Below are 57,671 nucleotides of genomic sequence, written 5' to 3' on the forward strand. Positions count from 1 at the left end.
ACAATGTTGTCAATAATTTTTCAAAATTATTTTTCAATAACTTTTAAAAACAAAAGATTTCTTAGCGACAACATCAATAAGTTTAACATTTGAATCAATACTTGTCAAGAATCTTTTTGATTTGATAGTGTCAAGTTTCTGTAGGTAAAAGTTTAAAACTCCTCTTTTGATAATTAAAGCAATGACTTTACTGCTTTAAACAGTCTAGTTCTTACTCCTTTATTTATACTTGGGATATTATTGCTTGGTTCAGCAAATTTCTTTTTCAAATTATTTTTCACTACTTTTGATTCTATTTCCACTATTTTTTCTTCTTTTTGCTCTTTTCTTGCTTTCTCTAGAATAATTTCTTTTAATTCGTATTCTGTTCCTCCATTAAATTTAAAAGACCTTAATCTTGCCATCTGATCTACTCCTACTTCAGACCAACCCATTGGTCTTGAACTTAATCTATCTGATAATATATGACTAACATGACCTTCAGCACTACAACCAATAGCATTTTCATCTTTATAATAGTTTACTATTCCAGCCCAGTTATTATAAATATAGCTTCTACTTTGTCTTATCGCTTTCTTCTTAGATTCCTTTTCAGCTTGAGATATCAATTCACTAAATATCTCTTTTATCTGTACTTTATCTAAATTATTTATTCCTTGCCAAAGATCAAATCTAAGCTTTTGGGCATGTCCTGTAGCCTTTAAAACATACTTATTTAAATGATATCTATCTAGTATCTGCTTACTTTTAGGCAACCACTTTAAACCCTCTTTAATCCAAAGTGCCCCATCTCCTGCAATATAAATCTGCTTTATGCTATCAAAGTCGTAATTATCCTCTATATAGTCCATAATTTCTAGCCACAAGTCTTCCGACTTGTTATACATACCTGAAAAGGAATAACTGTTCTTTAACTTATTTCTACCATTTTCTTTAATAATTCCTTCATGAACATAAACTAATCTTGGTACAGCATTCTTCCCGTTTTGCAAAGAAACATGGTCTTCATCAGCTTCTATATATAAATAATCAATCTTTCTTTTTGCTTTCGGATTACTTAATTTATCGTTTTCTATTTTACCTAATTTTCTTATTTTATTCATAACTGTTTGACCTGTTATAGTTAAATTATTCACTACTTCCTCTCCTACTTTGGCGTAAGATTTATCAATTGATAAATCTACTATCTTTGCTTCTAAGCCAGTATCTATCCTTTGATACTTATCTATACCTAATTTTTTATCTGCTAAATGTTCATACTCTTTATTGAACTTAGATTTATAATACCTTCTCTCAAATTCAACTTCACCAAACTCTGTTATCAATTTTCTCTTCTTTTTTCTTACTATCTTCCAATTCTTTTTACGCTCAGGACTTTCCTTAATTACTTCATCTATTACTTCTATAATATACTTACACAACTCTTTACCTAATTCATCAAAGTCTTTTCTTAGAGTATTTATAAAGTCTGAAATATCTTCTTTATCACTCAATAGAATATTTTTTAAAAATTCTTCTGAATTATCCTTAATTTTTTCTCCAAACTGCTGTATAATTGTATCCATAGGGACTCCTCCTTGATGTGTTTTGATTAGGTACTTAACACTTTATCAAAAGAGGAGTCCTTTTTCTAATTTTTTGATTAAATTTACCTACACTTATTTTACACTAAGTAAATGCTAATTGGAAGAGGGGAGGGGTATTGTAAATTGTGGAGAACGCAAAACGTCTTATAACATGAGATTAGCAACATCCCAATTTAGGTGAATAGATGAAAGTCGGGGCTGACTTATGTTAGATTTATAGGTTTATCTTGAGAATAGGAGTATTGTCAGGGACGTCGTGAAGCTGCGGGACGTTAGGCGACAGAGCCGACAAGTGCATCAAAATTGATTTTTTAAATAGTTTTGTAAAAGAAAATATTGATATTATGTTTAATTGAATGTATAATATTATTAAGAATAATGCATAATATATTGTGACAAAAATTAAAAAGAGAGAATATAATATATTCGGGGGTGAGAAAATGGCTACTTTGAGTGTGAATCGTGAGAATATGATTTCTTCTACAGAGGTTGTACGTAATTTTAGCAAAGTTTTAGATAAGTCTAAAGAATCTCCAGTATTTATTATGAGAAATAATGATATTGAAGGGATAATGATGGATATAGAAGAATATGAGATGTTATTAGAAAAGATAGAGTATTTAGAAAATAAATTGGAAGATGCATATATAGCTAAAGAACTTAAAGGAAGAAAAGAAGGATTTGATTTGAAAGATGCAGTAAAAGAGGAGGAAATCATGGATTTATTAGATTGATTATTTGGGAGGACTAAGATATGGAAATAGTGTTTCATCCTGAGGTTAAAGAGGATATAAAAGATTTAGATGGGAATATAAAAAATAGATTAAAAAAGACATTGAAAAAAATAAAAAGGGCACCAAGATTAGGCAAACCTTTAGGAAACCAAGGGAATATAGATTTATCTAATTGTTTGAAAATGTATTTTTATAAAAAGAAATATAGAGTTGTATATGAAATTTTAGATGAAGAAAAGATTATGATTTGGTCTATTGGAAAGAGAGAGGCAGAAGTTGTATATTTCAGTGCTTATAAAAGAATATTGCAAAATGAAGGGAGAAATTAGTATCCCTTTATTTTTTTATGAACTTATTGGATAATTAATGAAAATATAGTATTATAATCTACAAAGGTAGAGATTTGTTAGATATAATGAAATGTTAACTCATTAAATTAAAATTTTAGGAATAAAAGATCGTCGGCTCCATCGCCTAACAGCACGTTAGCGACATCCCAGCTATAAGTATAAATGAAAGTTAGGGTGACTTACGTAAAGCTCAGTGGTTTGATTTGAGATTAGGAGCGTTGGCAGAGACGTCGCGAACCTGCGGGACGTTACACGACATGCTAAGTTCTGTTTGGTACTCAAATTTTCTGTTAGGGTATGGCTTTTAATTCTTGGGAAAATAAGATATAATATTGTTAAATCGAAGTAATTATAGTAGTTAGCGAGGGATAAAAATATATGAAAAGAGAAATTTTAGACCCAAAAGTTGATTTTGTATTTAAACAGATATTTGGCTCGGAAAAGCATCCAGAGATTTTGATTGCATTTCTAAATAGTGTATTTGGAACCAAGGGAACTGAAGAGGAAATTGTAAGTGTAAAGATAGAAAATACAGATGTGGATAAAGATTGGGAAAATGATAAGTTTTCTCGCTTAGATATTAAAGCAACTGCTAATAACAATACTAAGGTAAACATAGAAATTCAGTTAAAAAATCAATATAATATGAAAAGAAGAACATTATATTATTGGAGTAAGTTGTTTGAGTCTCAGATGGAAGAAGGAGATCCGTATCAGAAACTTCAAAAAACTGTAACAATAAATATTTTGAATTTTAATTATTTAAGAGAGAATAATAGGTATCATAATACTTATTTATTAAAAGAAAGAGAGACTAATGAGGTATTAACTGATTTGCAAGAAATTCATTTTATAGAGTTGCCAAAATTAAATGCAGATAGGTTTAAAAACATTGATGAGGTGGAAAGTAAGAGAGATGAGGATAACTTAATTCCTTGGGCACTATTTTTGAAAAATCCTGATAGCGAGGTGATAAAAATGCTTGAGGAAAGAATAAAAGAGTTGAAAGAAGCAGCAGAAATGTTAGAATTATTAAGTCATGATAAAAAAGCTAGAGAGTTATATGAGAGTCGTCAAAAGGCAATTCATGACCAAGTTACTAATATAATAGGTGCTACACAAGAAGCAAGAGAAGAAGGAAAAAAAGAAGGAATGAAATTAGGAGAAGAAAAAGGAATAGAAAAAGGAAGAATGAAAGAGAAAATTGAAACTGCTAAAAATTTATTAAGCATGGGATTAGATATAGAAAAAGTAGTTAAGGCAACCAGTTTAAATAAAGAAGAGGTAGAAAAATTGAAATAAAGTTGAATCCCTGAGTAGTTATATTTTAATCTCAGGGTTATTTTTTTATCTTGGCAATGGGAATAAAATCTTAAAATTATTAAAAACAGTAAATTTGGATTAAATATTTAAAAAGACGCACGTCGTGTAACAGCACTTTAGCGACATCCCAACTTAAGAGGATAAATTAAAAGTGGGGTTGACTTATGTGAGTGGTAGCTTTAATTAGAAGTTGGAGTATTTATGGGGACGTCGCGAATCTCAGGGACGTTATGTGACATTCTCCCCCCAAAAACCATTGAAACCGATGTTAAAACATTGGTTTAATTAACTAATAGAATTCAACTTTTCAGATTGTTTATCATTTCGTTTGGTATATGCTATAATATTTATAAACAATATGATTAATAAATATTAGGAGGGATAGTTTATGAAATGGGAAGAAGTTAGGAAGATATATCCCGATAAATTTGTTAAGTTGGAAGTACTAGATTCTCATATCGATGGGAATAAAGAATATGTCGATGAAGTTGCTGTCATAGATACTGTTTCTGAAGATAATGCTACTAAAGAATTTTTAAAATCTAAAGATAATATTTTGGTTTATAATACTTCAAAGGAAGATATTACTCTTGAAATTAGGAGTAGGATTGGATTAAGAGGAGTATTCAGAAATGAAAATTGAATATAGAAATTACTTATAGAGGTAAATCAAAAATTATTGATAATATAGTAGTAGATACGGGTGCATCAAACTCTTTAATTTCACAAGAAGAAGTAGATGAGATAGGAATAAGAATTAGTAAAGATGATAAAATTGTAACTTTTTATGGAATTGGTGGAACTGAACATGCATTTATAAAGACGATTGATGAGGTTAAGATAGGTGAGCTTAAATTAAATAACTTTTCAATAGATTTTACTCTGTTGCCTTATGAAGATATTAATGGGTTACTAGGAATAGACATATTAATTGAGGGGGGATTTATAATTGATTTAGATATATTAAAAATAGACAGGAAAGATTGATCAAATATATTCTGAATTATAATAGTAGTTTATCACAAGACAGGGATGTGCTTTCTGATAAATATTTTTTTATTATCGCCCGGATATATTTTCCTGTTTAATTATTTTTTAACTATAAAATTATTTGAAGTTAAGGTAAAAATATTGGGGAGAACGATCACATAACAGGGTATTAACAACATCAGTTTCAGTGCTGACTTATGAAATTTAGTTTTACTTTGATATCAGAATTATAATTGCAGATTGGAGAGGTTACTTATATTTACAGATGGACGTCGTGAATTTCCAGGACGTTATGTGACAGAAATGGATGGAAGTTTATTATTTTTAATTAAATTAAAAGAATAGGGGTTGAAGAAAAATGTTTTTAAATGTTTTTATATGAAAAGAAGTTTTTATTATTAGGGTTGTGTTTATTTGTATTAATTACTTTTGTAGGATGTTCCGATTCAGATACAGAAAATTTATCTAAAGAATTTACAATAACAACTAAAGTAGTGGAAGGTTTAGGGGAAATAAAAGTTATTCCAGAACAAGAAACATATAAAAAAGGAACAGAAGTAACTATAAAAGCTAATAGATATATTATATCAGATATTGTAGCCTCTTATAAATTTAGTCATTGGACAGGAAGCTCATCTGGAAAGGAAAGTGAACAGACTTCCCCAATAACTAGTGATATGGAAATAGGGGCTGTTTTTATTTCAACAGAAATTGAAGAAAATAAATGGATTTTTAATACTGATGATGATATAAAATCAAGTCCGGCGATAGGAGAAGATGGTACTGTTTATGTTGGCAGTAATGATGGTAATTTATATGCAATAAATCCAGATGGGACAGAAAAGTGGAAGTTTACAAGTGAACTTTCAGATGAAATAATAACATCAAGTCCAGCAATAGGAGAAGATGGTACTATTTATATTGGCAGTCAACTAGACTTATATGCAATTAATTCAGACGGGACAAAAAAATGGAGATTAAACACTTTGAGCACATTACATTCAACCCCAGCAATTGCTTCAGATGGCACAATTTATGTTGGTAGTACAAGAGGAGAATTATATCAAATTAATCCAAATGGAAATGAAGAATGGAAATTTATACTTCCTTGGCAAACAGGTTCTAGTCCAGTAATAGGTGAGGATGGAACAGTTTATATTGGTGGTTTAGGACCAGATAATTTAAAAATTGGTTATATATATGCCTTTGAAGGAACTGGTTCAGGTTTAGCAAATAGTTCATGGCCTATGTTCGGAAATAATATAAGACATACAGGGAAAAAAGGTAACTAGTTTTGTCTCTAAGGACGCCATCCATATCCATCACATAACAGTGGATTAGCTACACATCACTTGAGAATATGAATAGCGGCTAGGGTTGACTTATGTAAGATTGCGGCTTAATTAGAAAATAGGAGCACTAATGGAACGTCGCGAACCCCAGGAACGTTAGATGAAATTATACTTTGTTGATATGAATAGTTTTTTCAGTTAAAAGAAGATCTTTTTAATTAGTTTAAGTATGGGTTTAAAAGAATGATTTTTATTGCGGGGAGTTAAAAGTTGTATGACATATTTTCAGTTGTATTTACAAAAAAATCAATACTTGTAATTTTATATTATAAGTAAATAAATTTAGTCGAGAATATTCGTAAGTAAAAAGGAGGTCAAATCATGATTATATGGAGTGGAGCAGGAATCTTAGTGCCAATAGTTACTTTTTTATCTCTTATTTTATCTGAGTTATCTATAGAATTTTTATTTAATTCTCAAAATTATTATCAAGAACATGGGTGGCCTAAATTAGTTGGCTTTCTTATTGCAGGTGTAATTTGTAAAATTACAGAAAAAAAGTTAAATAAAAACTGGAATAGTATATTTATTGATAAGGAAACAGGAGAAGAAGTGGTAATCAAAACAAAACATACTTTCTTTTTTATAACCATGGAAATGTGGGGGATGATCATGCTTCCTATTTTTGGAATTGCTTTTCTATTTGTAAGAGGGTAATTCTAATAAATTTATATTATAGAGGCGGTGAATTTAGTGGTTACAAGAATTGAATTTGCTTTTTTAGTACAAGGGATTGTATTTTTAGGTTGGATAGTTTCAGGTGGTATATTAAAAAATACAAGTGATAATATTACATGTTTTTCTGGATTTGTTATTGCTGGATTATTTTGTTTTATATCAGGGAAGTTATTGAATAAAAAAGGAAAAGTTCTTATTAATAAAGAAACTGAAGAAGAAATTATAGTAAAGACAAAGTATACCTTTCTTTTTATTAATGTAGAATATTGGGGATATATTCTTCTAATTATAGGAAGTGGAGCTTTATTTCTACTTTGATCGTGAAAACGTACAACTTCGTCTAACAGCACCTTAGCGACATTCCAATAGTGAGCGCAAATGAAAGTAGGACTGACTTATGTGAGGTTGCTAGGTTTAATTGAAGTTAGGAGCATTAATGGGGACGTCGCGAATCTCAGGAACGTTATCAGACATGCCCCCTTATGAGAGAGGAGAAGATATTATGGAGAAATTAGAAAAAAAGATTTCTAAAAACATGGATAATCCTAGTGAGTTAGAGATTATTTTTAGGAAAAATCCTGATGAATTTAGAATGGCTTTTGATAAAGTATTTTCAGAAAATCCTAATTCTTTAGTTTTAAGAGTTTGGAAAGAAAGACTATATTTTAAATCTTCTAAGCAAGTTAAAAAGGAATCGCAAAATAATTCAAATGGAATAGTATTTATTACTGTTTTATCTTTATTTGCAGGAACTATTGCAAAAATAGTTTTTGGATTAATGGAAAGTAATTCATTGAATCCTGCTAATTTAATTTTTTCAGTATTACCAGTGTTAGCCTTCTATTTTATTATGAGGAATAAAATTCCCCCAAAAATTGTTTTAGTGGTTTCAGCTCTTTTTATAGGCTCATTAACATATATCAATATTTTACCTATTGATAATGCTTCAGATAGTATATATCTTGCTAATTTACATCTGCCATTTTTCTTATGGACTTTAGTAGGGGTTGCATTTATAGGAAATGATATTACAAATCTACATAAACGAATGGATTATTTGCGATATAATGGAGAGGTTGTGATTTATAGTACTATTATTCTGATTTGTGGAGTTATTTTAACTGGTTTAACACTTAGTCTATTTATGGTTGTTGATATTAATATTACTGAATTTTATATTACTACGGTTGTAGTATATGGAATTGCAGCTACACCAATTGTAGCTACTTATTTAAATAGAGTTAGAAATAATGTAGTTGATGATTTTGCACCATATTTAGCAAAAATATTTAGTCCACTTATTCTTGTGACCTTAGTTATATATTTAATTATAGTTGTTGTATTACAGAAAAATCCGTATACAGATAGAAATTTTTTGCTTATTTTTAATATGATGCTTTTAACGGTTTTAGCAATAACTATATTTACTATATCAGAAAGAAAAGCTGATTCTTCGAAAAATTTAAATGACTATATAACTGCTTCTTTAATAGCTGTAGCTTTATTAATTAATGGAGTTGCTTTATCAGCTATTTTGTTTAGATTAACTTCCTATGGTATAACTCCAAATAGAATTGCTGTATTAGGAGTAAATTTAATAGTTTTTGTAAACCTGATTTTAATAACAATTAATTATTATGGGTTCTTAGTAGGTAAGAATACAATTGAATCAGTTGAGAAATCAATTACTAAATATTTGCCTATATATTCTATATGGACTATTATTGTTACCTTTATTTTTCCATTAATTTTTAATTTTAAGTAAAGGGAACTACTTCGCCCAGTAAGATCCCAGTTGATATGCATAAATGAGGGCTGGGCTGACTTATGTTAGATTTATAGGTTTATCTTAAGAATAGTGGATTATTGAGGATGTCGCGAATCTGGGGGACCTTATCTGACATACATACATAGTCACTTTATTTGTTTACCCATATATAAAATGAAAATATGTAGGAAATATTATAAAAGTTTGTTTATTAAAGGATATTTACTGTATAACAAGAATTATCTATATAATTTAAGATAAGCAAAATGAATTTATTATATAAAAGTTACAAGGGGGTATAAAAATATGAGGTTATGCATTGTTTTAACTCCATGCAAAGTTAAATTAAGATAAAATTGCATGGAGATATCAAAAATTTAATTTGACTTTGCTACTTTGATAATTCTTTATATTAAATTAATCAAGGAGCATTCCTGTAATAAATAAATATCTAGATAGACAAAAAGAGCACCTCCTGATATAATACGGGGTATCTAAAAGATCCCTAAATAAAAAGGAGGTACTCATAAAATGAATTATAATCGAAATCGTAAAATAATGCAAGTAAAAACTTCAACTTTAGTGATTGGGGTTGATATTGCAAAGAAAAAGCATGTTGCAAGAGCTCAAGATTATCGTGGTATTGAATACGGAAAAGCGTTAGCTTTTCAAAATTCAAAAGAAGGATTTGATAACTTTTCAAAGTGGATGTTTAAATTAAAAGATCAATATGAGAAAGAAGATATAATAGTTGGAATGGAGCCAACAGGTCATTATTGGTTGAATTTAGCTCAACTTTTAAGATGCAAGGAAATAAAGTTGGTATTAGTCAATCCAAGTCATACAAAGAGAAGTAAAGAGTTAGATGATAATTCTCCGACAAAGAATGATAAGAAAGATGCTAAAGTAATAGCTCAATTAGTTAAAGATGGGCGCTATTCAGAGCCTAATATACCAGTTGGTGTTTATGCTGATGTTCGTGTAGCAATGACCCATATGGAAAGATTAAATAAAGATTTACAACGGGTAGTAGGAAAGATACATCAGTTTATTGATAAGTATTTTCCTGAATATTTAACAGTATTTAAAGGTTGGGATGGAAAGGCGTCTTTAGTTACACTAAAGACATTTCCTCTGCCGTCTGAAGTAGTAAAAATGACACCAGAAGAAATAGTTTCAATTTGGAAGAAAAAAGTTAAAAGAGCAGTTGGAATAAAACGAGCTAAAAAGCTTATAAGAGCTGCTGAAAATTCAGTAGGTTTAACTGAAGGAGCTGAAATAGCAAAGTTTGAATTAAATTATTTCTTAGATCAATATGAAAATATAACAAATCAAAGCGAAGAATTAACCAATAAAATAGAAGAGTTATTAAAGAAAGTACCAGATTCAGAATCAATGTTAAGTATCAAAGGGGTAGGAATAAAGACAGTAGCAGGATTTATTTCAGAAGTTGGAGATATAAATAACTATGAACATCCACGACAAATACAAAAGCTAGCAGGGTTGAATTTAATGGAAAATAGTTCAGGCAAACATAAGGGAAGAACTTGTATTACTAAAAGGGGAAGAGCTAAATTGAGAGCTTTACTATATAGAGTGATGCTGCCTCTGGTAGCAAAGAACGAAGAGTTTAAAGCACTTCATGAATACTACACAACTCGCTCTGAAAACCCTTTGAAGAAAAAGCAATCCCTAGTAGCTTTATCATGCAAATTAATTAGAGTATTATTTGCCTTATGGAAAAAGCAAGTGAAATATGATAGTGAAAAATTATTTAGAGATATTAAGCGTTCAAATTTACAGGAAGCTGCTTAAAGATATTTAAAGTAAATTATTGGAATGTAAATTTTATAATATAAATCAATTATTTATGTTTGTTTTTCTTAGAGTAAGTACTTTGAAAAAGGAAGACTGGAAGAGCTGGAATTAATTTTTTCAATACGGGCATAGACCCTGACAAGGAGCATATCCAGCCTCCACCCATGGATAGGTAGAACGAAGGAATGTAGGGACATAGATCCTGGGAGATATGGGAGGTTAAACTACCATGGAGATGTGGAGTTCCAATAAGCGACCATATTTTTTAAAATAATTGTTAAGTTTTTGGGGTTAGTTTATCCTTTCAATTCCAAATATTAATTGGTTTTAATAATTAAATCCATATTCCTTTTTTATAAGAAAACGAAATTCTAAGAATGAATGAGCATGAGTGAGATAAATTTAATTTATAGAGGGAGGAAAGTTAGAATGATATTAAGAGGAAACACATATTCAAAAACGCTTGAAATGGAAACGGGAATTACAGTTGTTACATCTAATAAAATTATAGAAGAAGTTAAATATAAAGTAGCATATTTATTACATGGTCTTTGCGGAAGAAATGGTGACTTAGCAGATTATACAATGTTACCTGCATTTGCAAATGATTATAATATTATATTTATTATGCCAGAGGTGGCGAGAAGTTTTTATACAGATATGAAATATGGGTTGAAATATTTTAGTTATATTACAGAAGAATTGCCTATAATTTGTAAAAGTATCTTTAACATATCATCCAAAAGAGAAGATACTATAATTATGGGAGCATCAATGGGTGGATATGGAGCTTTGAAATCTGCTCTATCAAAGCCTGAACAATATGGATATTGCTGTGCTTTTTCATCACCTTGTTTATATTTAAAAGAAGGTTTAGAAATGCAGAGAATGTATGGTCATACAGAGGAATTTAAACAAACTTATGGTGAACAAATGATAAAGGATTTTCATGCAATATTTGGTGCTGAGCTTAAGTGGGATTCAAGATATGAAATAATGGAGTTAGCGAAGAAGATAAATCATAAAAAGACAAAGCCAATTATCTATGCAACATGTGGAACTAAAGATCATCTAAGAGAGGATAATATTCGATTTAGAGAAGAAATGAAAATGCTTGATTTTGATTTTATTTTTGAAGAATGGGAAGGTAATCATGATTGGTATTTCTTTAATGAATCTATAAGGAGAGCTTTGAAAAAACTTATCTAAGATAGAGTTATAGGGTTATATTGTTATATGATTTGTAGTTATAATTTTAAAATGGAGGGCAGGAAACTGTCCTTTATTTTAATATAAGAAATATTTTAAATATATTCTTATATTTATCATATAGTTCTAGATTTGTATATACGTCAGATAAGATGACCTTAGCAACATCCCAATAGTGAGGATAAATGAGGGTTGGGGCTGACTTATCTAAGATTTATAGTATTATTTGAGATTGGGAGCATTATCAGGGACACCGCCAATACTAGGAGGTTATACGACATTTAAACTCAAAGTAATAAATTAACAATATCAGGAGATGTTTTATGTGAAATATAATAATAATTAGGATTATTTTTAGTTAAAAGATAATTTTTCTAATTAGTGTGAGAAAAATAAATCATTAAAATAGATTCATAGATATTTACACAAATTCTTTATTATAAATGGGGAAATTTAGCTAAGAGTATTCTAATTTAGAAAATGAGGAGTGATAATATGGAATATATAATTGATAAAATGGAATATGAAGATTGGGAAGAGGTAAGAGAAATTTATCTTGAAGGAATAAAGACAGGGAATTCAACTTTTCAGATTAAAGCCCCAAATTGGAAAGAATGGGATAAAGGACATAGCTCAGAATGTCGTTTAGTTGCTAAAGAAGGAGATGATGTTCTAGGGTGGGCAGCATTAAGTCCAGTTTCTAGTAGATGTGTTTATTCTGGTGTTGCTGAGGTAAGTATTTATATAGCTTCACAATATAGAGGTAATGGTATAGGAACTGATTTGTTAAAAGAATTAATTGAAATATCAGAAAGAAATGAATTTTGGACATTACAAGCAGGTATTTTCCCAGAGAATAGATCTAGTTTATTATTACATAAAAATTGTGGTTTTAGAGAAGTGGGGATAAGAGAGAAGATTGGAAAGATGAAAAATGGTGAGTGGCGTGATGTTGTTTTATTAGAAAGAAGAAGTAATAAAGTAGGAATAAAATAATAAAGTGCAGGATCTGACCATCGTATAAGAGTAGATTAGTTACATTCCATAGTGGTATATAAGGTAGTTATGCAAGAGCTAGAGTTTATATTAGATTAGGAGTATTATAGGGGATATCGCGAATCTGAGGAAAATTGTATAAATTTAATAAAAATTGTTTTATTTTGATAAACATCAAGAAATCAAGGGAGAGAGAAGAATGAAAATATATCAAGTAGATGCTTTTACTGATAAAGCATTTAAAGGAAATCCAGCAGCTGTATGTATATTATCGGAATTGAAAGAAGATAGTTGGATGCAGAATGTAGCAGGAGAAATGAATTTGTCGGAAACTGCATTTCTTTATAAAGAAAAAGAGGGGTATAATTTACGTTGGTTTACTCCAAAACATGAAGAAGATCTGTGTGGACATGCTACTTTGGCTAGTGCATATGTACTATGGGAAACTCAAAGAGTGGGTGAGGATGAAGAAATATATTTTAATACAAGAAGTGGAGTATTAACTGCAAAGAAAAATAAAGAATGGATAGAACTAAATTTTCCAATTGAAGCTGAAAAAGAAGCAGAAGCTCCAGATATGCTAATAAAGGCATTAGGAATAAAACCTAAATATATCGGAAGAAATCGTCTTGATTTTTTAGTAGAAGTTGAATCTGAAGAAATTGTTAGAAATATTAAACCTGATTTTAAACTTTTGGATAGTGTTAAAACGAGAGGAGTTATTGTAACTAGTAAATCTAGCTCAGAAAAATATGATTTCGTTTCAAGATTTTTTGCCCCAGAAGTTGGAGTGAATGAAGATCCAGTTACTGGTTCAGCACATTGCTGTTTAGCTCCATTTTGGAAAAAGAAATTGAAAAAAGATGAATTTTTAGCTTATCAAGCATCAGAAAGAGGTGGAATGATAAAAGTTAAATTAGAAAAAGACAGAGTTTATTTGAATGGGAAGGCTGTAATGATATTAGATGGTAGATTATTAAAATAGTATGGAACTAATACAAAGTAGGTTTTCTGAACTTCATATAACATATGTTATATGATATTTTGTTATTGTAATTATTATCTTATTTTTTAAGATTTAAATAAATTAAAGTTAATTATACCATCCTTAAATCAGATATTTTGCTTAATGAAAACTTTATATTTTTATTTAGATAATTTATTACGAGTTAGCTTTAGATAAACTCAAGTTTAAGCATAAATTAAGATTAGAGCGAACTTAAGTCAGGTTGTACTTCTAGGCTAATGAGGATCTTCAAGAATCTTAGCTACCATTTTAATTTTAGTCATTTATTAAAAGATAGGAGGGGTAAAAATGGGATTAAAACATTTATTGACAAACTATTGGTGGGGTATTTTAATAGGAATTCTCTTATTAATTATCCTAGCTTTTATAATCGCTAACCTTCAAATGAGATGGAAAATTTCCAGGGAAGTAGAATTATTAATGAATGTATCAGAACAAAAGAAAGAAGAAAAAGAATCAAGGTTAATTATTGAAAAGGATTTAGAAATACTTCCGAAGCCAGTAAAGAAATGGCTAAAATACGTTGGGGTTGTAGGCCAAGAAAAAATTCGTACTGTAACATTTTCTCAGCGGGGGAAAATGAGATTAGATCCAAAACAAGAAAAGTGGGTAGAAGCTAAAGCTAAACAATATGTAAGGGTGGATGAACCAGGATACTTATGGCATGTTGATCTGCCAATGATCCCGGTAGTCCATATCAAAGGTAGAGACTTGTTTTATGAGGGTAAAGCTTCTATAGAGATTCGTATTGGATCTTTAATACCGGTTGTTAACGTAGGTAGTAACAAAAAAGTGAATGAATCATCGCTTCATCGTTTTTTACTAGAACTGCCTTGGTATCCAACTGCAGCTATTGAAAATTATATAACTTGGGAGGCACTTAATAAACAAAGTGCTAAAGCAATTTTGTCTTATCGTGGGATATCTGTTGAAGCAATTTTTTACTTTAAAGAAGATGGAGAGCTTAGCAGAATAGAAAGTCTTCGCTATAAAGAAAGTGATAAAGAAGCTGAGAGAATTCCCTGTATTGGTGAGATCAAAGGGCAGATTATCGTAGATGGATTAAAAATTCCACATCGCATTGATGTAACATGGATAATTGATGGCAAGGCTTTTACTTGGTATAAACTTGAAAATTTTGATATTCATATGGATAGGAAATAAGGTTCTTTTATTTAAACTTTAAGTAAGTAGATAATAAATTCAGGTTATTAACTTTGATGAGTTATAGACCTTTGTAAGGACAGTTAAAGAAATTAGATAATATTGAAGGTTAAGTAGCCTTAAGTGGATATTTTAAAAGTATAATAATTATTTATTATTAAAATCAGGGATAGATTTTATGTTAACTTACCATAATCAGTCAGATATTTGTGTTCTTGTTATTCATGAGATTTATGGAATCAACCAACATATGCAAACTATATGTGAAAAATTATCAGATTGTAGATTTGATGTTATCTGCCCAAATTTATTGCAAAGAGAAGATTGTTATAGTTATTGTGATGAAAAGGATGCTTATCAAAATTTCAAAGAAAATATCGGTTTTTCATTAGCAACAAGAAGAGTAAAAGCGTTATTGTATAAGATTAGAGATAAGTATGAGATTATTATAGTAGTTGGTTTTAGTATAGGAGCAACAATAGCTTGGCTATGTAGTAATGATAAAAATCTTTGTGATATCATAATTGGCTATTATGGTTCAAAAATTAGAGATTATACAGAAATACTGCCTAAATCTCCAACTATATTATTTTTCCCAGAGGAAGAGAAGGAATTCAATGTATTAAATTTAATCGAGAAGATAAAAGAAAACACAAATATTAAAATTTATAAATTTAAAGCAGAACATGGATTTAGTGATCCTTATTCAAGCAAATATTGTTTTAAAACAGCAAAGAAGGCGGAAGAAAAGATGATGGAATTCATACAAGACTATATTGATGATTTTATTGTGGGATGAGAGATTTTAGAACATTTCTCATTTGAAAGAATTTATAAAATTATAGGGAAGGTTGTAAAAGTAGGAACTAAGAATAAGCTTAATATTTCTAGAAGAAAATTAAACAAAGCAAGAGCATTGGGACGTGATTTGTAGAAAATCTTTTAAATTTATTAAAGCTTCGATATACATCTTATCTTGAAGTAAAAAAAGTCCCTGCTTAGGGACTAAAGTTTAGAAGTTATATGCTTAGTTTAAAAATTATAAGTAAAACCTACTTTAGTTTCGAAGCCACTTAAATCAAGTTCTGAAATTTCAATATTATTTTCAGTTATATTTTCGTCTAGATCCATTTTTAAATAGCGATAACTAATATTACATAAGAAATTTAGATTATCTGTTAAAGAATAGTGGAAGTTAGAACCTATTTTAAAGCCTAATTCTCCTTCTAAATCACTATCGTTATTTACATCTCTATTTGTAGAATTACTAATATTAATATAATATTCATTATTTATCTCTCCAGTATAATAACCTATTCCTCCTGTTAATTGTAAATAATCATTTAATTTTTTGCCAACTTCTCCATAGATACCTTGTACTTTGATTTCGTTATTGAGTTTTACCACAGTAGTCCCATTATTATTATTTGGATCTGTCCATTCAGTGTATACTGAAGCATTATCTTCATTAGAAAATTCTTCATATTGGGCTGTTATTAATAGATTATTTCTTGTAGTAGAAATACCAATATAGTATCCATTAGCATCTTCGATCTGATCTAAGGGGTCTATTACTTTTTTATTAAAGGTATAACCTAATGACTCATCGAATTCAATTATATTATCTATAGAATGATTATATTCTTGAATATAATCATTAATTTCTGGATCTAAGTCAAGGTAATAATAGCCCCCTACAATTTGATATTCCGCTGCTAAAGTAGTGGTAGAGAATAAAATTATAAGAAAGGTTGAATAAATTAATATTCTTTTCTTCATGGTTTACCTCCTTTCTTCTGATAATTAATAAATATTATTTAAAATTACTAGAAAATATTCATTAAATAAAAATAAATTTATATAAAGAGTGTGAATTAGAAATAAAAAGAAAAGTCAAAAAATTAGATTTTTCATTTGATTTTTATATCTTTGATTTAAAAACTATAAAATTCACTGCTTCTTGAAGGTGTATTCTAGTTAGTAGTTAATTATTTAAATGGTGATTATTATAAGTGATTACATTTTATGCAGATGACTTATGGATTAAATGACTTATTAAATTTATTAGTTAACCTGCAAATGGAATAATAGCTAAGATTGTAGTTTGATAAATATAGATAGGCAATCATAATCAAGATTAATTTATTGAGGTGATGATATGCTAGGAGAAAGTAGTTATGATGTCATAAGTACTATTCTAGAAGAAGTTTATAAGGAAGAGAGTATAATTGAGACAGATAGACTCAGAAATAATAATTTTATAGATGCTCTATTAGTTATTAGTAGTTTAGTTGATAAAAATGATTCTACTTGTAGCGAATGTTTAGGAGTGAAAAATAAGATTCTAAGCTTAAGCAAAAAATTAAAAGCTATTATAAAGTACCCTAAACAGTATATTGGATATCAGCAGGAGTATAATGAGATTATAGTAAATTTCTTAGAACATTTTTGTACAAGACATAATAATTTAGAAGAAATTTTGAGTAAAGGATATAATTGTAGAGATTATTATTGGTTGAGAGTAATATATGAACTAGAAATAATAAGAAATAGTAGACGGTTAAAGAAGATAAGCAAAAGATATGATATAGATTATTTAAGTCTAGCTTTCCTATGGATAATTGAAAATATTGAAGTAGAAGGAGGAAGCTATAGAGAACTAAATCAAGAAATGAATAAATTTATTTTTAATCTTTTTGAAACAGAGGATTTAGAGATTTTAGCTAATGATTATTTAAATCTTGTAAAACAATTAGCAATTTTGTTAGAAGAAGAAAGAAATAGATATAAAGAAGAAAGAAATGAAGATTATAATTTATACTATGATTTGACTCTCCTAGTTAAGGGAAGAGACATAATTGAGGAAGAAGAATCTAGAAAAAAACGAAGTAAGTTTATAAATATATTGTACATATTAGATTATAATAAACATGATAATAAATATCTATTAAAATTAACAACAATGGCCTTTAATATTGAAGGTTCAGCTAGAGAAAGTGAATTTTGTAATCAGTTAAAGAGAAAGTTAACTTTTTCTCTAGAAGAAATAGAAACATTTAAGAGTAAGAAAAGGAAAAATTTTGTAGCATATAAAAAATTCAATAAAAAGTATCGTAAGCTTATAAAAAATTACAAAAATCATTTTAAAAATTATCATGATAAATTTGATGTTGAGAGTTTTGATAAAAAGATAATAACTCCCTTAGTCTATTTAATAGCAGGTATTATTGGTATATTTTCTGCTTATCTTGCAGATAAATATAATTTACCAGGCAGATTTATAATGATTATATTTATATTAGTTTTTGTATTTGTTGAAGATAAAGTCGAAAAGAAAATGCTTCATTGTAAAATCAAATTGAACAAAATAAAAATAGCCATAGGGCACCAAACTGTAATATAATTAAATCACCACAAAATAACCAGTTACAGGAGGGTGCACACTATGACTTACTTAAATGATACACCAAAATCCCGAAAAAATAAACACCTAAATGCTTATGAACGTGGTCAAATTGCATTATTACATTCCGAAGGAATGAATCCAAATGCTATTGCAAAACGTTTAGGTAGAGCTTCTAATACCATTAGAAACGAACTAAAACGTGGTACAGTTTCTCAAATTAAAGCTAATAAAAAGATTATGGTCTATTACCCTGACACTGGTCAAAGAGTTTATGAATCTAATCGCAAGAATTGTGGTCCTAAATTTAAACTTTTGCAATGTGAAGAGTTCATTGATTATGTTATAGAACAGTTCTACGAAAAAGGACATTCTCTTGATGCTATATGTGGTGCAGCAAAACTTCATAATAAATTTCCAAAGCCAGAGATGGTATCTACTAAAACGCTTTATAACTACGTCAACGCTGGATTATTGACAATTAAAAACATTGATTTACCTTTGAAGCTTAAGCGTTCTTCAAAAAGAAAGCACACTAAAAATAATAAAAAGAAGCTTGGTACAAGTATAGATCAACGCCCTGAAAGTATTAATAATCGTAGTGAGTTTGGTCACTGGGAAATTGACACTATGATAGGCAAAAAGACTAAAAATGAATCAGTTTTACTTACTATGACAGAACGTATGACTCGTAAAGAAATTATTCGTAAAATCCCTGCCAAGACTGCTCAAGCAGTTCAAGATGCTATTTTAAAGCTCGTTAATGAAGCAGGAGATTGTTTTCCAAAAGTATTTAAAAGCTTCACTTGTGATAATGGCTCTGAGTTTGCTCAAATGTCATTTTTAGAGCAAATTAGTGATACTAAAGTATACTTTGCACATCCATATTCATCATGGGAAAGAGGAACTAATGAGCGTCATAATGGTCTTATAAGACGCTTTATCCCTAAAGGTAATAGTCTAAACCAATTCTCTATTGAATCTATTGCTAGAGTCCAAAACTGGTGCAATACTTTACCAAGAAAAATCTTAGATTACCTAACCCCTGATGAAATATTTGAAGATAAATTAAAACAAATTCTTTATGACTAAATAACCAAATTATTACAGTTTGAAAATGTTCAATTTATTATTGCAATTTAAGTCGAAAAGAAAATATTAAAATTAATTTGTAAGACAAAAGATGTTTTTTGATTTGTTTTATGAAAGATAAAGATCTAGTTTTTTTATATTAATCTTTAGTAATATTTTATCATATTTGATCAGTAATAAAAGATAACTTGAAATAAGTAAGAATTTTTTATTTATAAGGGAAGTATTTGAAATGTCAAAAGAAGATATGATTCAAACTTTGTAGAAGTGGACAAAAAAGCTAAAAGAAAAAGATGATAAAAGGTTTTTCTTGAAGAATTAGAGAAAAGAATTACTTTCAAAAGTCACATGAAAAGTTTTAGAAGTTGCTGTCAGTCGAGGAGTTAATTTTAAATTTTATTCGTCCATTTCATAGGTTGTGGTTGTATGTTTTGGTCCAACTTTATTGAAGATGGCTAAAGAAAGTGCTATTAAAAGTAATCTTCCAGCAGAGGTATTAAATAAAATACTCAATACTATATATTCTTGGTGTTGAGAAAAGATGGGAGATCATATAAATAGAGATATAATGGGGATAATTAGATAAGCGGATATTAAAGTTAACAATGTTAAAAACCGCCTATTAGACACCTACTATTCAATATGGACAGAGCCTAGTAAATAGTTGTAAGAATTTATTTGCGAGGTATTGGACTGTGTAGTAATTTAAGTATAAGATTTTATTATAATGAAAATAATTCGTAAATCTAGTAAAAATGGAGGGGTATTAATGAAAAGAATAGGATTAATTGGTGGTATGAGTTGGGAATCTTCACTTGAGTATTATCGTATTACTAATGAGTTGATTAAAGATCGGTTGGGATCACCTCATTCATCTAAAAGTATTATGTATTCAGTTGATTTTGCTGAATTTGAAAAATTACAGCATAATGGAGAATGGGAAGTAATAGCTAGCAAAATGATTAATATTGCAAAAAAATTAGTAAGGTCAGGGGCTGAATTAATATTAATCTGTACAAATACAATGCATAAAATAGCTGAAGATGTTCAAAAGAATATCAAAGTTCCGTTACTACATATAGCAGATGCTACTGCTGAAGATATCAAAGCTAAGCAGATAACTAAAGTTGGTCTTTTGGGTACTAAGTTTACTATGGAGCAAGATTTTTATACAGGAAGGTTAAAGGAGAAACATGGAATCGATGTAATTATACCCGATACTAGAGAGAGGGACATTGTTCACAATGTAATTTTTAAAGAATTAATATCTGGAATTATAAAGGAGGAGTCTAAAGTTAAATTTAAAAAGATAATCAAAAATCTCAAGGCTAATGGTGCAGAAGGAGTAATTTTAGGTTGTACAGAGATTCCCTTATTAATTGAAGATGAAGATAGTGAACTACCTATATTCAATACTACAATGCTGCATGCCAAAAAAGCTGTTAATTTAGCCTTGGAATAAAAGTAATATCTAAGCTTAAGTAGTAATAATTAAACTAATTGTAGAATTTGAAACTTTAGTAATTATTATAAATCTCGACTATGGTATTATTTAAAAATCTCAATTTTTGGAGGAAAATTATGAAAAAAGTCTTTTTGATTCTTAGCATATTGATTATTATAATAAATGGTCTAGCTTTTGCTAAAGCCTTATATCCAACAATGACCCTAGTCAAAGATATTGAATCTTCTTCTTATTTGATTAGTAAGCAGCAAGCTAAGTTGGCTTATCACCCAATAAACTTAATTGATGAAGATCCAAAGACAGCTTGGATTGAAGGGGTAGAAGGTGATGGGATTGGTGAATATCTTACTTTCTACTTTTTAAGAGCAATTGATATTGAAGGAATGAAGATTTTAAATGGTTATGCCAAGTCTAATGAATTATTTGAGTCAAATAATAGAATAAAGGCTCTAGAATTGATTATAAATAGATCGCAGCGAAAAACTATCCTATTAGATGATATAAATAAAGAACAGATTATAAATTTTAAAGCGGAGAATGTAAGGTCAATTAAATTAATAATCAAAGATATTTACAAAGCTAAGTTTGATGATACTGCTCTTTCAGGAATCGAATTTTTAACTAATATAGAAAGTGAAAAAGTAAATATAGAGAGAAGGGAAGAAATTATTAAGCTGTTTAATAGAGCTAATTTTGGAGAAACTTTTAGATCAAATCAGAGTACTAAGTTATATCTAAATGCTTTAGACAATAAGTTCAAAGAAGGTATTGGGCCACAAATAATCAGAGAAGTCTTTGCAAGTGATTATCCTTCCTTAGATGGTGCAGGAAATGATTTGAGGCTTCATAATCTTCTGCGGGCTATTAAGAAAAATCCTAATTTAATTTCACCAGTTTTAAAAGTAGTCTATGATAAAAGTGATAAAGGATTATTAGCTTCTGAATCTGACCTAGAAGATATCTATGTATATACAATAAGAATGTTATTAGATGATAATTTGGTCGCATTACCTTTGATGAAAGATAGTGGGGTTGGCTATTATACTACATATTATAATATTTTAGATTTGGGCGATACAAGAATTGTGCCTAAATTCTTAGATAAATTAATTGAAACCGGTATTTGGCATGAGTTTTCTTGTGAGTTAATGCCTAGCGAAATTTTAATTAGGGAGAAGGATGATTATACTGAACAAGTTATTAAAAAATATTTAAAGAAAAAAGCTATGAGTCAAGAAGTAAGAGAAGAATTGAAAAGAGTTCTAGTAACAGATTAATTTTAGAGTAAAGAGAGAAGATAGGCTGATTATAAAGAGCTGCTTATTTCTTATTACTACAGAATGATAAAATATCTTAGCTTATATTTTTCTTTTAGAAATTATATAAGTAGTTGCTTTATAGAGGGAGGGATTAAATGCAGATAGATAAGTTAAGTAAAGTATACTTTTCTCCAACTAATACAACCCAAGAGATAGTTGAAGCTATAGCCAAGGGACTAAGAATTGAAGATACAGAGAGAATAGATTTGACTAAAGTAGATACTCGTAAAAATTTCAGCTTGAATCTTAATTCAAATAATCAACTTTTAATTATTGGGGTTCCAGTTTATGAAGAAAGAATTCCAGATTTAGTTAAAGAGCCATTAAATAATCTTAGAGGAGAAGGGCAAGGAGTAATTTTAATAGCTGTTTATGGAAATATTGGTGAGGGTATAGCACTTCAAGAACTAAAAAATTTAGTCGAAAAAAATGGCTTCAATGTAGTTGCGGCAGGATCGTTTATTGGAGAACATTCATTTTCTAATTCCCAATTAAAAATTGCAACAGGACGACCTGATGAAGATGACTTAAAGCAAGCAGAACAATTTGCTATAAGAATAACTGAGAAGTTGCTAAAGATTGATAATATTGAAGAAATTTCTAAGTTAAATATTCAAGGTGAATTGCCATTAATGGCTAAATTTTTACCCAAAAATAGTGCTAAAATCTTTGCTAAAAGACCTAAAGTTGCTAAGGAAAAATGTAATAACTGTGGTATATGTATTAAGGTATGTCCAGTAGGGGCTATTGATCAAGAAGAGCTGAAAATAAACAATGAAATATGTTTGCGTTGTTTTGCTTGTGCAAAGAAATGTCCTCAAGAAGCTAGAAATATTAAGTTTAAAAAAGAATTATTAGTTAAATTTATTTTAAGAAAAAAGGGTGCAGAAAGAAAAGAAGTAAAAATTTATCTTTAGATTAACTTAGTATTATAGATGTCCAAGTTTAAAGTGACACTTAATGGATATAAAGAGACACTTTTAGGTGCTAGGTGATAGGTCATAGGAGGTTAGTAAGATCTTTCTATGTCCTAGATCCTAACGCCTAACTCCGAAACTGTCGCTTTATCTATCTATAACGATATATTTAGATTTCATTCTAAGGTTGAACATCTATATTAATATAAATTATTTAGACCATATCTTCATTACTAGTAAATAAAATAGTATATAAATTTTGGAGGGTTTTAAATTGAAGCAAAAGCTTAAAAAATTAATTAAGGAATATGTAAAAGACTATCCAGCACATAAAGAGGTGGAAACTGAATGGAGAGAACCTATAATCAAGTTTGCTGATGCCAATGATCAAGGATTTATTAAGTTAAAGGAGATTATTGGCCCAACTCATGCTCTGCCTCAAGATTTTTTAACAGATGCCCAAAGTGTTATTGCTTATTTTATTCCTTTTGATCAAGCAGTTGTAAATTCAAATATAGAAGGAAGATATAGTTCTAAAGCTTGGGCTAAAGCTTATATAGAAAGTAATGATTTAATATCTAATCTGAATAAGTGTATTAAGCAGAAGCTTGATAGTCTTAATTATAAGTCTACTATTATACCTGCTACTCATAATTTTGATCAAGAGAGTTTAATCAGTGATTGGTCACATCGACATGTAGCTTATCTTGCGGGGGTGGGTAAATTTGGCTTAAATAATATGTTAATTACAACTAAAGGGTGTTGTGGTAGAGTTGGAAGTATAGTAAGCAACTTAAAAATAGAGCCTAGTAAAAGAGATGATAAAGAATATTGTCTTTATTACAGTAGTGGAGTCTGTAAAAAATGTGTACAAAGATGTGTCAATGATGCCTTAAAAGTTGATTCTTTTGATAGGCATAAATGTTATGAAATATTGTTAGCTAATGATAAATTACATGCTGATCTTGGCTTAACTGATGTCTGTGGCAAATGTTGTGTTAATTTGCCGTGTTCCTTTAGTGATCCAGTAAGATAAGGAAGGTATAGATTCAATTATAATGGCTCCAATAAATAAGAATAATAGATCAAAAATAAGGGTCTTTAATCTCATTTTTTTACATTGATAGTAGTTATAGAAGATCATATACTTATCTGCTACAATACAGTATAAGAGTTAAGTTTATTTAAATTTAAGAGAGGAGAAGAAATGATTATAAGAGAGATTCAAAAGAAGGATGCAGAAGATTTCCTTGAATTATGCAAAAAATTAGATAGAGAAACAGAATTTCTACTTTTAGAACCTGGAGAAAGGAAGCTGACAGTAGCAGAGCAAAAGAGAAAGATTATTAATACTCAGGCTGCAAGAAATAAAAATATTTTTCTTGTAGAAGATGAGGGGAGTTTAATTGCTTATTTAGGTGCATATGGAGGAGAGTTTAAGAGAAATTTCAATACTATTTACATAGTAGTAGCTGTCTTAGAAGGTTATACAGGTCAAGGAATTGGAAGCAGGCTTTTTCATCACTTAGAACAATGGGGTCAAGAGGAGGAATTCCATAGGTTTGAGTTAACTGTAATGTCCCATAATAATAGAGCTATCAATCTTTATAAAAAAATGGGCTTTGAAATAGAAGGTTTAAGAAAAGATGCTTTATTTATTAATGGTAAATATATAGATGAATATTATATGAGTAAATTAATTTAATTTATTGATAAAACTTAAGATTCAATATGGAATCGGAGGGTAGATTGTGATTAGAATGGCAAAAGAGGATGAGTTAAAAGTAATTGTTAAGATGAAATTAAAGATGTTTAAAGAGGCAGGAGTAGATGATCATTTACCTAGTAATGCTTATGATGATATTTTGGAGTCTTATCAAGAGTTATATAAGCAAGATAAAATGAGACATTTTTGTTTTCAAGATCAAGGAGAAATAGTTGCTTGCGCAGGAGGTTTTATTAAAGAAGATATCCCTTTTTCTTTTTTTAATCCACCTTATTACGGTTTTATAGGAGATGTTTATACAGTTGTTAAATATCGTGGAAATGGATATGCAACAAGATTAACCAATCAGGTGATTCAATGGTTGAAAGAAAAAAATGTAGAGGTGATCAGGCTTTTAGCCTCTAAAGCTGGGGAAGGTATCTATAAAAAGTTGGGATTTAAAGTGTCAGATGAGATGGTTCTTGAATTATAGAAATATTTCTTATTTATTAGAGTAAGGAGATCAAAGAGAATGGGGATGAATAGAGATGAATAATACAGAATTAACATTAGTTGCTTTAGAGGAAGTTTTCGCTATTTGCCAGTTAGCAGCTACAGAAGAGATTCCTGCTTGGTCACAGCAAAATTCTAGTTTTATTTCAATAACTCTTACAGCTGAGGAGCTTTCAATAGTTTGTCCTGAGAGCTTTGTTCCAGATGGGATAAAAGCGGAACTGGGCTGGAAAACCTTAAAAGTTAAAGGACAATTAGATTTTAGTTTGACAGGAATTTTGTCTTCTATTGCTGAACCTCTTGCTAAAAATGAAATTAGTATTTTTGCTATATCAAGTTATGATACTGATTATATTTTAGTAAAGCAAGAAGATTTTAATGAGGCGATAAATATTTTGAGTAATGATTTTAAAATTGAATAAAGTATTTTTAAGCTAATAATAGGAGGATAGTTATAAGGTTAGATAGCTGTAAATTTAGTTCAATAGTACTTATTTAGACTTTGTCTTCAGAGCTCATGGTTAAAAATGAGATTTTAAATTTTTTATAAACTTATATATTAGATAAAGTGGAGGGGATTCAAATGAAATTTAAAGTTACTTTGATTGTATTACTTATAATATTAAGCTGTACAACTGTTACTTTTGCAAAGAATATCGGATTTGATAAAGAGCAAGGGGTGAGAAGTTATTGTGATTCTATTATGGAATATTTAGCTAAAGATGAGGTTCAAAAAGCCTTTGACCTATTAGAAGGACAGTGGATTTTTTCAGCTACAGAGATTCAAAATGTTGAACTGCAAACTATCAAGCAATTAGATTTAGTTAAGGGTAGATTTGGTGATGTTCTAGGCTATAAATTTATAGAAAAAGAAATAGTCGCTGAGATATTATGCAAATATACTTATGTAGTAAAATATGAGAACCATATAATAAGGTGGATCTTTATCTTTTATAAAGCTGAAGATAAATGGCTATTAAATAGTTTTAAATTTGATGATTCGATAGAAAAATTATTTAATAATTAAACTATTATAGCTGTGTAAATAAATAAGGGGGGATTTAATTATGAAACTTGAGATTAATTCAAAGGAGAAATTATATTTTGTTTTGATGTTAATTTTTAGCTTGTTTATCTATTTAGGACTGATTTTTTCAATTATTGGTGGCTTCTATATCTTAATTTTTGCTATAGCAGCTCTTATTTCTCATGGAGTATACATTGGTTATATTAAAGGAAATGGGATAAAGGTATCAAATAAACAGTTTCCAGAAATTTATCAAACTGCCCAAGAATTATCTGAGAAATTAGAATTAAAAAGAGTACCTTCAATCTATATTTTACAATCTGGAGGATTACTAAATGCATTTGCAACAAGATTTTTTGGTAGAAACTTTGTTATTATCTATTCTGATGTATTAGAGTTAGCCTATGAGGAAGGTGAAGAAGCAGTTGCTTTTGTTGTAGGCCATGAATTAGCCCATCTAAAAAGAAAGCATTTGCGCTGGAGATATTTATTATATCCAGCGATGATTATACCTTTTTTAGCTAAGGCTTATTTTAGAGCTTGTGAGTATACTTGTGATCAAATAGCTTTTCAATTAAGACCAGAAGGAGCAATTTCTGGACTCCTAGTTTTAGCAGCAGGAAAGAAGATGTACAAGAGAGTTAATATAGAAGAAGTAATCAATCAAGCTGAGGAAGAAAGAGGATTTTGGCTTTGCTTATCAGAAATTTTATCAACCCATCCACATCTAAGCAAAAGATTAACTAGAATATATGATAATAAATTTTTATTCTCAGATGAAAGCTCAAATAGCTTAGGTATTTAAAGTATAGTTTCTTATTAGATTATTTTTAGCAGCAGAAAAACTATTAAAACTAACTAGCGTATGACTTTTATTTATTATCAAAATAAAAAAGAAGAGTTTAAATTATGCCTTAACAAAGAGATGAAATACACTTATGTTAAGGCATAAATTTTAGATAAGAAGGAAGTGACTAAGCATGGCACAAGAAAATTTTTATACTGAAGTATATCCTGATATTATTAAGCAATGGAAGTTTTATTTGAATCTATTAGACTTATGAAATTGAGATATAGATGTGAAAGATACCCCCCTGGATATGGTATAAAATTTGATGAAGTTAAGTTTAATTATTTCTAGGAGGTTGATAATGAACAGCAAAGTAATCTTAGTACATGGATATAAGAAAAACCAGAATGATATGTTAGTTTTAAAAGAAAATTTGGAAGATTTAGATTATGATGTGATATTGGTTGATCTACCTTTAACCTTTAAAAAGATTGAGGCTTGTAATTCTATCTTCAAACAGAAAATAGAAAAAATCATATCTAATTTAGATCAGAATGAAAAAATTAGTTTTGTTGGTCATAGTACAGGTGGATTAATCATAAGATGCTTTTTATCTAATACAGAGTATCAGGGTAGAGTTCATAGATGTGTTTTAATAGCTACTCCAAATCAAGGAAGTCAATTAGCTAATATAGCTGCTAAATTTGCTAATATATTCATCAATATTTTTAAAACCTTGGACTCATTAAGATCTAGTAATGTTCAAAAACTGTTTTTAGAAGATATAGCTACTATTGAAGTAGGAGCTATTGCTGGTAATAAGAATAATTTATTTTTAGGAAAGTTACTGAAAAATGAAAATGATGGTAGAGTTCAAGTTGATTCTGTAAAGTATAATGGATTGAAAGATTTTATTGTTATCCCTTATGGTCATAAAGAAATCCACTATAAATTTAAAACAGCAGAGTTAGTAGATTCCTTTCTAAGGAAGGGGAAATTTAAAAGATAATAAGGTTTAGAAAGGTTGATTAATTTACTCAAATTTAAAATTTTTTAGTTTTGGAATAAAGATAAAAGTAATGATTTATGGAAGTGCTAATATTTTAATTTAACTAAATATGGATCTTTAGAAAATGAAATAAAATTAAATAAGAAGAGGATATGGTCCCAACTTTCATTCATTAAAGCTGCTATACTCCCATTATAATAGCGAAGATCTATTATTTCTATCTGTGCATAGTGATTTGTCAAGAAAGGAATCATGCTATTTGCATAAGAATCTTTGAAGACTAAAAGTTTTTTTCTATCTGTTTTAGAATTTAAATGACTCTTAATGGAAGCTCTACTAGGATTGTTATGAAGAAACATAGCATACTTATCACGTCCATCTGCAAAGCTTAAATCATAGATAGATGATTTTAATACACCATCTACATAAAAGTTAGCATCTAAGTGTGGATCATACCAAATGAAATCGGCCTTTCCCTTCTTCTTTTTTGCAGCAGAGTAGAAAGTACCATAAAAGTCTTCAATGACTTTAGGAGTGAATTTTTCCAATGGCACCGCTAAAAATCCTACTTCTTTGGAGTAAGCTTCATAAGCGTAGTATGCTCCTGTGCTTGTCCAGTGGTGATCCAAGCGGTAATAAATATATTTGTTAGTATGTTTTTTAAGTGCTTGGTATAGATCTATGAATCTTCTGTCGGACAAATTTAGCTCCTCTTTTAGCCATTGAAGCCATTTAGCCTGATTGACATTATATAGACCTATAGGTACTAGATCTTCTAAAATAGTATAGCTGTTTGGGGCAATTGCAACATAAATGTTCTGATCTTTATAAATTTGAAGAAAGCTATTTAATGTTTCAACATTAGTAAAAAAATTATCTGCTAATGTCAAATATTTATTAAATAAATATCCCTTTTTTCCAAAAATAATATTATTATTTTCTTTTTTAAGTAGTGCTTCTTCAAAAAAAGCTTTTAACCCCATCCATTGATTTCTAAAGATAAATTGATCTGCTACATAACTTTCGTATTTTTCTGTATATCTTCCACTAATCAAATCATTCCAGTGAAAGTCAGGTTTTTGAGACAAATAACGATTTTCAAATTCTGAAAATGACCGGGGGGGAAGCAATAAATTAACTATAGTTATAATTCCTACAACCATGGCAAATATCAAAATAGTAAAGTGTTTCAAATTCCACTCACCTCCTAAAGCAGTATTAAAGTGACAGTAACGAGTGACTAGTAACAGGTGACAAGTTAAGTTGTTTACTGGTTACTCGTCACTTGTCACTAGTTACTGAATTGTCGCAATATCTATCTATGAAGGCATATTTAAATTTAATTCTTAAGTTGGAAGATTATAATTCCAATAATCTCTAAAACCTAAAATATAAGAATGGATTAAAGGTCGAATCTACCAAATAACTTACTGAAATTAAAAATATTATCATTAAGGCAATTCCAACTAAGATGAATCGTTGTGCATATCGTTCATATACTTTTTTGATCCAATAAGTTGAAAATAAGATAGCTAATAGAAAGGTTATCCCATAATTACTAAGGGCGTATAAATAATCTTGACCTCTGTCAAAGGAGAACATCTTATGTATGTATAGCCATAGCTGAGTAATGTTTGGTGTAGCGAAAATTACCCAGCCAAAGATTATAACTATCATAGCATATATATGGGAGAAAATTTTATGATTGTAAAGCCATTCTAATAAAAATTCTTTTTCTATTATTAGAAAGAAGGCAAAATAAAGCCCCCATAAAATAAAATTCCAACTGGCACCATGCCAAAATCCAGTTAAAGACCAAACAATGAACAAATTTAATCGTTGTCTTTTAACCCCTTTGCGATTCCCACCAAGGGGAATATACAGATATTCTCTAAACCAATCACCAAGGGTTATATGCCATCTTCGCCAAAACTCGGTAATACTTGTAGACAAATAAGGGAAGTCGAAGTTTTTAGGAAATTGAAAACCAAGCATCTTGCCAAGACCTATGGCCATAAGGGAATAACCACTGAAATCAAAGTAAATTTGAAAGGTATACCCGATAATCCCCAGCCAAGCCATAGCCATAGATACATGAGTAACTCCTATTGCTTCTATATCTTTCCAAAGCATACCGATAGCATTAGCAATAATTACTTTACTGGCAAGTCCCATGATAAAATAGCGAATTCCTTCGCTAATTTGCTCTAATTTTATCTTGCGATCTTTCAGTTCTTTCTGTATATCTACATATTTTACAATTGGTCCTGCTATAAGCTGTGGAAACAAACATACATATGCTCCAAAATTAATAATATTCTTTTCAGCTTTTACTTTTCCTTTATACACATCTAAGGTATATGACATTGTCTGGAAAGTATAAAAACTAATGCCCAAAGGAAGTGTTAGTCTTAGAGGGGTAAATTCTGTATTTAGTACACTATTTAAATTAGCAATGAAAAAATCAATATATTTAAAAGTCATCAGAAGACCTATATTAGTGAAAAGAGAGAAGCCTAAAAATAAGCGTTTCACCCAGAGTTTTTGAAAATAATCAATAGCATTAGAAGCCGTGTAGTCCACTAGGATAGAAATAAGCATAATTAAGATATATCTTGGTTCACCCCAGGCATAAAAAATCAAACTGATGATAAGTAACACCCCATTTTTCATAAAATAGGGTGTTATATAATAGATAGCTAGTGCAAAGGGTAAAAATCGAAATAAAAATAACAAGCTACTAAATACCATTTTATTTCACTAAGTCCTCTATGGCTTTCACACCAATTTGAACCTGTTCTTGAGCAAATTCAAGTCTTTCTTCTTCAGTTAGTCCTTCCTTGTCGTTAATTTTACCAAGCATTAAAAAGAATACATAATTTTCAATGACTAAAACCTTTGCTGCTTTCACCTTGGCCATATTAGCAGGATATTGCAAGCTGTTGTTGACTAATTCTGAATGGTATGATCTTAAAGCGTTGGCTACTTGATTTACAGCATCTTTATCTTCCTTTACTTTTAACCCAATAAAGGTGTCAACATGTGCACTCATCATAGGCCCTTCGGCAATATCTTCTTTTACTAAATTCATTGGAATACCATAAACCTTTGCTAAAACATCTTCATTAATAGGCATTCGTGGGAGATAATTTTCCCCATATGCTTCTTTAACAGATGTATGTGCCTTTTTTAAGAAATCTTCTCCTAAAACTACTTTCTTTTCTGAAGTACATGCTACAATTATGAATGTCATTATTAAAACCATTATTAAGCTAATTATCAATTTGATTTTTTTCATTTTTTATAATATCTCCTTCTTATAAATGTTATTTTTTCATTTAATAAGATTAAATAAAGATAGTTTATATTGTTTCAATTAGCGATATATATATTATTTGATTTATTGTTGAAAATATGTATTTATGGTGTTTAAATAAGAGGAAAATTTATATATTATTTAATTATTAATTCTATAAATTTAATAACCAAATGCTTTCTTAGCAATTGAAAATAAATTTGCCATTTTAAATATAATATTTGTGATAGTGTTCAAATGATCTACTTCTTCATCTTGTGCAAAATATTGTTCATCTGAAAATAAATTTTCAATTAAAAATTGTTAATAATTTTACAGATAGTAGTTCTGGTGATATAATAGGAAGAAAATTACTTATTTATGAAAAGTTGTGTTAAAAAATAAATTTTATGATTAATAGAATTCAATCCTCTAAAGGTATTAGCAAGTCAAATCTAATTGATTGTGAGGGGTTCTGATGATTAAAATAGCTCATCGAGGATATGTTAATGCTAAATATGTTGAAAATTCTTATTTTGCGATATCAAAAGCAATTGAACTGGGATATGATATGGTAGAAATAGATATTAGAGAAACAAAAGATCAAAGAATAATTTTGAATCATGATGATAGTCTAAATAGAGTTTTTGCTATAAATAAAAAAGTTAGCGATCTCTCTGTAAAAGAAATCAAAGCTATCACTGGTAGAGATATTTTAACATTAGAAGGCTGTTTGAAACTTTGTAAGGATGAGGTAGGCTTGTTGATTGAGATCAAGGATAAAAGTTATTCTAGAGATTTTTTAGAGAATATATACCAGTTACTAAAAAAGTATAAGATGCTTAATCAAGTTTTGATATATCCGCCTAGAGAAGATTTAATAGATTTTTATCTAGCAAAAGTCAAAGTAGGGGTTGCATATAATCAGATTAGAAATTTTGAGCAAAAAGAGGGTTTAGCAGATAGAATATTTGCTTTAGCAATGCCTGAAATATGGACTCAAGAAAGAATAAAGGAGATGCATGATAAGAACTTGATCTGTTTAACTACTGTTAAGAAAACATATTTTGATAGAAATTTCCCAGGTGCTGATCATCTTAAATTAGCTAAAGAGTATATACATCAATTAAAGCAAATGGACATAGATGCTATAAATATAGACTCTGTTTATCATAAGTTCTTATTTAGTGATTAAGTGAAAATAATTTTATCTTAAATACTTGATGATGGTATAGAAGTAGGTGCAAAGATAGATATTATAGCTGATATAGGTGTTATTATAGAATATAGAGATGGATTTGATAAATATACTACTGGACAGATTCAGCTTTCTTATTGTTTTTATTCAAAAGTCAGAGGGAAGCTTAGAGAAAGCTCCTTTACTCAACAGTAGTTATCTATGGGCTTTGAGTTGAAATGCTTTCCTATTAATGAAGCTTTAGAGATTGTTGAGAATGATAACCCTGAGAATAATTTAGGTCAATTTATACATCAGAGGGATTTAGCTTTTATTAAGAAAGCAAAAGAGATAATCGGTTTTTAGTGTGTTAATCTCTAAGATAGGCTGACTTATAGAAGGTAGATATTGAAAATTATTTTAGTTTATAATAAGTTTACACTAGATATAAGGAGGAGATGATCAGATGGAGGAAGATAATCAAAGCTTAAAAGAACAAATTATAGTTAAGGTCAAAAATAAGATAAAAATTGGCTATATATCATTATTTATAGTTGGTATTTTTTATTGTCTTAATAATATATTTAAATTTATTAGTCCCAAATTTGATGGAGTAAGAGAACTATTCATTATCTTATTATTGATATTTATAGCTGCTTTGATTTTAGATGCTTATAAGTTAATAATTGAAATATTAGAATTTGTGAGTACTAAAGAAGATTCTAAATAAGGTGACTATTTGAATTCTATATTAGATTAGAAGGGTGATAGAAATGGATGATTTTATAGTACCAGCAAAACACTTTAAATTTAAAGCTAAGAAGTTATCAGAAAAGCTTGAAGGTAGTATGTCAGATTCTTCAGTTGCCTATATTGAACCTCATGGTGGAGGGCCTAAGCCTAGTCATACCCATGAACATGATCATTTTTTTATTGTGGTTAAAGGTTGTGCTACTATAGAGATTGGAGAAGAAAAGTTAAAGGTAGAAGAGGATCAATCAGTTTTAGTACCAGGAAGTGAAGTACATTCTGTTTGGAATGAGTCTGATGAATTATTAAAGATGATTGGAATAACAATTCAAGCTTAATAAATTATAAATAATATATGGAAGGGGTTTAAAAGATGAAATTAACTGTTCTGATTGATAATAATACTTTAACGGATAGATATTTTATTGGTGAACCAGGTATTTCTTTTTTTATTGAAAGCGAAGGAATTAAATTATTATTTGATACAGGATATTCTGACGCTTTTATTCAGAATGCAAGTAAAATGAACTTAGATTTATTAGATATTAATTACATAGTACTATCTCATGGTCACCTTGACCATAGCTGGGGTTTAGAGCCTCTTAGTCGGAGATATATGGAGGCTGAAATCGAAGGTCAAATTAACAAAATTCCTAAGTTAATAGGCCATCCACTTATATTTGAAGCAAAAAGTATAGCTGGAACTCCTATAGGAATGAATTTATCCCAGGAGTTTCTTGAAGATATATTTACTTTGAAGCTAAGTAAAGATCCTATCTGGTTAACAGAGAAGTTAGTGTTTTTAGGTGAGATTCCACGTAAGTTCAAATTTGAAGCTCAAGATCCTATTGGAGTTAGAAAGTCAAGTAACTTAGAAGTTGAAGATTATCTTTTAGATGATTCAGCTTTAGCATTTATTTCAGCAGATGGTTTGGTAATTATTACTGGATGTTCTCATTCAGGTATTTGTAATATAATTGAGTATGCTAAAGAAATTACCAAAGTCAATGAAGTAAGTGAAATTATCGGAGGCTTTCATCTTTTAGACCCTGAGGCTAAGAAAATGGAAGAGACTAAAGATTATCTAGCCAAGTTAGACTTAACTGCATTATATCCTTGTCATTGTACTGATCTTAAAAGTAAATTTGAATTAGCTAAAATAGTGGAAATTAAGGAGGTAGGAGTTGGACTTCACTTAGAATTTAATTAAAATATTTTGAGGTGGGTTTACTTTTATCATTTAAGTCACTTATAATCTAGTCACTTATGAATATATCTTGTTAAAAAATAAGCTTAAAAGATAAAAAATTCAAAATAAAAATAGACTAAAATCTAAAAATATAAAATTAGATCTTAGTCTATTTATCTTTTTTGATTAAAAACGAATCCCTGAGGTAAACATAAATCCTTCTATGGAAAGGGGGATTAAATCTATACCAAAATGCTTATATTCAAATCCAATAGTTGGCATTATAGCAGGAAATGTCTTTAACTTATTTATAAAGCCATTATATTTTCCATCTTCATCATCATAACCATGGGCAATACCTGCAGTAATCTTCCAGCGTATCTTCAGATCTCCTTTTTTATAAAGCTGATATGTCTTACCAGTATAAATATACCAAGAAGGCTGATAAAATGAATTTTCAAAGGATGCAAAACCATAAAATTTAGAATTAGATAAATGATATTCAAGACTAACTAAATTTGGATCATTATTATAAAAGTCATTACTTCCCCAGTGTTGTGTTATGATATCAGTCTGTAGATAAAAATGGCCATATTCTGTTGGATCAGTTTCTTTTGCAAAAGTGCTTGTGGTTATAAAAGAGATTATCAAAAAAAGTAAAACTGCTTTTAATCGCATTATCTATCTACTCCTTATATATTTTTATGCCAAATAATTTCTCATATTTCTCGAGTATATGAATAACTAACTAATTTACAAATTGAAATAGTTATGAGTAATTATCTAACTATTTCTATATTCTATACAAATAACTCGTTTCCTTTAAAGTGATAATTATATGCAAGTTTGGAGTAAATCAATTTCTTAAAATAATAATTATTTTGGCATTTTATAATATTTTTAGATTAATTAGATTGATTTCTATGTTAATATAAAAAATAGTATAAAAAGAAGGATAATTATTATTTAGAGAGGAATATTATATTTGTATAAAAATAGGAGGGGTTAGATGATAAGTAATAAGAGAAAACTATTAATTATTGGAGTTATTTTAGTATTATCACTTAGTTTGGCAGGCTGCTCTAGCAGTACTGATGATTTAGATAATAATGCAGGAGATGATAGCCAAGTTTGGAATTCTTATGAGCATTCTAGTTTTGCTGTTACATATGCACCAAGTTGGATGCCTTATGAGTTTGAAGATGTTGTTAGCGAAATTAGTGATTCAATTGAAAGTAGTGAGCAATTTGCTGATATAAAGGATCAATTTGATAAACTTGAAGAGGAATATAATATTAAATTTAATGAAAATACAAGTGTAATTGAAGAGATAATCTATTCAGCTGGAGAGCTGTACCATGAGGTTTATGACTTGAATCGAAAGTTTGCTAATTCTAATCTTGAGGATATATTTACTGAAGAGGATCTTAATAGACTAAGGGAAGATTATAATCTGACTGATAAAGAAATTAAACTTATTGTTAGTGAAATGCTTCATTCTCTTTGGTTAGACTTAGGTAAATTAAAGGCTTATACGGAAGCTCTTGAAAAAGATTTGGATGAAAGTGCTTTAATACTTCCTAAAAAATTAGATCTTGAATTTCCAGCTGCTGGTGAAGAATTGCAGGAAGATGAATTGATAAAGAATGAGTTTTCATTTCAGGCTTTCAGATATACTAAAGATGATTTGATTGATCTTGGCTTCGATATGCCCCAAAATAAGGAACAATTCTATCAAGCAATACAATTATATGCAGAACAAGAATATCCAAATAGTGAACATAGTAAGTTTGATATGAATGAGAATGATTATTCGGCTTATAAGATAACAGCAGAAGTTAATGGTAGAAAGGTTACTAATATAGCTATTTATAAAGATGGCAAAGCTGGTTGGGTCTATTATCAAGGAACTATTCAGGGATATGATAATAATTCTGAGATAGCAGATAAGATGGCAAAGTCATTTAAATTTAAATAAAGTTTACAAGGCAACCTGTTGAGGTTGTCTTTTACTTTATGAATTATTTAGTACTATGTATAGATTATTAAAAAATAAAATTACTTTTTAATATTATTAAATTTTCAAATTAATAGAATAAATCACACAGGAAATTTAGCATTTAATATCTATTTTTAAAGGAATTATTTAGTATTGTGGATAATTAATTAACTAGTTGTGAATTATAAAATATATTAATATTGAAGAAATCATAGTTGTAATTAAAAATTCGTTGATAGCACTTATTTAAATTCATATATTCAAAAGGAGATAAAAACTATGAAATTTGACTTAAATAAATTTCTGATTTCATGCTCATTTGTCTTAGACTTTATTGAGATAGACATTCTAGATAATATAACGAATCATTGTAAAAAAGTGGGTTATATCTCATTGAAAATAGGAGATAGTTTTCATTTGTCTGAAAAGGAAAAGTTCAACTTACTTGTTTTCGCTATCTTACATGATATTGGTGGAGTTGAAAATAAGAAAAAAGTTAGTAAAGGTGAGTTAGAACAGGCAAAAGAACATTGTATTATTGGAGAGAGAAGTATAAGAAATTTCCCTTTCTTTTTTGATCAATATAAAAATATTATTTTATATCACCATGAAAATCATGATGGTAGTGGTTTCTTTCAAAAAGAAAAAGATGAGATTCCTCTTTTTTCTCAAATTATCTCAATAGCAGATTATTGTGAATTAATCTATAGTTCAGATAAGAGCAGAGAAGAAATAATACTAGAGATAAAAAAAGAGCAGGGTAAAAAGTTTTCAGAAGACATGGTCAAGAAATTTATAGAAATTAGTCAACAGGAAAGCTTTTGGCTAAATTTAAAAGATGAGTTTATTTTAAGTGCAGTAGAAGCTGAAAGTCCAAAATTTAATCTTGATTACTCTTATCAACAGCTTAATGAAGTTACAACTCTATTTTCTGATATAATAGATTCTAAATCTCATTTTACTAAACGACATTCAGCAGGATTGAGTAAAAAAGCGGAGATAATGGCTGAATTTTATAACTTTAGTCCAGAAAAGAAGTATAAATTTATAATTGCTGCTAATCTTCATGACTTAGGAAAGTTAGCAATTTCCAATTCTATTCTAGATAAACCTGGGAAATTAACTAAAGAAGAGTTTGGCAAAATGAAAGCTCATACTTTTTATACTAGGAAAGTACTTGAAAGAATAGATGGATTTGATGAGATTACAGAATGGGCTGCTAATCACCATGAAAAGCTTGAGGGATCTGGTTATCCATATGCTTTTGATAAAGATGATTTAGACTTTCCTTCACAAATTATGATGGCCCTTGATATTTATCAGGCACTTAGAGAAGATAGACCTTATAGAAGTACAATGAGTCATGCAAAAGCCATGGGAATCTTAAATACCATGGTGTCAGCAGGTAAATTAAATTCAAAGATTGTTAGTGATATTGCTAAAGTTTTTAAGTCATGATTCAGTTTTTATGATTAATTATAAATATAATCTACTCTAAAGTCAGAATAGTTTATATTGGAGTACAGAAGTTTTTTGGCTTCTGTATTTTTTCTTATTAAATATAATTTTCTTTTTAAGGCTTCATTGTAAAATCAAATTGAACAAAATAAAAATAGCCATAGGGCACCAAACTGTAATATAATTAAATCACCACAAAATAACCAGTTACAGGAGGGTGCACACTATGACTTACTTAAATGATACACCAAAATCCCGAAAAAATAAACACCTAAATGCTTATGAACGTGGTCAAATTGCATTATTACATTCCGAAGGAATGAATCCAAATGCTATTGCAAAACGTTTAGGTAGAGCTTCTAATACCATTAGAAACGAACTAAAACGTGGTACAGTTTCTCAAATTAAAGCTAATAAAAAGATTATGGTCTATTACCCTGACACTGGTCAAAGAGTTTATGAATCTAATCGCAAGAATTGTGGTCCTAAATTTAAACTTTTGCAATGTGAAGAGTTCATTGATTATGTTATAGAACAGTTCTACGAAAAAGGACATTCTCTTGATGCTATATGTGGTGCAGCAAAACTTCATAATAAATTTCCAAAGCCAGAGATGGTATCTACTAAAACGCTTTATAACTACGTCAACGCTGGATTATTGACAATTAAAAACATTGATTTACCTTTGAAGCTTAAGCGTTCTTCAAAAAGAAAGCACACTAAAAATAATAAAAAGAAGCTTGGTACAAGTATAGATCAACGCCCTGAAAGTATTAATAATCGTAGTGAGTTTGGTCACTGGGAAATTGACACTATGATAGGCAAAAAGACTAAAAATGAATCAGTTTTTACTTACTATGACAGAACGTATGACTCGTAAAGAAATTATTCGTAAAATCCCTGCCAAGACTGCTCAAGCAGTTCAAGATGCTATTTTAAAGCTCGTTAATGAAGCAGGAGATTGTTTTCCAAAAGTATTTAAAAGCTTCACTTGTGATAATGGCTCTGAGTTTGCTCAAATGTCATTTTTAGAGCAAATTAGTGATACTAAAGTATACTTTGCACATCCATATTCATCATGGGAAAGAGGAACTAATGAGCGTCATAATGGTCTTATAAGACGCTTTATCCCTAAAGGTAATAGTCTAAACCAATTCTCTATTGAATCTATTGCTAGAGTCCAAAACTGGTGCAATACTTTACCAAGAAAAATCTTAGATTACCTAACCCCTGATGAAATATTTGAAGATAAATTAAAAAAAATTCTTTATGACTAAATAACCAAATTATTACAGTTTGAAAATGTTCAATTTATTATTGCAATTTAAGTTTTCTTTTTAAGATAGATCTCCAACCCTAAAGTGAAACTTTATGAGTATAAAGAGACACTTTTAGGTGCTAGGTGATAGGTAATAGGAGTTAGTAAGATCTTTCTATGTCCTAGCTCCTAACGCCTAACTCCGAAACTGTCGCTTTATCATTCTATAGAGACAGATTTAGATTTTATTCTAAAGTTGGATAATTGTATTTAAGCAGAGATATGAAATCTCAGAAGCTAGGAGGAATAGAAAATGAATTGAAAGGAAAATTTTTTATTTAAAACTTTTGCTTTTTATATTATCTTATTTTTGCTAATACAGATAAGTTTAAAGCTGAATTTGAAGTATATGACTGGAAGAGTAACCTTTATAATAGCAGTTGTTTGGATGGTTCTTACTATTCCAGGTTATATTTTGTCTAAGAAGATCAGATATATAAGTTATCTATATCCAATAATAAATGCAGTAATTGCAGGTATGACAATAGCTTCATATTATATTATTCAATCTATAGAAGCAGATATCCTTGATTGCCATATTTTTGGATTTATCTTATTTATGGTTTTCAATTATGGAATTATCATTATTACTAGTAAGAGAAAGCAGATAAGTTTAATCAATATAATATTGAGTATAATAGGGGGCTTAGCAGCTATATATCTATGGACAGTAATTAGTGTTAGCTTAGGAAGTCATCTATTATTTTTGATTATAATTTATCTTTGTTTTTTTATCGCTTTATATCTCAATAAGCAAAAGGATTCTAATTATTTAACTATAGTCAATTTTGCTTCAGTGATCATGTTTGGAGGAGTATTTTTGCTTGTTCTGATTCTTATCACAGAAGGAGAGGGGATAGAAATTCTCGATATGAGCTGGTGGAAGGATAGAAAAAAGACTAGATAGATTATAGGAGGAAGTATAATGGAAATAATAACTTATATAGAAAAGATAAAAAATGCTTATCTAGAAACTTTTACAGCAAAGCTTGAAAGACCATGGGGAATTCTATTTTATAATACAGATAATCCTACTTATTATGATGCTAACCATGCTTATATTAGAAGAGTCCCAGCCGATACAGATAAGGTGGTAGATGAAGTAATAGAGTTTTATAAAAGTAAAGAAATAATTCCTAGATTCTATATCTATAATCTAGAAAAGCAGAGTTATCTAGAAGAAGTTTTAGAGAAAAGAGGATTTAGCTTTGAAGAATTCCTAGATCCTATTCAGCTTTGGAATTCTAAGGTGATAGAAGTTGAAAATAGAGGTTTGATTAGAATTGAAGAGGTCAGCAAAGAAAATTTTTATGATGCTTTAGAGGTGCAAAGTAAGATCAAAGAGTTTGGTGGTAGAGAGATTAGAGAACAGGCTTTTCAGGCAGAATTCAATCATCCACATCATAGTAGCTTTTTATTGAGTTATAAGGATAAGCCTTGCTCCATTGCCTCTGTTTTCCGTTATCAAGAAGAAGCAATCTTAGAAAATCTAGCTACATTAGAAGAGTTTAGAGGTCAAGGGTTAATTGGAGAATTGATTTATTATCTGCAAAGAAAGATGTATGAACAGAAGGTAAAGAAATTATGGGTTTTCCCAATTAGTAAAAGGGCTGAAGCAGTTTATAAAAAGTATAATTTTAAAACCATTACTAAGCTAAGAACAGGGCATGCCTTTTTAAGAGGAAAGGGTTTGAAAAAAATACAAGAAGACTAAAAAAGAGAAGATTATAATCTTCTCTTAAATACTTACTTTTTAATAAATTTGTGTTAAAAATTGCTTTGTTCTTTCATTTTTCGGATTAGTAAATATTACTTCAGGTTTTGCTATTTCTATGATTTCTCCTTGATCCATAAAAATAACTTTGTCAGCGACTTCACGAGCAAATCCCATTTCATGAGTTACAATTAACATTGTCATACCTTCTTGGGCTAATTCTTTAAGTACTTTTAAGACTTCACCTACTAATTCTGGATCTAAAGCTGAGGTAGGCTCATCTACTAATAATAATTTAGGATTAGTGGCTAATGCTCTAGCAATTCCAACCCTTTGTTGTTGACCACCTGATAATGCAGCTGGATAAGTATCTCTTTTATCTGCTAAGCCTACTTTAGTTAGTAATTTTTCACCGATTTTAATAGCTTCTTCTTTGTTAACATTCTGGATTACTATTAATGCTTCAGTAATATTTTCTAATGCAGTTTTATTACGAAATAAGTTATAACTTTGAAATATCATTCCTGTATCTTGTCTTAGTTGATAGATATTATCTTTTTTTTTCTTTTTAAGTTTACTTCTAAATTATCAAGCGTTAAGAAGCCATCATCAGCTTCTTCTAAGATATTAATTGATCGCAAAAAGGTTGATTTTCCAGAACCACTAGGCCCTATAATTACTATTACTTCTCCCTCTGCTACCGAAAGATCTATATCTTTAAGAACTTTCAAATTTCCAAAAGATTTTGTTAAGTTTTTAATTTTTAACATGATTTATAGATCCCACCTTATTGATAAGCTTTTTCTAAATTTCTTTCTAGAAAAGCTTGTAATTTATAGATAAGCAAAAATAAGATTAAATAGACAATGGCTGCAGTAATATACATCTCTAAATAACTGCCATGTAAAGCAGCTAGTTTTTTAGTTTTTGCCATTATCTCTTCGATACTAATTACAAAAACTAGAGAAGTATTTTTAATTAAATTAATAAAAGTATTTCCTGTAGCAGGTAAGGCTACTAAAGCAGCTTGGGGAAGTATAATCCGATACATTGCCTGCCAATAGGTCATTCCTACTGACAAAGCAGCTTCTAATTGACCTTTATCAATAGATTTTATTGCTCCTCTAAATACTTCTGATAGATAAGCTCCTACATTGACTCCTAATGCCAGATAAGCTGAATTATAGGCACTAAACTCTATACCAATTCTAGGTAAACCAAAATAAACAATATAAATTTGTACTAAGAGTGGTGTCCCTCTGATAACAAAGACATATAATTCTGAAACTTTATCTAAGACAGCTAACTTATAAAGTCTAAATAAAGCAGTTACTAACCCTAATAGTAATCCAATAAGCATTGCTATTAGGGCAATTTTTAGTGTGATTAGTCCAAAGGGTAGTAGAAGTGGTAATTTTTCTAATATCATTTTAAAATTTATCATATTTATCCCCTCATTAATGGCTGACATCTACTCCAAACCATTTAAGTGATATCTCTTTTAGAGTTCCATCGCTTTTCATTTCTGCTAAAGCATTATTTATCTTATTTAGTAATTGCTTATTTCCTTTTCTTAAGGTAATTCCATTAACGACCTTCTTTACTACCTTACCAGTAACCTTTAAATCTAATCCAGTTTTTTTAATATTAATTCCTGCTGCAAGCTTATCATTTAAAGCTGCATCAATTCTACCTATATCTAAATCATTTAAGGTATCCAATAAGACTTCATAAGTTTTGACTTCGATTTTGTTATTTTGGTCAAATTCTTTAATGATTTGCTCATAATTACTACCTAATCCTACTCCTACTTTTTTACCTTTTAAATCTTTTAAACTTCTAATCTTATTATTATTTGATTTCACAATTAATTGTGCTCCTGAGTAAACATAAGGCTCGCTAAAGTCATACTTTTCTTGTCTTTCAGGAGTGATTGCTACCTGATTAACAATTATGTCAAATTTTTTAGCTTCTAAAGCACCAAACATTCCAGACCATTTAGTAGGTATAAATTTAATCTTATATCCTATTCTGTTAGCAATTTCCCGAGCAACCTCTACATCATATCCTGTTAATTTACCGTCTTCAGTTTCAAAATTAAAAGGTGGATAAGTACCTTCTACTCCTACTTGTAATGTCTTTTTGTCATTGGCTTGATTACTAGTACAACCGATAATCAAGCTCATTATTATCATTAATGAAAATATTACAATTGATTGTTTTTTCAATTTAACCCCTCCAATTACTTAAATTCCTAGTTGTTTTCTTGGTTTTATTATAATTGATTATACCTTTGCTGTCAAGCACTAATATTAAAAGCTAGAAGTTGAAAATTAAATACTAAGATTTAGTCAAATATAGCTTGAAAAATTATTATAAATTAAAATATAAGAAGACTTGTTTGTAAGATTAGATTGATATGGTATTATTTACAGCAGTAAGTTAAGTTATAAAAAGTTAAAAGTTAGTATAAATTAATAAGTAGATAATTATTAAGGAGGCAGTTAATTATGACAAATATAAAAGTTGATCCTTTCCCAATCAAAGGGGGAGATAAGGTTAAGATTGAATATGATGGTATGCTTGCTCAAAATGGGGCAGATCAGATCTATTTACATGCAGAGATGGTGAATCATCAAGATATGAAGGATATAAGAGATATTAGAATGTATGAAAAACAAGGAATTTGGACAACTGAAGTAGATATTCCCCAAGAATATGAGGAATTTAATTTATCCTTTAAAGATTCTGCTAATAATTTAGATAATAATTATGGTGATAATTGGACATATACAATAGTTCATAGTTAAGGAATAGCTTAGTTTTATAGTTGTAGTTTCTCCTCCATAGAATGGAGGATTTTTATTTGTCTAATAAATATTATGATTGAATAAGAGTAAATAGATATCTATTTTTCACACTACTTACTAAATTTATAATTTTTTTAATTTTAAAGTTACAAAGAAATTAGCTATTTATATAAAATTTTATTATAGTCAAGAATTATTTAACCTTAATAAGTATTGATCTTAAAGCAAAGTTAAGAAGGGCTAATTTTAAATAATATTTGTGCAAAAATTATTATGAAAATTATTGATTATGAAGGGATATAAAGTTTTTTATAGAAATAGTTAGTAAATAAATTCAAAAACTATAAAAATAATGGGTAGTGATAATATGAATTTCTTTGTAGCTAGGCAACCTATATTTGATTGTGATCAGAATGTATGTGCTTATGAATTGTTATATAGGAATAGCTTGGATAATTATTATAAAAGTGTAGATGGAGATCAAGCAACTTCTGAAGTTATTAATAGCTTTTTTCTAATGGGAATGGATGCTATAATTGATGGTAGCAAAGCCTTTATAAATTTTACTTCTAATTTATTAAAGGATGAAGTACCTACTATTTTTGATAAAGATACAATTGTAATAGAAATCTTAGAAGATGTAGAGCCTGATAAGAAGATAATAGAAGTTTGTAAGAAGATGAAAGAAGAAGGTTATACTATAGCCTTAGATGATTTTGTATTTTCACCTAAATATTTGCCTTTATTAGAGATAGCAGATATTATTAAGGTTGATTTTTTAATTAGTCCAGTTGATGAGAGAAAAAGGTTGGTTAAAATAGCTCAGAGAAGAGGAATAAAATTATTAGCTGAAAAGGTTGAGACAAGAGAAGAATTTGAAGAGGCTGTTGAAATGGGTTATTCTTATTTTCAGGGTTATTTCTTTAGTAAACCTGTGGTTTTGACAGGGACTGATTTGCCAACTTATGCAACAAATTATTTTGAGATTTTAGAAGAGTTAAATCAAGATGAACCTGATTTAGATAATATTTCAGCTATCTTAGAAAGAGATTTATCTTTATCATATAAGTTATTAAAATTAATCAATTCAGCAGCATTCTATTTAAGAGAAGAGATAACCTCTATTAAAAATGCTTTAGCTTTATTAGGAATTAATGAATTTAAGAAATGGATTAGTCTAATAGTACTAAAGAAAGCTTCCAAAGGTAAACCTCAAGAAATTATGAAGATATCAACAATTAGAGCCAAATTTGCTGAACTAATAGCTTGTAAATTAGGATTTGAAGATAATAAATCTCAGTTTTTTATGGTAGGCATGTTTTCAATGATTGATGTATTAATGAACCGAAAACTAGATGATATTCTCAATGAATTACCAATAGCTAATAAAATTAAGTGGGCTTTACTTGGTAGTAAAGGAATTTTAAAAGATGTATATGATATTGTCTTAGATTATGAAAGAGGGGAATGGAATAAGGTCTCCCAACAGATAGAAAAATTTGATTTAAAGGAAGAAGATCTTTCTCAATTATTTATTAATGCAGTTGAATGGTCTAATGAGGTCTTAAAGCAGGGGGCATAAGCTAAACAAAAAGAGAAGTGGAATTAAATTCCACTTCTCTTTTTGTTTAGCTTTGTTATTTATCTATAGTTAACTTATTATTACTATACTGCCATATCTTCAGAACTTGTGATTGAACTGTCTGCTGATTTATTAGCAAAGATATACCAATAAGCAAAGCCTATAATTAATCCTCCACCAATTATATTACCAATAGTTACAGGTAATAGATTGTGTAAGAAGAAATTTGACCAAGTTAATTCCTGTAATTCTGTTGTATTAATTTGAGCTGCTTTTAAATATAATGGGTTCTTACTTGCAATAATTCCTGCAGGTATATAGTACATATTAGCAATACTATGTTGAAAGCCTGCTATAATAAAAGCAAAGATAGGAAAGAAGCAAGCCCATACTTTACTAACAATATCTTTACTACTATATGCAGCAAGTGCAGCAGCACATACAATAATATTACACAAGATTCCTAAAATAATAGCTTCTCCAAAGCCAGCTTCTAGCTTATGTAAAGCTAAGTGAATGTGATAGGCTCCTAAAGCACCTTTTCCAGCATCAAATTGTCCCCCTGCAATTGTCATAATGGCAACAAGAACAGTTCCAATAAAGTTACCACCATAAACTAGAACTAGATTTTTTATCATCTCAAGTCCTGTAATTCTTTTTTCTAAGACACTCATACTCAACAAGCAGTTACTTGTAAATAAATCTGCTCCTACAATTAGAATTAGCATCAGTCCTACTGGAAAAATAGCACCAGTTATTACTTTTGCTATTCCAGGATTTGTGATAGTATAAGCTGCTGTATTACTTGATAAAGCTCCCATGGCAATGAAGATACCAGCTATAATAGCTGATAATAGGACGATAGTATTATTACGTTTTGTTTTTTTTACTCCTGCTTCAATAGTATAACTTATAGTTTCTTCTGGTTTTAAAAATCTCTTATGCATTATTTTCCTCCTAAAATTAAACTTGTTAAAATATTCACGAATAAAATCATAACACATTTATTATAACAATTCAACGATTTTATTAGTTTAATGAATAGTGTGAAAATTTAGATTATCTTTCTTAATAAATTATAAAAGGGATAATTATTTATAGAACAAATTTTTTAGAAGTTTTAACTTAAGATAAGTGCTTTAAAGCTTGATAAAAGATATAAGCTATAGTATAATACTAGCAAAAGAACCAATGTTCACAAAAGAATAATTGTACAGATTAGAATCTTATTAGCTAGTAGAAATGCTTAATAAATTTATTTTGATATAAAGGGATAAGCTAAGTTTATAATAATCTAAGGAAAATATATATTTAAATCTAGGAGGTAATAATTATGGGAATCAAATTAACGGTAATTGGTGGGAGTGGTTTATACACCCCTTTATTATTTGATGCAATCATTAATTATAAGGAGAAGATTGATTTTGATGAGATCTGTCTAAATGGTAGAACTGAAAGTAAGTTAGAAAAGGTAGCCAAATTAAGTCAAAATTTAATTGATAAGTCAGATTATGATTTTAAGCTTACATATACAACAGACCGTAAAGAAGCCTTAATAGAAGCAGATATTGTACTTAATCAGATTAGAGTAGGAGGTATGAAGGCTAGAGCTAATGATGAAGAGTTTCCACTAAAATATGATATTATTGGAGAAGAGACAGTAGGTCCTGGTGGTTTTGCTAATGCGTTACGTACTGTTCCAGTAGCTTTGGACTTAGCTTCTGAAATGGAAAAATTCTGTCCAGAGGCTCTATTAATGAACTTAACTAATCCAGCTAGTATTGTACAACAAGCAATTGAAGAAGAGACTAATATTAATGTAGTTAGTATTTGTGACTTACCAATGGGAGTTCTTAATAAGATTGCTAAGCTTTTAAAGGTGGAAGTAAATGAGATTAAATATAATTATTTTGGTTTAAATCATTTAGGTTGGTATACAGGAATTTATGTTAGGGGTGAGGATAGAACTGAAGATGTTCTAGATAAAATAGAAGAATTAGAATTAGGTATTGATGTAGAGTGGATTAGAAGTCTAGGTATTATTCCATTACCCTATTTAAAGTATTACTATCATCATAATAGAGAAGTTGAAAAAGCACAAAATAAAGATCAACTTAGAGCCCAAGAATTAATCCAAACTAGTGAAGAAATTGCAAAATCTTTAGAAGATAATCCAGAATCTATCCCAGAATTGATTTATCAGAGAGGAGCTATTTGGTATTCTGATATGATTGTCCCTATGATTGCGGCAATCGATAATGATAAAAATGAAGAATTCATCTTGAATATAGCCAATAATGGACTAATACCTGGAATAGATGATGAAGTAATAGTAGAGGTATCTACTATTGTTAATGCTAATTCTATTAGGGCTTTAGAAGTAATAGAGGTCCCAGTTAATGTTAAAAGTATTTTGCAGCAAGAAGCTAACTATCGTAATTTAGCAACTAAAGCTGCTATAACCCAAAATAAAGATGATATTATTCAAGCTTTAGTCTCTAATCCTCAAGTAGATAATTATGATCTTGCTTATCAAATTTGGGATAATGATTTAAAATAAAGCAGGGAAATTTTATCTTTTATTCAATTATAAAAGAGAGAATTTAATATTAAAAGGAGTGATAAAATGGCTAAGATTTTAATTTCTCCTGGGAAGTATGTTCAGGGAAAAGGTGTGTTAAAAGAGTTGAATGAGCATGTGGATCCTCTTGGTAATAAGGTATTAGCAATCTGTGATTCAGTGGTGTTAGATCTATTTGAAGAAGAGGTTAAAGAAGGATTAGCTAATAAGGAATTATTGTTGGAGAATTTTAATGGGGAATGTTCTAAGCAAGAGATTGAGAGATTGAAAGAGTTAGCCCAGTCAGAAGAGGTTGAAGTTATAATTGGTATTGGTGGAGGAAAGACTTTGGATACTGCTAAAGCAGTAGCTTATTATTCTCAATTACCAGTTGGAATTGTGCCAACTATTGCTGCAACTGATGCTCCTTGTAGTGCTTTAGCTGTAATTTATAGTGAAGAGGGTGTCTTTGAAGAATATCTATTCTTACCTACTAATCCAGATTTAGTATTAGTGGATACAGAGATAGTTGCTCAAGCGCCAGCTAGATTTTTAGTCGCTGGTATGGGCGATGCTTTAGCAACCTATTTTGAAGCTGATGCCTGTGCTTTAACTAAAGCATCTAATATGCCAGGTGGTACTCAGACCTTAACAGCATTAAATTTAGCTGAATTATGCTATAATACTTTAATGAAATATGGAGTAGCTGCTAAAAAAGCAGTAGAAGCAGGAGTGGTAACTGAAGCTTTAGAGAAGATTGTTGAGGCAAATACTCTATTAAGTGGTTTAGGATTTGAAAGTGGTGGATTGGCAGCTGCTCATGCTATTCATAATGGATTTACAGTATTAGAAGAGACCCATGCTAAGACTCATGGTGAGAAGGTGGCTTATTCTACCTTAGTGCAATTAGTTTTAGAGGATAGAGATCCTGAATTAATTCAAGATGTTATCAGATTCTGTCAAGAAGTAGGTTTGCCGACAACCCTATCTGATTTAGGAATTGAAGAGTTAGATGAAGATGAAATTTTTAAGGTTGCAGAAGCTAGTTGTGCTGAAGGTGAGACAATTCATAATATGCCTTTTAAAGTTGAAGCAGAAATGGTTAAAGATGCAATTTTAGCAGTAGATAGATTAGGAAGATAATGTTTTAAAGGGGTTGGACTTAATGGTCCAATCCCTTTTTACTTGAGGGTTATAATTGAGATCTAGAATTAGCTTAAATAAGATTAACAATCTAAATTGTTAAGATTAAGTTAAAATACATATGGAAATAGAGGATAAGAATAAAATTTTAAAGAATTATAGTTATACAGTCATCCAAGCTTAAAGTGAAACTTAATGGGTATAAAGAGACATTTTTAGGTGATAGGAGTTAGGTTATAGGGGATAGTAAGGTCTTCCTACCTCCCATTTCCTAACGCCTAACTCCGAAACTGTCGCTTTATCTATCTATAATTATAAAGGGAGGGAATATGAAGAATAAGAAAGAGGTCTATTCATGGGTCTTATATGATTTTGCTAATTCAGCCTTTGCTACTACTATTTTGGCGGTGGTATTACCTATATTTTATAAAGATATAGCAGCTAAAGGATTGTCTAATAATTTGGCTATATCCTATTGGGGTTATACCCAAGCTGCTGCTATGTTATTTATAGCTATTCTTTCTCCATTGTTGGGGGCAATTGCAGATTATTCTAGTTCTAAAAAGAAATTTCTAAGGTTTTTTGCTTACTTAGGTATGTTTGGGACAGCTCTATTATTTTTAATTAAAGAGGGAGATTATCTTTGGGCTTCTTTCTTTTTTATTTTAGGAAGTATAGGATTTTCAGGTGGAAATGTATTTTATGATTCCTTCTTAGCTACGATTACTTCAAAGAATAAGATTGACTATGTTTCATCTTTAGGTTACTCTGCAGGTTATCTTGGAGGAGGATTATTATTAGCAATTAACTTATTAATGATTTCTAAACCAACTTTATTTGGAATTAGCAATACTTTATTAGCTACTAGATTAACTTTTATTAGTGTAGCAATTTGGTGGTTTTTATTTTCGATTCCTATCTTCAATAATCTTAAAGAAGATAGAGGGCATAATATTTCTATTAAGTTTAGTAAATGTATTAAGGCAGGATTTATAAGAGTAATTAGAACTTTTAAAAATATTAGAAAATATCCACAGTTGTTCAAGTTTTTGATTGCTTTTTGGATTTATAATGATGGTATAGGAACAATAATTAGAATGGCTACTATCTATGGGCGGGGAATTGGCATTGCTCAAACAAGTCTAATAGCTGCTTTATTATTAACTCAGTTAATTGGTATCCCCTGTGCTTTGATCTTTGGAAAGATAGGTGAGAAATTTGGGGCTAAGTTTGGAATAATGATAGCTTTAATTGTTTATTTATTAATTACTATTAAGGGATATTTTATTTCTACTGCTTTAGATTTTTGGATCTTGGCTGGGATGGTAGGGTTAGTACAAGGTGGAGTACAAGCATTAAGTCGTTCTTTATATGGGAGTATGGTTCCTGAGAATAAAGCAGCAGAGTTCTATGGATTTTTTGGAGTTTCTAGTAAATTTGCTGCTATTACTGGTCCCTTTATCTTTGCTTTAGTTGGACAATTAACTGCTTCTAATAGATTAGGAATTATCTCTATAGCTCTCTTTTTTATTATCGGTATTCTGATCTTAAGTAGAGTAGATGTAGAGCAAGGAAGAAGAGAAGCTATTTAATAAGCTCCCCTTCAAAATTTATTTCTTCAAAGGCTACTTTTAATTCTGAGTTATTCAACTCATCTTGAAGGTAGTCTTTTGTTATTTTTATTAATCTTATTCCTTCATCTACTCCAGCTAATAATAATTCTTTAAAGTGTAAATAATCTTCTTCTGTTAAGATATTATGGTTTATCTTAGTAGGATAGCTTAAAGTTTTAAGGTTAATTGGACTAATAGGGTTGAAGCTTTTGAAGGCTATTTTTTTGATCTTATAAGGACTATAAAAGATGTTTAGCACTTTCTTTAAATCCCTGTAAGAATCATTGATTACTTTGTTTTTTGTACTGTGATTATGACTTCTATCTAAGATATGGATATAATAATCGATAAGTATAGCTGGTAAGTTTTTTCCTAAGTTAATCCTTGACGTCGGGGAGAGATTATAAGCTTTTTTATTCCAGATATCTTTAACCAAATAAGTATCTAGGTTTATCTCTAATAGCTTATGTTGCTTAGAATTCTTCTGTTTAGCAAAGACAAAGGGATGGGTCATCTTATCTACAGTATAATGAGCTAAGAAACCAGCAAAATAGCTGAGCAAGAAGGAAAAATCCTTATGAGTTCTATTGTTTTTTAAGTAATTAATACTTTCAATAAAGAGTGATTTAATATTTTTTTGATGAAGTTTAGTAGCAATTTCAGGGCCTCTCTTTTCTTTAATCCAAGGCCAGAAATCATTATAAAAGAATAGATCAGGTCCTTGACAACCTAAATTAAATATTTTTTTATTATCTTGAATTATTCTTTTCAAAGTATGATCTTCTAGTTGCTTTAGGATTAACTCTCCTCCAATAATATGGCTCCAGAAATCAGGCATAATCTTCTCTCCTTTTAAAGTTTGTCTTTACTATGATTCTGGATAACTATATATTTTCCTTTTAAATTATATTTAAAGTTACTTAGCCCACTATATTCACCAAAAACTGATTATTTCTATATCTTAGTTATATAGTTGCTTTTGAAAGTAATTTCTAGCTAAGAACAATAGAATAATATGATTTTTGTTAGTTGCTTTTTCTTATTAATATGTTATCATTATGGTCAACAATTTATTATTGGAGGGAATTATTTAAAAAGAATGCTAAAATTAAAAAGATACTTAAAAGAATTTGGTAATTTTTCTAGTAATGGAAGGAGTTTTTTGGGATATATTATACTTAATTTTATCAGTCTAGGCGCTATACAGGTAATTTTAGGATTATATATTTTAGAGTTAGGGTTTGCTGAAGATTTCTTTGGGTTAGTAGCAGGAACTAGAATGTTGGCCACAGGATTACTAGCTATTCCTGCCGGAATATTAATTGATAGAGTTGGGGCAAAGAAGTTATTGCTAGTATCAGCTCTTTTAGCTGGAGTATCTGTGATTATCCAAGGACTAACTGTTAATAAGTTTGTAATTTTGATCTCTAGTTTTATTTATGGTAGTGCTTTTGCTATTTTATTTGTAATGATTGGACCTTTTTTATCTAATAATAGTACTGATCAAGAAAGAGAAGAGTTATTTAGCGTAAATTTTCTGTCAATGACCACAGCTAAAATAGTGGGGAGCTTATTAGTTGGATTTTTGCCAGCCCTTTTTGTAAAAGTATTGATGGTGGGTGAAGTCTCTAAATTATTATCTTATAAATTTATATTGCTGACATTAGGTATATTATCCCTTATGTCTATAATACCAATTAGCTATATTAAAGAAATAGATTCAATAAAAATTAATAGTCAAGATAAAGGTTTTGGGGTTATAGCAGGAATGAAGGAGGAAATAATAGGGAAATTAAGTTTATATCAATTTCTAATCGGGGCAGGAGGAGGTCTAATAGTTCCCTTCTTTAGTATCTTTTTGGTTAATAAGTTAGGTGCTTCTGCTGGACAAGCAGGAGTGATTATGTTTTTATACCAAATGATACGTGCAATTGCTCTTTTACTTACTCCTTTATTGATCAAAAAATTGGGCAAAGTAAGATCAGTTGGTGTTGTACAAGCTACATCTTTGCCTTTTCTGCTGGCAATTGTCTTAGTTCCTAATTTTGCTATTGCTAGCGTTGCTTTATTATTAAGAGGGGCTTTGATGAGTATTTCCTTGCCTATAACCTCTGATTTTGCTATGGAGATTACTTCTACATCTCAGCATACTGTAACTAGTAGTTTAATGAGAACAAGCAAGAGTATTGCAAAAAGTAGTAGCTCGGTAGTAGCGGGTTGGTTAGTTAGTAATTATGGATATTCATTGACTTATTTCTTAACCTTCTTTATTTATCTGGGGGGAACAGTTTTATTTGTTAAGTCTTTTTTGAATGTTGAGAGTCAGAAATTAAAATATAGTACTTAAATAAAAGGGCATATGCCCTTTTATTTTTATATCCGTGTCTTTAGCTAGTTAAATCATAAAATTCCAATTATTGTAATATGAATTTAATAGGAAGGAGATTTTATTAAAGGAAGTTTAGAAATATTTATAGAATTTAAAGTTAGGGAGGGATATTATGTCAATAATAAAAAAATGGAATGGTTTAGAATTACACACTAAAATTTTAATTGGTTTGATCTTAGGTATTATAGTCGGGGTTATTTTTGGACCAAAGACAGTTGTTATTGAACCCATTGGTCAATTATTTATTAGACTTATTCGGATGGTGATTATTCCTTTAGTCTTTTCATCATTGATTGTAGGAGCTGCTAGTGTAGGAGATCCAAAAAGTTTAGGGAGAATCGGTAGTAAGACCATTGCTTTTTATTTATGTACAACTGCTTTTGCAGTAATTATTGGGTTGGTATTGGGAAATGTTATTCAACCAGGAATGGGCTTAAGTTTAGATGTGGGAAATGTAAGTATGGAAGCTAAGGAAGCACCTCCGTTAAGTCAGACATTAATTAATATTGTTCCTAAAAATCCAATTGTAGCATTACAGCAAGGAAATATGTTACAGATTATCGTATTTGCATTATTTATCGGGGTTAGTATTTCTTTGATTGGTAAGAAAGGTGAACCGGTATTAAATTTCTTTGATTCTTTTGCCGAGATTATGTATAAGTTAACAGCACTTGTAATGGAATTTGCACCTTTTGGTATTTTGGCATTAATTGCTTCAGTAGTTGGCTCTTTTGGCTTAAGTGTGTTATTACCTTTATTGAAGGTCATTATTGCTGTGTATTTAGGATGTTTAATTCATTGGCTGATAACTTATGGAGGGGCAATTAAATTCTTTTCTAGATTGAGTTTAGTTAAATTCTTTAAAGGAATTGCTAGTGCACAGATCTTTGCTTTTAGTACTTGTAGTAGTTCAGGAACTCTACCTGTAACTACAAAGTGCTGTCGAGATAATTTAGGTGTCTCTGATAAGATTAGTAGTTTTGTATTACCTTTGGGTGCTACTATCAATATGGATGGAACAGCACTTTATCAAGGAGTTTGTGCTTTGTTTGTAGCACAAGTATATGGAATAGACCTTAATATAGCTCAACAATTCACAGTTGTATTAACAGCTACTTTGGCATCTATTGGTACTGCTGGAGTACCTTCAGCTGGATTAATTATGCTTACTTTAACTTTAAAAAGTGTAGGTTTACCATTAGAAGGTGTTGCTTTAATAGCAGGTATAGACCGTATTTTGGATATGGCTAGAACGGTAACTAACATAACTGGAGATAGTGCAGCTACAGTTATTGTAGCCTCTTCTGAAGGAGAAATTGATTTAGATGTTGCTAATGCAGAGACTGTTAGTGCTTAAAGAGAATAGTTAAAAGTCCTTTTCAAATGAAAAGGACTTTTTTTTATAGTAATAACTCTATTGCTAGCACACTTCCAATACCTCCACTGATAACTACTAATAGATCTACTTTTAGCCATGCTAATAGAAGAGAGATCAGTCCACCTGTAATAGCCGAGCTAATGCTATTAGTAGAGTATAAAATACCAGGAAATATTAAAGCACTTAAGGCAGCTACAGGTATGAATTCAAGAGTTCTTTTCAAAAAAGGAGGCATATTTATATTCTGTAAAATTACAATAGGGAGCATTCTTGGTAGGTAAGTTACAATTGCCATTGCAATTATTAGTAACCATAGTTTATTCATTCTTCTCACCATCCTTTGGAAATAGTATAGCACCAGCTATTGAGGCCATAATTGTTGTGATAATAATGGTCCAACCAGTAGATAAACTACTAAAGATTGAAATCCAATTCAAGCTTGAATTGATAATAATAGCTATAATTGAAACAATTAAAAAAGGGTGAGATTTTCTGAGATTGGGAATCAATAGGCCAATAAACATTACATACAAAGCAATCCCCATGCTTGATTGTACTATTTGCGGTAGTCCTGATCCTAAAAATACTCCAATAGCTGTTCCTCCAACCCAGGCAGAATAAGCAATCAGGTTTAATCCTAATACAAAAGGAAATTCTAATTTATTCTCTTCTTGCAAAGAAAGCATAGAAAAGGTCTCATCAGTTATTCCAAATGATAATATAGCTAACTTATCTTTAGTCATATTCTGATCAATACTTGGTGTTAGGGCAGCACTCATTAAAAAATGTCTCAGATTGACAATAAAGGTAGTCATAATAATCTCCCAATAACCTGTACCAAGGGCTAGCAGATTAACTGCTATAAACTGACTTGCTCCGGCGAAGACCATTAATGACATGCTAATACTAATATGATTAGGAATACCATTAGCCTTAGCTAAAAGTCCAAAGGCGATTGCTATAGGAACATAACCGATAGCAATAGGGATTCCAGTTTTAATTCCTGATAGCAGATTAGATTCTTTTTGTATGGTTCTTTCTTCTATATTGCAGAAATTATTGTTATTTCTTTTCATCTATATTGACACTTCCTTTCTTTGCTAATATAATATATTATATAGTAATATGTTATAACGCACAAGCCTTGAATTTAGATAAGGAGGAATTTATGGATAATATAAATATTAATATTGCTAAAAAGCTTAATCAAATTAGAAAAAATAGAGGTTTTACTTTAAGTAAATTAGAGGAACTCACAGGTGTTAGCAAATCAATGTTAGGACAGATTGAAAGAGGTGAATCTAATCCAACAGTTAAGACATTGTGGAAGATTGCTAATGGATTAAATGTATCATTTTCTACCTTTATTGATGAAGATAACTCTAAAGTATCAGTAATTTCTACCGAAGAGATTAATCCTTTGCTAGAAGAAAGAGGAGAATTTAGGGTTTATCCTATCTTTCCCTTTGATCACAAAAAGCGATTTGAAATTCATGCTATAGAAATAGAAGCTGGATGTAGTTATGAGGCTGAAGCCCATTTTACAGGGGTAGAAGAGCATTTAATAGTTTCTAGAGGGATTTTAGAGATATTAATAGAGGGAGATACCTATAGAGTTAATGAGGGAAATACTATCCGTTTTGTTGCTGATAAAGCTCATGTTTATAGAAATGATACAGATTTTTTACTTAAGGCTCATGCAATTTTGTATTATCCTGTATTTAGATAAGGTGAATAAAGATCGATTTTATAGTAAAATAGGTATTTAAGTCTAAAGTTGGATTAAAGATAGATATTATGATATTTTTTTCAGTTGACGGTTGATAATTAAGTTCAAAACCTCACACCTCACACCTCACTCTAACTCCTCTGGTTTTATCAACCCGTCGTACAGGAGCGGTCTCTCCTAATCTTAGGAGAAGGGGATATGGGATGGGTGTGAGAAAGTGCTCTAATATACCCCCATATATTACTATTAACTGTTAAAGATAATCTGTCAATACAGATAATTGAATAATTGAGTATAGAAAATTAAAATAAAGGTGGCAATAATAATGAAAAATTTATTTGCAGATAGGATCAATGATATTCCAAAATCTTTTATTAGGGAGATATTAAAGGTGGTAGATGATCCCGAAATAATTTCCTTTGCTGGTGGATTGCCAAATCCAGATTTCTTTCCAGTAGAAGAGATTAAGAAGGCAACTATTAAGGTATTAGAAGAGGATGGGAGTAATGTTTTACAGTATAGTACTACAGAAGGATATCTTCCTTTGAGAAAGTATATTGCTGATAGATATTTTAAAAGACAGGGTCTTAAAATCGATCCTGAAGAGATATTAATTACTAATGGATCACAGCAGGGTCTTGATTTAATAGCAAAGACCTTTTTAAATGAAGGTGATGGAGTTATTATAGAAGAGCCAGGATATTTAGGAGCAATTCAGTCATTTTCATTTTATGGGCCTGAATTTTTCTCAATCCCATTATTAGAAGATGGAATTGATATTGAAATTTTAAAGGATGCGGTGATAGAAAATGATTGTAAGTTATTTTATGGTGTTCCAAACTTTCAGAACCCTTCTGGTATAACTTATAGTAATGAGAGAAGAAAGGAAGTGGCTCAGCTTTTAGAAGAAAGTAATACTATCTTTGTAGAAGATGACCCTTATGGTGAATTGAGGTTTATCGGTGAAGATGTACCTTCAATGAAAAATCATCTTGGAGATAATACTATTTTATTGGGATCTTTCTCTAAAATAGTTGCTCCAGGGTTTAGGTTAGGATGGGTTTGTATGAATAAAGATAAGATCGATAAGGTTATTGTAGCAAAGCAGGCTTCAGATTTGCATAGTAATTATTTTGCTCAAAGAGTAATCTACCAATATTTGATTGATAATGATATTGATCAACATATAAGTAGGATTAAAGAGGTCTATGGACGTCAAAGAGGGAAGATGCTTAATAGTATTAAGAAATATTTTCCTTCAGAAATAAGCTTTACTGAGCCAGAAGGTGGAATGTTTCTATGGGTTAGCTTGCCTGATAAAATATCTTCTTT

The 57,671-nt window shown here is 29.6% G+C and carries 57 protein-coding genes and 2 pseudogenes (1 of these 59 running past the window's edge); 46 read left to right on the top strand and 13 right to left on the bottom strand.

What is annotated here, in order from left to right; all coding sequences use genetic code 11:
- Positions 1-173: 173 nt before the first annotated feature.
- Positions 174-1,565: an ISLre2 family transposase gene (locus OREMA_RS0105965; RefSeq protein WP_018248361.1), complete on the bottom strand. Its 1,392-nt coding sequence runs from the start codon at positions 1,563-1,565 to the stop codon at positions 174-176.
- A 461-nt stretch (positions 1,566-2,026) separates the two neighbouring features.
- Here OREMA_RS0105965 and OREMA_RS0105970 point away from each other — a divergent pair, with 461 nt between their 5' ends.
- From OREMA_RS0105970 to OREMA_RS0106040, 15 genes are all read left to right on the top strand, one after another.
- A complete protein-coding gene (locus tag OREMA_RS0105970; protein ID WP_018248362.1) occupies positions 2,027-2,320 on the top strand; it encodes a type II toxin-antitoxin system Phd/YefM family antitoxin in 294 nt (97 codons plus the stop codon).
- A 20-nt stretch (positions 2,321-2,340) separates the two neighbouring features.
- The gene (locus OREMA_RS0105975) at positions 2,341-2,649 is read left to right on the top strand and encodes a type II toxin-antitoxin system RelE family toxin (protein WP_018248363.1); all 309 of its coding nucleotides are present in this window, start codon (positions 2,341-2,343) and stop codon (positions 2,647-2,649) included.
- 399 nt (positions 2,650-3,048) lie between these two features.
- Positions 3,049-3,972 (top strand): Rpn family recombination-promoting nuclease/putative transposase, encoded by a 924-nt coding sequence (locus tag OREMA_RS0105980; RefSeq protein ID WP_018248364.1) that lies wholly within the window; start codon positions 3,049-3,051, stop codon positions 3,970-3,972.
- A gap of 409 nt (positions 3,973-4,381) precedes the next feature.
- Positions 4,382-4,636, top strand: coding sequence for a hypothetical protein (locus tag OREMA_RS0105985; RefSeq protein ID WP_018248365.1), 255 nt, complete (start codon positions 4,382-4,384; stop codon positions 4,634-4,636).
- Complete coding sequence (locus tag OREMA_RS0105990; RefSeq protein WP_018248366.1) at positions 4,633-4,980, top strand: retropepsin-like aspartic protease; 348 nt, start codon at positions 4,633-4,635, stop codon at positions 4,978-4,980. Before OREMA_RS0105985 ends, OREMA_RS0105990 begins: the two co-directional genes overlap by 4 nt.
- A 371-nt stretch (positions 4,981-5,351) precedes the next feature.
- A complete protein-coding gene (locus tag OREMA_RS18250; RefSeq protein ID WP_018248367.1) occupies positions 5,352-6,275 on the top strand; it encodes an outer membrane protein assembly factor BamB family protein in 924 nt (307 codons plus the stop codon).
- 381 nt (positions 6,276-6,656) lie between these two features.
- A complete protein-coding gene (locus OREMA_RS0106000) occupies positions 6,657-6,992 on the top strand; it encodes a hypothetical protein (protein ID WP_018248368.1) in 336 nt (111 codons plus the stop codon).
- 36 nt (positions 6,993-7,028) lie between these two features.
- Positions 7,029-7,331, top strand: coding sequence for a hypothetical protein (locus OREMA_RS18255; RefSeq protein WP_018248369.1), 303 nt, complete (start codon positions 7,029-7,031; stop codon positions 7,329-7,331).
- A gap of 100 nt (positions 7,332-7,431) precedes the next feature.
- The gene (locus OREMA_RS0106010) at positions 7,432-8,778 is read left to right on the top strand and encodes a DUF4153 domain-containing protein (RefSeq protein WP_211205752.1); all 1,347 of its coding nucleotides are present in this window, start codon (positions 7,432-7,434) and stop codon (positions 8,776-8,778) included.
- 534 nt (positions 8,779-9,312) lie between these two features.
- Positions 9,313-10,596 (top strand): IS110 family RNA-guided transposase, encoded by a 1,284-nt coding sequence (locus OREMA_RS0106015; RefSeq protein WP_018248371.1) that lies wholly within the window; start codon positions 9,313-9,315, stop codon positions 10,594-10,596.
- A 432-nt stretch (positions 10,597-11,028) separates the two neighbouring features.
- Positions 11,029-11,808, top strand: coding sequence for an alpha/beta hydrolase (locus tag OREMA_RS0106020; protein ID WP_018248372.1), 780 nt, complete (start codon positions 11,029-11,031; stop codon positions 11,806-11,808).
- Positions 11,809-12,303: 495 nt separating this feature from the next.
- On the top strand, positions 12,304-12,804 hold the full coding sequence (locus OREMA_RS0106025; protein ID WP_018248373.1) for a GNAT family N-acetyltransferase: 501 nt from the start codon (positions 12,304-12,306) through the stop codon (positions 12,802-12,804).
- Between the two features lie 199 nt (positions 12,805-13,003).
- On the top strand, positions 13,004-13,789 hold the full coding sequence (locus tag OREMA_RS0106030; RefSeq protein ID WP_018248374.1) for a PhzF family phenazine biosynthesis protein: 786 nt from the start codon (positions 13,004-13,006) through the stop codon (positions 13,787-13,789).
- Between the two features lie 330 nt (positions 13,790-14,119).
- Positions 14,120-14,995 carry a DUF6920 family protein gene (locus OREMA_RS17250; protein WP_018248375.1) on the top strand — a complete coding sequence of 292 codons (876 nt, stop codon included), beginning with the start codon at positions 14,120-14,122 and terminating at the stop codon, positions 14,993-14,995.
- A gap of 178 nt (positions 14,996-15,173) precedes the next feature.
- Positions 15,174-15,794: a dienelactone hydrolase family protein gene (locus OREMA_RS0106040; protein WP_018248376.1), complete on the top strand. Its 621-nt coding sequence runs from the start codon at positions 15,174-15,176 to the stop codon at positions 15,792-15,794.
- Positions 15,795-16,027: 233 nt separating this feature from the next.
- On the opposite strand, the gene OREMA_RS0106045 is transcribed toward OREMA_RS0106040, so the two are convergent.
- Positions 16,028-16,774 carry a hypothetical protein gene (locus tag OREMA_RS0106045; protein WP_018248377.1) on the bottom strand — a complete coding sequence of 249 codons (747 nt, stop codon included), beginning with the start codon at positions 16,772-16,774 and terminating at the stop codon, positions 16,028-16,030.
- A gap of 379 nt (positions 16,775-17,153) precedes the next feature.
- On the opposite strand from OREMA_RS0106045, the gene OREMA_RS0106050 reads away from it, so the two are divergent.
- The 12 genes from OREMA_RS0106050 to OREMA_RS0106115 all read left to right on the top strand — a co-directional run bounded on the left by OREMA_RS0106050 (position 17,154) and on the right by OREMA_RS0106115 (position 28,235).
- Complete coding sequence (locus OREMA_RS0106050) at positions 17,154-18,398, top strand: hypothetical protein (RefSeq protein WP_018248378.1); 1,245 nt, start codon at positions 17,154-17,156, stop codon at positions 18,396-18,398.
- Between the two features lie 42 nt (positions 18,399-18,440).
- The gene (locus OREMA_RS0106055) at positions 18,441-19,490 is read left to right on the top strand and encodes an IS30 family transposase (RefSeq protein ID WP_018248379.1); all 1,050 of its coding nucleotides are present in this window, start codon (positions 18,441-18,443) and stop codon (positions 19,488-19,490) included.
- Between the two features lie 769 nt (positions 19,491-20,259).
- Positions 20,260-20,952: an aspartate/glutamate racemase family protein gene (locus OREMA_RS0106065; protein ID WP_018248381.1), complete on the top strand. Its 693-nt coding sequence runs from the start codon at positions 20,260-20,262 to the stop codon at positions 20,950-20,952.
- Positions 20,953-21,071: 119 nt separating this feature from the next.
- On the top strand, positions 21,072-22,232 hold the full coding sequence (locus OREMA_RS0106070) for an NADase-type glycan-binding domain-containing protein (protein ID WP_018248382.1): 1,161 nt from the start codon (positions 21,072-21,074) through the stop codon (positions 22,230-22,232).
- A gap of 137 nt (positions 22,233-22,369) precedes the next feature.
- Complete coding sequence (locus OREMA_RS0106075; protein ID WP_018248383.1) at positions 22,370-23,191, top strand: EFR1 family ferrodoxin; 822 nt, start codon at positions 22,370-22,372, stop codon at positions 23,189-23,191.
- A gap of 274 nt (positions 23,192-23,465) precedes the next feature.
- A complete protein-coding gene (locus OREMA_RS0106080; RefSeq protein WP_018248384.1) occupies positions 23,466-24,227 on the top strand; it encodes an epoxyqueuosine reductase in 762 nt (253 codons plus the stop codon).
- 171 nt (positions 24,228-24,398) lie between these two features.
- Positions 24,399-24,896, top strand: a complete 498-nt coding sequence (locus tag OREMA_RS0106085; RefSeq protein WP_018248385.1) for a GNAT family N-acetyltransferase — start codon at positions 24,399-24,401, stop codon at positions 24,894-24,896.
- Positions 24,897-24,951: 55 nt separating this feature from the next.
- Positions 24,952-25,389, top strand: a complete 438-nt coding sequence (locus tag OREMA_RS0106090) for a GNAT family N-acetyltransferase (protein ID WP_244871495.1) — start codon at positions 24,952-24,954, stop codon at positions 25,387-25,389.
- A gap of 55 nt (positions 25,390-25,444) precedes the next feature.
- The gene (locus tag OREMA_RS0106095; RefSeq protein WP_018248387.1) at positions 25,445-25,831 is read left to right on the top strand and encodes an ACT domain-containing protein; all 387 of its coding nucleotides are present in this window, start codon (positions 25,445-25,447) and stop codon (positions 25,829-25,831) included.
- Positions 25,832-25,992: 161 nt separating this feature from the next.
- Complete coding sequence (locus OREMA_RS0106100; protein WP_018248388.1) at positions 25,993-26,436, top strand: hypothetical protein; 444 nt, start codon at positions 25,993-25,995, stop codon at positions 26,434-26,436.
- A gap of 40 nt (positions 26,437-26,476) precedes the next feature.
- Positions 26,477-27,241, top strand: a complete 765-nt coding sequence (locus OREMA_RS0106105) for a M48 family metallopeptidase (RefSeq protein ID WP_018248389.1) — start codon at positions 26,477-26,479, stop codon at positions 27,239-27,241.
- 346 nt (positions 27,242-27,587) lie between these two features.
- Positions 27,588-28,235, top strand: coding sequence for an alpha/beta fold hydrolase (locus tag OREMA_RS0106115; protein ID WP_018248390.1), 648 nt, complete (start codon positions 27,588-27,590; stop codon positions 28,233-28,235).
- Positions 28,236-28,321: 86 nt separating this feature from the next.
- On the opposite strand, the gene OREMA_RS0106120 is transcribed toward OREMA_RS0106115, so the two are convergent.
- The 3 genes from OREMA_RS0106120 to OREMA_RS17255 form a co-directional block, all read right to left on the bottom strand.
- Entirely contained in the window at positions 28,322-29,428 is a 1,107-nt protein-coding gene (locus tag OREMA_RS0106120) for a DHHW family protein (protein WP_018248391.1), read from the bottom strand.
- A 184-nt stretch (positions 29,429-29,612) separates the two neighbouring features.
- Positions 29,613-30,986, bottom strand: coding sequence for an MBOAT family O-acyltransferase (locus OREMA_RS0106125; RefSeq protein WP_018248392.1), 1,374 nt, complete (start codon positions 30,984-30,986; stop codon positions 29,613-29,615).
- Between the two features lies 1 nt (position 30,987).
- Positions 30,988-31,488: a DUF4358 domain-containing protein gene (locus OREMA_RS17255; RefSeq protein ID WP_169331530.1), complete on the bottom strand. Its 501-nt coding sequence runs from the start codon at positions 31,486-31,488 to the stop codon at positions 30,988-30,990.
- 520 nt (positions 31,489-32,008) lie between these two features.
- On the opposite strand from OREMA_RS17255, the gene OREMA_RS18260 reads away from it, so the two are divergent.
- The 5 genes from OREMA_RS18260 (at position 32,009) to OREMA_RS0106155 (ending at position 34,667) form a co-directional block, all read left to right on the top strand.
- Positions 32,009-32,725, top strand: coding sequence for a glycerophosphodiester phosphodiesterase (locus OREMA_RS18260; RefSeq protein WP_018248394.1), 717 nt, complete (start codon positions 32,009-32,011; stop codon positions 32,723-32,725).
- 216 nt (positions 32,726-32,941) lie between these two features.
- The gene (locus tag OREMA_RS19320) at positions 32,942-33,073 is read left to right on the top strand and encodes a hypothetical protein (RefSeq protein WP_276324734.1); all 132 of its coding nucleotides are present in this window, start codon (positions 32,942-32,944) and stop codon (positions 33,071-33,073) included.
- A gap of 100 nt (positions 33,074-33,173) precedes the next feature.
- Positions 33,174-33,437 carry a hypothetical protein gene (locus OREMA_RS0106145; RefSeq protein ID WP_018248396.1) on the top strand — a complete coding sequence of 88 codons (264 nt, stop codon included), beginning with the start codon at positions 33,174-33,176 and terminating at the stop codon, positions 33,435-33,437.
- 43 nt (positions 33,438-33,480) lie between these two features.
- A complete protein-coding gene (locus OREMA_RS0106150) occupies positions 33,481-33,795 on the top strand; it encodes a cupin domain-containing protein (RefSeq protein WP_018248397.1) in 315 nt (104 codons plus the stop codon).
- 35 nt (positions 33,796-33,830) lie between these two features.
- The gene (locus OREMA_RS0106155; RefSeq protein ID WP_018248398.1) at positions 33,831-34,667 is read left to right on the top strand and encodes an MBL fold metallo-hydrolase; all 837 of its coding nucleotides are present in this window, start codon (positions 33,831-33,833) and stop codon (positions 34,665-34,667) included.
- A 165-nt stretch (positions 34,668-34,832) separates the two neighbouring features.
- Here OREMA_RS0106155 and OREMA_RS17265 read toward each other — a convergent pair whose 3' ends face one another.
- Entirely contained in the window at positions 34,833-35,324 is a 492-nt protein-coding gene (locus OREMA_RS17265; protein ID WP_018248399.1) for a hypothetical protein, read from the bottom strand.
- A gap of 331 nt (positions 35,325-35,655) precedes the next feature.
- Between OREMA_RS17265 and OREMA_RS0106165 the strand changes: the two genes are divergently transcribed.
- The 5 genes and pseudogenes from OREMA_RS0106165 to OREMA_RS0106185 all read left to right on the top strand — a co-directional run bounded on the left by OREMA_RS0106165 (position 35,656) and on the right by OREMA_RS0106185 (position 41,135).
- Entirely contained in the window at positions 35,656-36,624 is a 969-nt protein-coding gene (locus OREMA_RS0106165) for a hypothetical protein (protein ID WP_018248400.1), read from the top strand.
- Between the two features lie 300 nt (positions 36,625-36,924).
- Positions 36,925-38,103 (top strand): HD-GYP domain-containing protein, encoded by a 1,179-nt coding sequence (locus OREMA_RS0106170; protein ID WP_018248401.1) that lies wholly within the window; start codon positions 36,925-36,927, stop codon positions 38,101-38,103.
- Between the two features lie 226 nt (positions 38,104-38,329).
- Positions 38,330-39,380, top strand: a pseudogene (locus OREMA_RS17270) (IS30 family transposase).
- A gap of 390 nt (positions 39,381-39,770) precedes the next feature.
- Positions 39,771-40,328 carry a hypothetical protein gene (locus tag OREMA_RS0106180; protein WP_018248403.1) on the top strand — a complete coding sequence of 186 codons (558 nt, stop codon included), beginning with the start codon at positions 39,771-39,773 and terminating at the stop codon, positions 40,326-40,328.
- Positions 40,329-40,346: 18 nt separating this feature from the next.
- Entirely contained in the window at positions 40,347-41,135 is a 789-nt protein-coding gene (locus OREMA_RS0106185) for a GNAT family N-acetyltransferase (RefSeq protein WP_018248404.1), read from the top strand.
- 39 nt (positions 41,136-41,174) lie between these two features.
- On the opposite strand, the pseudogene OREMA_RS17275 reads toward OREMA_RS0106185, so the two are convergent.
- From OREMA_RS17275 to OREMA_RS0106205, 3 genes and pseudogenes are all read right to left on the bottom strand, one after another.
- A pseudogene (locus tag OREMA_RS17275) lies at positions 41,175-41,905 on the bottom strand (amino acid ABC transporter ATP-binding protein).
- 17 nt (positions 41,906-41,922) lie between these two features.
- Positions 41,923-42,579, bottom strand: coding sequence for an amino acid ABC transporter permease (locus OREMA_RS0106200; RefSeq protein WP_018248407.1), 657 nt, complete (start codon positions 42,577-42,579; stop codon positions 41,923-41,925).
- A 13-nt stretch (positions 42,580-42,592) separates the two neighbouring features.
- The gene (locus tag OREMA_RS0106205) at positions 42,593-43,363 is read right to left on the bottom strand and encodes a transporter substrate-binding domain-containing protein (protein ID WP_018248408.1); all 771 of its coding nucleotides are present in this window, start codon (positions 43,361-43,363) and stop codon (positions 42,593-42,595) included.
- Between the two features lie 282 nt (positions 43,364-43,645).
- Here OREMA_RS0106205 and OREMA_RS0106210 point away from each other — a divergent pair, with 282 nt between their 5' ends.
- Positions 43,646-43,945, top strand: a complete 300-nt coding sequence (locus OREMA_RS0106210) for a carbohydrate-binding protein (protein WP_018248409.1) — start codon at positions 43,646-43,648, stop codon at positions 43,943-43,945.
- Between the two features lie 367 nt (positions 43,946-44,312).
- Entirely contained in the window at positions 44,313-45,527 is a 1,215-nt protein-coding gene (locus OREMA_RS0106215) for an EAL and HDOD domain-containing protein (protein WP_018248410.1), read from the top strand.
- Positions 45,528-45,610: 83 nt separating this feature from the next.
- Here OREMA_RS0106215 and OREMA_RS17280 read toward each other — a convergent pair whose 3' ends face one another.
- On the bottom strand, positions 45,611-46,474 hold the full coding sequence (locus tag OREMA_RS17280; RefSeq protein ID WP_018248411.1) for a formate/nitrite transporter family protein: 864 nt from the start codon (positions 46,472-46,474) through the stop codon (positions 45,611-45,613).
- A gap of 386 nt (positions 46,475-46,860) precedes the next feature.
- Here OREMA_RS17280 and OREMA_RS0106225 point away from each other — a divergent pair, with 386 nt between their 5' ends.
- From OREMA_RS0106225 to OREMA_RS0106235, 3 genes are all read left to right on the top strand, one after another.
- On the top strand, positions 46,861-48,087 hold the full coding sequence (locus tag OREMA_RS0106225; RefSeq protein ID WP_018248412.1) for a family 4 glycosyl hydrolase: 1,227 nt from the start codon (positions 46,861-46,863) through the stop codon (positions 48,085-48,087).
- A 66-nt stretch (positions 48,088-48,153) separates the two neighbouring features.
- Complete coding sequence (locus tag OREMA_RS0106230; RefSeq protein WP_018248413.1) at positions 48,154-49,230, top strand: glycerol dehydrogenase; 1,077 nt, start codon at positions 48,154-48,156, stop codon at positions 49,228-49,230.
- Between the two features lie 329 nt (positions 49,231-49,559).
- Positions 49,560-50,822, top strand: coding sequence for an MFS transporter (locus tag OREMA_RS0106235; RefSeq protein WP_018248414.1), 1,263 nt, complete (start codon positions 49,560-49,562; stop codon positions 50,820-50,822).
- Here the strand turns inward: OREMA_RS0106235 and OREMA_RS0106240 are convergent.
- Positions 50,815-51,681, bottom strand: coding sequence for a zinc dependent phospholipase C family protein (locus OREMA_RS0106240; protein WP_018248415.1), 867 nt, complete (start codon positions 51,679-51,681; stop codon positions 50,815-50,817). The two genes, OREMA_RS0106235 and OREMA_RS0106240, sit on opposite strands and share 8 nt — an antisense overlap.
- 324 nt (positions 51,682-52,005) lie before the next feature.
- Between OREMA_RS0106240 and OREMA_RS0106245 the strand changes: the two genes are divergently transcribed.
- Together OREMA_RS0106245 and OREMA_RS0106250 are read left to right on the top strand one after the other, a co-directional pair.
- Positions 52,006-53,190 carry an MFS transporter gene (locus tag OREMA_RS0106245; RefSeq protein WP_169331531.1) on the top strand — a complete coding sequence of 395 codons (1,185 nt, stop codon included), beginning with the start codon at positions 52,006-52,008 and terminating at the stop codon, positions 53,188-53,190.
- A gap of 154 nt (positions 53,191-53,344) precedes the next feature.
- Positions 53,345-54,589 (top strand): dicarboxylate/amino acid:cation symporter, encoded by a 1,245-nt coding sequence (locus tag OREMA_RS0106250; RefSeq protein ID WP_018248417.1) that lies wholly within the window; start codon positions 53,345-53,347, stop codon positions 54,587-54,589.
- Positions 54,590-54,632: 43 nt separating this feature from the next.
- Here the strand turns inward: OREMA_RS0106250 and OREMA_RS0106255 are convergent, their stop codons facing one another.
- A complete protein-coding gene (locus OREMA_RS0106255; RefSeq protein WP_018248418.1) occupies positions 54,633-54,935 on the bottom strand; it encodes an AzlD domain-containing protein in 303 nt (100 codons plus the stop codon).
- On the bottom strand, positions 54,928-55,686 hold the full coding sequence (locus OREMA_RS0106260) for an AzlC family ABC transporter permease (RefSeq protein ID WP_018248419.1): 759 nt from the start codon (positions 55,684-55,686) through the stop codon (positions 54,928-54,930). The genes OREMA_RS0106255 and OREMA_RS0106260 overlap by 8 nt, the downstream gene beginning before the upstream one ends.
- Before the next feature lie 92 nt (positions 55,687-55,778).
- On the opposite strand from OREMA_RS0106260, the gene OREMA_RS0106265 reads away from it, so the two are divergent.
- Together OREMA_RS0106265 and OREMA_RS0106270 are read left to right on the top strand one after the other, a co-directional pair.
- Entirely contained in the window at positions 55,779-56,339 is a 561-nt protein-coding gene (locus OREMA_RS0106265) for a helix-turn-helix domain-containing protein (RefSeq protein ID WP_018248420.1), read from the top strand.
- A 325-nt stretch (positions 56,340-56,664) separates the two neighbouring features.
- Positions 56,665-57,671 carry the 5' portion of an aminotransferase-like domain-containing protein gene (locus OREMA_RS0106270; protein ID WP_018248421.1) on the top strand. The gene runs 178 nt beyond the window's last position, so 1,007 of the gene's 1,185 nt are visible here — the first part of the coding sequence; its start codon is at positions 56,665-56,667; the stop codon falls past the right edge of the window.

The sequence above is a fragment of the Orenia marismortui DSM 5156 genome (assembly GCF_000379025.1).
Classification (GTDB): Bacteria; Bacillota; Halanaerobiia; order Halobacteroidales; family Halobacteroidaceae; genus Orenia; species Orenia marismortui.

Coding starts and splice junctions, on each gene's coding strand:
- OREMA_RS0106025 (WP_018248373.1), top strand. CDS start 12,304: ATGGAATATATAATTGATAAAATGGAATATGAAGATTGGGAAGAGGTA.
- OREMA_RS0106165 (WP_018248400.1), top strand. CDS start 35,656: ATGATAAGTAATAAGAGAAAACTATTAATTATTGGAGTTATTTTAGTA.
- OREMA_RS17255 (WP_169331530.1), bottom strand. CDS start 31,488: ATGACATTCATAATTGTAGCATGTACTTCAGAAAAGAAAGTAGTTTTA.
- OREMA_RS17265 (WP_018248399.1), bottom strand. CDS start 35,324: ATGCGATTAAAAGCAGTTTTACTTTTTTTGATAATCTCTTTTATAACC.
- OREMA_RS0106105 (WP_018248389.1), top strand. CDS start 26,477: ATGAAACTTGAGATTAATTCAAAGGAGAAATTATATTTTGTTTTGATG.
- OREMA_RS0106210 (WP_018248409.1), top strand. CDS start 43,646: ATGACAAATATAAAAGTTGATCCTTTCCCAATCAAAGGGGGAGATAAG.
- OREMA_RS0106260 (WP_018248419.1), bottom strand. CDS start 55,686: ATGAAAAGAAATAACAATAATTTCTGCAATATAGAAGAAAGAACCATA.
- OREMA_RS0106145 (WP_018248396.1), top strand. CDS start 33,174: ATGGAGGAAGATAATCAAAGCTTAAAAGAACAAATTATAGTTAAGGTC.
- OREMA_RS0106070 (WP_018248382.1), top strand. CDS start 21,072: ATGAAAAAAGTCTTTTTGATTCTTAGCATATTGATTATTATAATAAAT.
- OREMA_RS0106240 (WP_018248415.1), bottom strand. CDS start 51,681: ATGCCTGATTTCTGGAGCCATATTATTGGAGGAGAGTTAATCCTAAAG.
- OREMA_RS0105970 (WP_018248362.1), top strand. CDS start 2,027: ATGGCTACTTTGAGTGTGAATCGTGAGAATATGATTTCTTCTACAGAG.
- OREMA_RS0106180 (WP_018248403.1), top strand. CDS start 39,771: ATGACTGGAAGAGTAACCTTTATAATAGCAGTTGTTTGGATGGTTCTT.
- OREMA_RS0106225 (WP_018248412.1), top strand. CDS start 46,861: ATGGGAATCAAATTAACGGTAATTGGTGGGAGTGGTTTATACACCCCT.
- OREMA_RS18260 (WP_018248394.1), top strand. CDS start 32,009: ATGATTAAAATAGCTCATCGAGGATATGTTAATGCTAAATATGTTGAA.
- OREMA_RS0105975 (WP_018248363.1), top strand. CDS start 2,341: ATGGAAATAGTGTTTCATCCTGAGGTTAAAGAGGATATAAAAGATTTA.
- OREMA_RS0106170 (WP_018248401.1), top strand. CDS start 36,925: ATGAAATTTGACTTAAATAAATTTCTGATTTCATGCTCATTTGTCTTA.
- OREMA_RS0106055 (WP_018248379.1), top strand. CDS start 18,441: ATGACTTACTTAAATGATACACCAAAATCCCGAAAAAATAAACACCTA.
- OREMA_RS17280 (WP_018248411.1), bottom strand. CDS start 46,474: ATGCATAAGAGATTTTTAAAACCAGAAGAAACTATAAGTTATACTATT.
- OREMA_RS0105980 (WP_018248364.1), top strand. CDS start 3,049: ATGAAAAGAGAAATTTTAGACCCAAAAGTTGATTTTGTATTTAAACAG.
- OREMA_RS0106000 (WP_018248368.1), top strand. CDS start 6,657: ATGATTATATGGAGTGGAGCAGGAATCTTAGTGCCAATAGTTACTTTT.
- OREMA_RS0106265 (WP_018248420.1), top strand. CDS start 55,779: ATGGATAATATAAATATTAATATTGCTAAAAAGCTTAATCAAATTAGA.
- OREMA_RS18250 (WP_018248367.1), top strand. CDS start 5,352: ATGTTTTTATATGAAAAGAAGTTTTTATTATTAGGGTTGTGTTTATTT.
- OREMA_RS0105985 (WP_018248365.1), top strand. CDS start 4,382: ATGAAATGGGAAGAAGTTAGGAAGATATATCCCGATAAATTTGTTAAG.
- OREMA_RS0106095 (WP_018248387.1), top strand. CDS start 25,445: ATGAATAATACAGAATTAACATTAGTTGCTTTAGAGGAAGTTTTCGCT.
- OREMA_RS0106200 (WP_018248407.1), bottom strand. CDS start 42,579: ATGATAAATTTTAAAATGATATTAGAAAAATTACCACTTCTACTACCC.
- OREMA_RS0106250 (WP_018248417.1), top strand. CDS start 53,345: ATGTCAATAATAAAAAAATGGAATGGTTTAGAATTACACACTAAAATT.
- OREMA_RS0106155 (WP_018248398.1), top strand. CDS start 33,831: ATGAAATTAACTGTTCTGATTGATAATAATACTTTAACGGATAGATAT.
- OREMA_RS0106230 (WP_018248413.1), top strand. CDS start 48,154: ATGGCTAAGATTTTAATTTCTCCTGGGAAGTATGTTCAGGGAAAAGGT.
- OREMA_RS17250 (WP_018248375.1), top strand. CDS start 14,120: ATGGGATTAAAACATTTATTGACAAACTATTGGTGGGGTATTTTAATA.
- OREMA_RS0106215 (WP_018248410.1), top strand. CDS start 44,313: ATGAATTTCTTTGTAGCTAGGCAACCTATATTTGATTGTGATCAGAAT.
- OREMA_RS0106125 (WP_018248392.1), bottom strand. CDS start 30,986: ATGGTATTTAGTAGCTTGTTATTTTTATTTCGATTTTTACCCTTTGCA.
- OREMA_RS0106235 (WP_018248414.1), top strand. CDS start 49,560: ATGAAGAATAAGAAAGAGGTCTATTCATGGGTCTTATATGATTTTGCT.
- OREMA_RS0106040 (WP_018248376.1), top strand. CDS start 15,174: ATGTTAACTTACCATAATCAGTCAGATATTTGTGTTCTTGTTATTCAT.
- OREMA_RS0106085 (WP_018248385.1), top strand. CDS start 24,399: ATGATTATAAGAGAGATTCAAAAGAAGGATGCAGAAGATTTCCTTGAA.
- OREMA_RS0106065 (WP_018248381.1), top strand. CDS start 20,260: ATGAAAAGAATAGGATTAATTGGTGGTATGAGTTGGGAATCTTCACTT.
- OREMA_RS0106115 (WP_018248390.1), top strand. CDS start 27,588: ATGAACAGCAAAGTAATCTTAGTACATGGATATAAGAAAAACCAGAAT.
- OREMA_RS0106150 (WP_018248397.1), top strand. CDS start 33,481: ATGGATGATTTTATAGTACCAGCAAAACACTTTAAATTTAAAGCTAAG.
- OREMA_RS0106255 (WP_018248418.1), bottom strand. CDS start 54,935: ATGAATAAACTATGGTTACTAATAATTGCAATGGCAATTGTAACTTAC.
- OREMA_RS0106045 (WP_018248377.1), bottom strand. CDS start 16,774: ATGAAGAAAAGAATATTAATTTATTCAACCTTTCTTATAATTTTATTC.
- OREMA_RS0106185 (WP_018248404.1), top strand. CDS start 40,347: ATGGAAATAATAACTTATATAGAAAAGATAAAAAATGCTTATCTAGAA.
- OREMA_RS0106075 (WP_018248383.1), top strand. CDS start 22,370: ATGCAGATAGATAAGTTAAGTAAAGTATACTTTTCTCCAACTAATACA.
- OREMA_RS0106020 (WP_018248372.1), top strand. CDS start 11,029: ATGATATTAAGAGGAAACACATATTCAAAAACGCTTGAAATGGAAACG.
- OREMA_RS0106090 (WP_244871495.1), top strand. CDS start 24,952: ATGGCAAAAGAGGATGAGTTAAAAGTAATTGTTAAGATGAAATTAAAG.
- OREMA_RS0106050 (WP_018248378.1), top strand. CDS start 17,154: ATGCTAGGAGAAAGTAGTTATGATGTCATAAGTACTATTCTAGAAGAA.
- OREMA_RS0106015 (WP_018248371.1), top strand. CDS start 9,313: ATGAATTATAATCGAAATCGTAAAATAATGCAAGTAAAAACTTCAACT.
- OREMA_RS0106100 (WP_018248388.1), top strand. CDS start 25,993: ATGAAATTTAAAGTTACTTTGATTGTATTACTTATAATATTAAGCTGT.
- OREMA_RS0106030 (WP_018248374.1), top strand. CDS start 13,004: ATGAAAATATATCAAGTAGATGCTTTTACTGATAAAGCATTTAAAGGA.
- OREMA_RS0105965 (WP_018248361.1), bottom strand. CDS start 1,565: ATGGATACAATTATACAGCAGTTTGGAGAAAAAATTAAGGATAATTCA.